The sequence below is a fragment of the Georgenia muralis genome, from assembly GCF_003814705.1.
GTDB lineage: Bacteria > Actinomycetota > Actinomycetes > Actinomycetales > Actinomycetaceae > Georgenia > Georgenia muralis.
In genome coordinates this window covers 3,018,587-3,075,975 of sequence record NZ_RKRA01000001.1, presented here as the reverse complement: position 1 = coordinate 3,075,975, position 57,389 = coordinate 3,018,587, and the positions used below count along the sequence as shown (strand labels likewise).

Here is a 57,389-nt window from a genome sequence, read left to right as displayed (position 1 = left end):
AGCCCCACCGACGGGTCCGCCCACACGCCGCATGAGTACGTCATGGTCGCCCCGAGGAAGAGGCGGTAGAAGTCGCCTGGCACGTCGTAGTGGTAGGCGATCGCGGCCGCGTCACGAGACCTGCTGTGCCGGCGCCCGGTCACCCGGACCTCCTCCGGCGGCGGCTCGGGCGCGCGGTGCAGCCCCCCGCTTCCGGTCAGGCGAGCCCACGTGACCCACGTCTGCGGCTGACGCAGGGCCTGGGTGACGCGGTCACGCAGGCCCAGGACGGCGAAGATGTCCCCGTGGAGTTCGATCTCGCCGGCCACGTAGCCGCGCGCCAGGCCCAGCTGGTTGGGCGCGGCGAGCACCCGCCGCACCGCGGCCGGGGAGCGGACCTCGATGGTCGCCACGGGATCGGCCGGGCCGGCGTAGCTGCCGTCGAACGCCCGGAACGCCACGGGCACATCCTGGCCCACGAGATCGGCGAAGATGTCGGCGAGCCCGCGCGTGGTTGTGGTGCGGACGGTCATCGGGGGCCTCCTGTGAGCTCGAAGCTGGTGAGCACGGACAGCACGGCAGGGGCCAGGGCGTCGGCGATCCGGCCGTAGCCGGCAGCGGAGGGGTGGAAGGAGTCGGTGCTCATCATGTCCGGGTCCTCGACGAACTCCTCACCCACGGCACCGACGACGTCGACCAGGCGCACCCGCGGCCGTGGGGCCGCTGCGCGGCGCTGGACCACCCCGACCATGCTGCCGTACCCGCGTGCCGCCGACATCACAGGTCCCGGCAGCGCCCGCATGGCCCGGAACTCCGGCAGGCTCGACATCACCACGGGCGCACCGATCGTCTCGAGCCCGTCGAGCATCGCCTCACAAGTGCGGGTCAACGCGAGCGGTGAGGTGGCGTGGATGACGTCGTTCGTCCCGACAACCAGGACCGATACGTCAGGTGTCCGGCGCACCGCCGGGACCTGCCGGGTCAGCACGTCCAGGGTCCGCGCACCCGAACGGGCGTAGCCCACCACGTGCACGGCACGCCCAGTCGCGTCGGCCACCCGCTGGGCAAGCTGTACCGACAGGACGTCGTCGAGCCGGTCGACGCCGACGCCCGCCATGGCCGAGTCACCGAACGCCCCGAGCTCGACGACGCCGGCACCGGCACCGGCGCCCGTGGACGGGGTCACCGTCACATCCACCGCCAGGGGGGCCGTCGAGGGCCAGTCCCGTCGGCGCAACGCGGCCACCTGGCCCCGGGCGAGCGCCGCGGCCAGGGCCGTCATCACCGTCATCAGGGCCAGAGCCCCTCCTCCGGTGGCCCCGACCGCGCCACCCCTCACACGGTGTCGCGCGCGTTGGGCGCCGAGCTCGTCGCCGGGGCGCTGGAGGTCAACCGTTCGCATCGTCGTCGTCCTCTCGTCACAGGTTCGAATACCCGGAGGGGGTAGGGGCTTCGGGTGGGTGAAGTCTCCCCCGCGTCGGGGGTACAGGCGTGCATCATCTGATGAACCTTCGGTGAATCGTTGCTCCGGGCCACCCACGGCCGACGGACGTGACCGAAGGACCGTCCTCCCCGGGCATGCGTCATGCGGACGGAGGCATCCGGGCATCCACCCCCGACGGACGCCCTGTTGCGGTGGCGCCATGACCTCGAGAGCCGCGGTGTCGGGAGATTGTCGAGACGCTTTCCGTGCACGGCTTCGGCTATGCCATCGGTGCCGCCGGCCTGGCGGGGTGCTTTCCCTTCCGGTGCGGGCTGTCGGGCCACGAGAAGGGCCGGACGTCCAGCCAACCGGAGCACCTACGGCCCGCGCTGGAACAGCTCGGTCCCACCTTCATCAAGGTCGGGCAGATCCTGTCCACACGTCCCGACCTCCTGCCGCCGGCCTACACCGAGGAGCTGGCGAAGCTGCAGGACGACGTCGCCCCCGTCCCGACGCAGGCGATCGTCGACACCGTGGCGGAGCGGAGGAGCTGGGTGGTTCCGGCATCTTCGAGCGATTCGACCGCGCCCCGCTGGCCAGCGCGTCCATCGGGCAGGTCCCCGCCGCCGAGCTCGACGGGGAGGAGGTGGTGGTCAAGGTCCGCCGGCCGGGCGCCGCCGAGACGGTCAGCACGGACCTGGAGATCCTGGAAAGTTGGCCGAGCAGGCGCGCCGCCACTCCGAGTTCGCCCGGGACCAACGATCTGGTGAGCGTCACCCGAGAATTCGGCCGGACGTTGAGCAACGAGCCGGACTACATTAACGAGGCCCGCAACGCCGAACGCTTCGCCACCACCTTCGCCCAGGACCCCGACGTGCACATCCCAGCGGTGCGATGGGAGGCGACCACGTCGCTGGTCCTGGCCCTCGACCGCAACACGGGGGATCGACGACGTCGAGGCGCTCGACGCCGCGGGCCCCGAGGTCCGGCAGGGACCGCTGGTCGTGGCCGGGCGGGCACGCTTGGTGCGCCGGGCGCCTACCTGGCCAGGGCCTCGGTCACCGGCAGGGGGGGCCGCAGACCCTGACCGCTGGCTGTTCCACCGTTGACACCCAGCCGTCCCATCGTGCGGACGCTCAGCGCGGGGCCAACCGCCTCAGCGCACCGATGACCCGGTCCGCCGCCTCGGTCTCCGGACCGAGGTGGCACAGCAACCGGAAGACGAGGCGCATCAGGGCCGGATGGCTCAGGCCGTGCCGGGTCGCCACCGCCAGCACGGCCGGATGATCGATCACCCTCACGAAGCCGCGCCCCCACGAGAAGTACCGGCCGTAGGCGTCGGCAGTTGCCCTCGGGTAAGAGGCGAGGACGTCGTCGCGCTCGCCGTCCCGGTGCCGGCTGAGGGCGTCGACGACGACGTCGGCCGCCATCCTGCCGGACTCGAGGGCGTAGGAGATCCCTTCCCCGGTGAACGGGTTGACCATCCCGCCGGCGTCGCCCGCCAGCATCAGACCGGGAACGTAGTGCGGCGTGCGGTTGAACCCCAGCGGCAGCGCCGCACCCGCGAGCGCGGACGTGCGCTCCTCGTCCGGGAACCCCCGCTCCGGGGGCAGCGACGCCAGCCAGGAGGACAGCACGGAGCGATAGTCGATGTGCCGGGAGGACCGCGGGGCGTTGAGGGACCCCACGCCGACGTTGCACGTGCCGTCACCCATGCCGAACACCCAGCCGTAGCCCGGCAGCAGCCGGCCGCCGGGGCCGCCGTCCGGGACCTGCACCCACGCCTCGAGGTAGTCGTCCGTGTGCCGTGGGCTGGCGTAGTACGCGCGGACGGCCACCGCGAGCGGCCGGTCCGTGCGGCGCTGCAGGCCCATGGCGAGCGCGAGCCTGCTCGAGACCCCGTCCGCTGCCACCACCACGGGCGCGCGCAGCACGACGTCCAAGCCCCGGTCCGCGTCAAGGGGCGAGGAGCGCGCCCGCACGCCGATCACCCGGCCGCTGCGGTCGTCCACGACCGGCGCGACTGCAGTGGTGCGCTCGTACAGCCGCGCGCCGACCGCCACGGCCCGCCGGGCCAGCACGGTGTCGAGGTCCCTGCGGCTGCGGACGAGCCCGTACGACGGGAACGCCGCGAGCTCCGGCCAGTCGAGCTCCAGCTGAGCGCGGTCGGCCACCATTCGCAGCCCACGCGTGCGGGCCCACCCCTTGTCGGTGCTGACGTCGACGCCCATGGCCAGCAGCATGCGCACCGCCCTGGGCGTCAGCCCGTCTCCGCAGACCTTCTCCCGCGGGAAGGCGCTCTTCTCCAGCAGAAGGACCTCGAGCCCGGCCTGCGCGAGGAAGAACGCGGCGCTCGATCCGGCGGGACCCGCACCCACCACGACGACGTCCGCCTCGGCGTCACCCTCGATCAGCCGCGCAGTCATGCGCTCACCTCTGCCGCGGGCCGTGAGGCGCAGTCGACGTGGACCGCTCGCCCGCCACCACTGGTGGCCTGCTGGCTGCGGTGATGCACCAGCGAGCACCGGGAGCAGAGGAACTCGTCCTGCTGGAGGGTGAGGACCCGGACGACGAGGTCCTCCGCGAACAGCGGCGCGTCGGGCGTCGCGTAGGCGTCGTCGTCCTCAGCCTCCTCGACGTCGTGCTCCGGCTGCGACGCCAGCGCCGCCCGGCTCATCTCGGGCAACGGAGTCCTCAGACCCTCGTCCGCGTCGTCGTCACGGCGCCAGTGGTCGTAGTCCATCATGTTCGCTCCCCTTCAGGGCCCGCACCCGCGTCTCGATACCTGGCGGCGATCAGATATCAGTCAACGCCGGTCCTCGTGCCGTTCCACCGTCGTGACGATGAAGTTTCGGCAAAGTCAGCACAAGATCCTCACCGCCCTGGACCTGCCCGAACCGCCGCGGTTCCACGAGTTCACAAACCCCGGCGGCCTGACCCCCAGCCCGCCAGAGGGCGCCCGGACCCGGTGGCCGCGTAACGCGCCTCCCCGCCACCCACAGCGACTTTGCCGCGCCATCACACCAGAAGCACCGAACCCGTATGCCTACCATCTGCGGAGGCCCGGGCTTCGTGGGCACCGGCATCACGGCCGCCAGGACCACACTCGTGGCGAAGGATGCGGCACAGCCGCCGGGGCGTCAGCGCATCATTCCGCCGTCGCACGGCCGCGGGCACAGGACGACCGGCGTGGAGCGGTGGTCATCGCCGTCAGCCCTCGGACGTCATCCCCGCGGCCGGAGCCCGGCGAAGCACGGCCCGGACGCCGAGCAGGCGGCGGATCTCAGCGCCCATGGCCGGGACGTCGTGACGGCCGCGGTAGCGATGACCGTTGAGGAAGAACGTGGGGGTCCCGGCTGCTCCGGAGGCGTCGGCGCTGTCGATGTCGCGTTCGACGCGCAGAGCGTGACGCCGCTCGAACAGGTCGCTGGTGAACCGCTCGACGTCCAGCCCCAGACCGGCGGCCCGCACGGTGAGGTCCTGGCGACTCAGGCCTCCATCGCTCCTGTAGAGCGTCTCGAGCATCGGCCAGAACCGCCCCTGCGCGGCAGCGGCCTCGCTGGCCTCAGCGGCGAGCTGGGCGAGAGGGTGGATCTCCGGCAGCGGCAGATGGCGGAAGACCACGGCCAGCTCCGCACCGATCTCCCGGCGCAGTCGGCTCACCACCTCGTGGGCGTGGCGGCAGTGCGGACACTCGACGTCGCCGTACCACACCAGGGTCACGGGTGCGTCCGGGTCGCCGAGGACGTGGTCGACCTCGGGGTCGACGGGGTCCGCCAGGTCGGTGATCGGCGCGGCGAGCCGATCCGCCCCGGCCGTGCGCGCCCGGTCCGGCAGCCGGGTCAGCACCCGGAAGACCACCCAGGCCAGGGCGGCTGCCAGGAGCGATGCGGCGAGGATGCCTGCCTTGGCCTCCTCCAGGGCCTCGCCGGTGAAGCTGATGCCGGCGATCAGGAGCGAGACGGTGAACCCGATCCCTCCCACGGTGGAGGCGCCTACGAGCTGTGCCCACGGCAGGGGCAGCGGCAGGCCGCCCGTGCATGCCGCCGCCCAGGTGGCCCCCACGATCCCGACCACTTTGCCCGCTACCAGTCCCAGCACGATCCCGATCGTGATCGGTGACGTTGCCGCACGAGCGAGCACGTCGGCGTCGAGCGTGAGCCCGGCGTTCGCCAGGGCGAAGAGCGGGACGACGAGGTAGCTGGTCCAGGGGTGGAACAGGTGCTGGTAACGCTCGTTGGGAGAGACGGAGCCGATGACGGAACGACTGGTGCGGCGGGCGAGCGCGGGCGTCGGATTCATGCGGAAGACGCGCCAGCGGGCGCCGGCCTTCCGCAGTCCCTCCTGCCTGGGTGGGTAGGCGGTGGCCATCAGTCCCAGGGCCACGCCGGCGACGGTGGCGTGCACCCCCGAGGCCAGCGTGGCACCCCACACCCCGACGCCAAGGAGCGCGTAGGGAGCGCCACGGGTGACGCCTGCCGCGCGGAGCAGCGCCGCCGCCGCGAACAGGGCGACGGCCACCAGCAGCGCCGTCCAGGAGACGTCGTCGGTGTAGGCCAGCGCGACGACGGTCAGGGCGACGGCGTCGTCGACGACGACGAGGGTCAGGAGGAAGGTCCGCACCCGTGCGGACGCGCCGCGCACCAGGACGAGCACGCCCAGGGCGAAGGCCGTGTCGGTGCCCATGACGATGCCCCACCCCGCCGCCGAGGGCTGCCCGGCGTTGAGGGCGAGGTACAGCAGGACGGGCACGATCATCCCGCCCAGGGCGGCCAGCACCGGAGCGGCGAGCCGGCGGCGTTCGCGCAGCTCACCCATGTCGAGCTCGCGACGGATCTCCAGGCCGGCGACGAAGAAGAACAGCGCCATGAGCCCCTGATTGACCCATTCACGCAGTTCGAGTGAGACGTGGCCGTCGGCGAGCCGGATGCCGAGCTCGGTGCCCCACAGCGCCTCGTAGCCCCCGGCCCAGGGCGAGTTGGCCCACACCAGAGCCACGGTGGTGGCCACGAGCATCAGCAGCGCGCTGCTGTGCTCGGCCGCCACGAATCGTCGCAGCGCGCCGACACGGCCGGCGGGGCGGGGGGTGATCTCCTCAGTCGTCGCGCTCATCGCCGCCGTTTTCGTGGTCGGACGGGATGAACAACATCTTCCCAGCCGCCGAGACGGCCTCCGTCCGGCCACCCACCCGCACTCGGGGGTTGGCGGCGCACGGGTCAGCGGACACGGTCAGCGAGTCGTGGTCGAGGCTGATCCGCAGCCGCTGGCCACGGTGCACGAGGGAGAACCGGGCCCGTCGGAGACCGACCGGGAGGTTCGGGTCGAGGGCCACGGTGTCCCCCTCGGTGCGCTGCCCCGCGAAGGCGCGGGTGACGATGTCGATGGTGCCCGCCATGGCCCCGAGGTGGACCCCCTCACCGGTGGTCCCTCCCTGGGTGTCGTCGAGGTCGGCGGCCAGGGCGTCGCGGAAGGTCTGCCAGGCGCGGACCGGGTCCATGCGGGCCAGCACGGACGCGTGTACCACGCGGCTGAGGGTGGACCCGTGGGCCGTGCGGGCCAGGTAGTAGTCGACGGTCCGGGCCAGCAGCTCCCGGTCGGCCGGGTAGCCCAGCCGCTCGAGGGTGGTGAGGACGCCGTCGGGGCCCAGGAGGTAGACGAGCATGAGGACGTCGGCCTGCTTGGCCAGCCGGTACCGGTTGGTGGTGTCGCCCTCCGCCTCGAGGATGAGGTCCAGGCGCCCGATGTTGCCATACGTGCGCCGGTAGTGGGCCCAGTCCAGCTCCGCCAGGGCTCCGTAACCGTCGAACTGGCTGAGGACGCCGTCGTGGAAGGGCACCGCTAGGCGGCGGCCGAGGCGTTGCCACAGTTCGGGCTCCTCGGGGCGGACGCCCAGCCGCGCATAGACCTCGTCGCACTCGTGCCCGTCGGTCAGGTGCAGTACCTCAGTCGCGCGGGCGCACACCCAGGCGGCGAGCACGTTGGTGTAGGCGTTGTCCCGCAGCCCCTGGCCCGGCGCGCCGGGATAGCCGTCGTGGTACTCGTCCGGTCCCATCACCCCCACGATGTGGAACCGGTCCTCGGCGCCGTCGTAGGTGGCCAGGGACGCGAAGAACCGGGCAACCTCGATGATCAGGTCGGCTCCCCGGTGTGCCAGCCAGGCCACGTCCCCGGTGGCCTGGTAGTACTGCCAGGCGTTGTACGCCACGGCCAGGCCGACGTGCCGCTGCCGGCGGGAGTTGTCCGGCATCCAGCGCCCCGAGCGGGTGTTGAAGAGCATGCTCGGGGTTTCCTCGCGCCCGTCGCTGCCGCTCTGCCAGGGGAACATCGCCCCGGTCCGTCCCGCCTCGGCCGCCGCCCGCCGCGCCGCGTCCAGGCGCCGGTACCGGTACTCCAGCAGCGCCCGGCTCACCCAGGGCAGGTGGGCGGTGAGCGCCGGCAGGACGAACAGCTCGTCCCAGAACACGTGGCCCCGGTACCCCTCGCCGTGCAGTCCGCGTGCCGGGACGCCGGCGTCGACGTCCGCGGTGTGCGCCGAGACCGACTGGAGCAGGTGGAAGACGTGCAGGTTCAGCACCAACTGGGTCTGGCGGTCCGCGTCCAGCTCGATGGCGAAGCGGTCCCACAGCCGCGCCCAGGCCGCCTCGTGTGCGGGAAGCAGGCCGGCGAGCCCGCCGGCCGCCCGCTTCAGCTCCCCGACCGCGGCCAGCGGTGCGGAGGCGATGGCGTGGTCCTTGGAGGTGAACACGGCGACGGTCTTGGTGATCGTCACCGGCCTGCCCGCCTGGAGCGTCAGGTCGAAGCGCAGGACGTGGCGGTCCCCGTGGTGCTCGTGCACCGGTGGAGCGGCGTCGGGCCCGGTAACCGTGGTGCGGGCGGCGGTCGCGACGCGCACCTGGCTCTGGGTGGTCTCCACCTCCACCAGGAGGGTGTTCTCGTCGACGTCGTCCACCGCGACGGTCCGCAGGTGCCGGTCGGCCAGCCCTCGGTACTCCGCGACGTTGCGGTTGCGCACGCCGCCGTCGATTCCGGACGCCACGCCGATGGCACCGTCCCAGCCCTGGGCCTCGAGCGTCGTCTCGAGGCAGGCCAGGTGGGGCCGCGCCATGGACACGATGCGGTGCTGCGTCAGACGCAGGCGGCGGCCGGCGCCGTCGGTGAGAACGGCCGTGCGCGTGAGCACCCCGCGGCGCAGGTCCAGCTCCCGGCGCTCATCGGCGGCGGTGAGCCCCCCGGCCGACCACCACCCTCCCCCACCGACACGCAGGTCCAGCAGCAGCCAGTTGGGCGCGTTGACCAGGTGCTCGTCCTCCACGTCGCGCCCGTGGACAGTCGAGGTCAGCCGGTTGTACACGCCGGCCAGGTAGGTGCCGGGGTAGTGGACCCCGTCCGCCGCCCGCTCCGGGGCCGCGCCGCGGGTGCCGAGGTAGCCGTTGCCCAGCGTGGTCAGCGCCTCTCGGTGCGGCTCGTGGGCCGGGTCGAAACCCTCATAGACCAGCGTCCAAGGGTCGGTGCGCAGGGAGCCGAGGTCCAGCTCGGAGACGTCGGCGACGACGACGTCGGCCCCGGCCTCCTCGAGAGCCTCACGCTGCCCCACCCGGTCCACCCCGACCACGAGGCCGAAGCCTCCGGTCCGGGCGCCCCGCACCCCGGCGAGGGCGTCCTCGACCACCGCCGCCCGGGCCGGATCGACCCCCAGCAGCTCGGCGGCGCGCAGGAACATGGCCGGATCGGGCTTGCCGGGCAGCCCCATCTCGTGGGCCTCCCGGCCGTCCACGACGACGTCGAAGATCCCGCCGAGCCCGGCCGCCGCGAGCAGCTCCTGAGCGTTGCGGCTGGCGGTGACCAGCCCCACAGGCACGCCACCTGCCCGGAGGCGGCGCAGCAGGTCCACCGTGCCGGGAAAGACCCGCAGTCCCTGCTCGGCGAGCAGATGCAGATACATCGCGTTCTTGCGCGCCGCGAGGCCGCGCACCGACCAGGCGTCGGCCCCGTCGTCGGCGCCGCCAGTCGGCAGGTCGATGCGGCGAGCGGCCAGGAAGGCGGCCACGCCGTCCTCCCGGGCGCGTCCGTCGACGTAGAGCCGGTAGTCCTCGGTGATGTCGAACGGGGCGTACGGTCCGCCGCTCAGCCGCGGGTCGGCCAGCACGTCGTCGAACAGGCGCTTCCAGGCGGCCGCGTGCACGGCCGCCGTGTCCGTCACCACGCCGTCCATGTCGAAGATCACCGCCTCCTGCGGCGGGACTGCCCCGGTGGGGGCGGGTGCCGGGGTCGGGCCGGCGTGACCGGTACGCGTCATGGGTCTCCTCCAGGGTCGACGGGCAGGTTTCGCTGGACCGCGCGGGTGGCGGGCCGGCCAGGCTCAGGGCGGGCCCGCCGGAACCGGGCGCACCGCCGGGCGAGGGTGAGGTTGCACGATCACCCACATGGCCGCCAGCACCCCGGCCAGACCCGCTGCGGTCCACCCGGCCGGCACCGTGGCAAAGGCCACGGCCGCGAGCACGATGCCGAACACGGGGGTGAGGAAGGTCCACGCGCTCAGAACGTCGAGACGGGAGCGGCGCGCCTCCGTGAACCACACCACGGTGGTACCCGCCGTGCCGACGAGCGCCAGGAACAGCAGGGACAGGACGAACCGGGGGGTCCAGGCGATTACCGGGGCCCCCTCCACCACCGCGGCGAGCGCGGCCAGCGCGGCGCCGCCCACGAGGAGGTGCCATCCCGTGAACACCACCACGTCGAGGCCCCCCAGACGCCGCGACAGCAGGGTCCCGGCGGTGATCGCCGCGGCGGACAGCAGCGACAGCGCGGCGCCGCTGCCACCGCCACCGGGCACGGCGACGAGAACCAGACCGGCGAAGCCGACGACCAGCGCCACGCTCGTACGTACCGAGAGCGCCTCGCCGTACAGCCACCACGCCGGCAGCAGGATCAGCAGGGGCTGGGCATTGGCAAGCACCGCGGCGGTTCCGGTGGCCAGGCCGGCGACGCCGGCGAACATGGCCGCGAACGCCACCGTCACGTTGGTCAGTCCCAGCGCGGTGATCCGCCCCCAGTCCCGCGCCCCCGACGGGGCGGGGCGGCGGAGGGCGGCGCCCAGGGCCAGCAGTGCGGCCCCGGCAAGCAGGGCCCGCAGGGCGGCATACCACAGCAGGGACGCGTCCCTCAGGCCCCACTCGATCGCGACGAAGCAGGCGCCCCAGGCGGCGGTGATCCCCACCATGCGCCAGGGCCGGGGCGCCCGCAGCGCCCCGGCCGCGGGCGCGGCGGGGGCGCTGCGGGCGTGGAACATCAGCGGGTGCCCGCCGGGACGGGCGCCGTGGGCTCCACCTTGCGGCTCACGTCCTGCGGAGCGGCCGGTGCGTGCTGCTGCGGCAGCCGCAGCTTCTTGAGCAGCAGCGCGTTGATCGTGACGATCACCGTGGAACCGGACATCGTCAGCGCCGCGATCTCCGGACGCAGCATCAGTCCGAAGGCCGGGTAGAACACCCCGGCCGCGATGGGCAACGCGATGGCGTTGTACCCGATCGCCCACGCCAGGTTCTGGCGCTCCTTGCGCACCGTGCCCTTGCCGATGCGCAGTGCGACGGACACGTCCAGCGGGTCCGAGCGCATCAGGACGATGTCCGCGGTCTCGATCGCCACGTCGGTCCCGGCTCCGATCGCGATGCCGATGTCCGCCTTGGCCAGTGCCGGGGCGTCGTTCACGCCGTCGCCGACCATCGCCACCGTCTTGCCGGCGCGCTGCAGCTCGGCGACCTTGTCCGCCTTGTCGCCGGGCAGGACCTCGGCGATGACCGTGTCGATGCCCAGCTGCTCCGCGATACGCCGAGCGGTTGCCTCGTTGTCACCGGTCAGCATGGCGACCTCGATCCCGGACTCGTGCAGGGCCGCCACGGCCGCCGCGGCCGTGTCCCGGGCGGCGTCGGCCAGCGCGATGACGCCCACCGCACGCCCGTCCACCGCAGCGAGCACCGCGGTGCGCCCGGATGCGGCCAGCTCGTCCCGTCGCTCGGCCAGGTCGCCGAGCTCGACGTTCTCGCTGGCCATCAACCGGCGGTTGCCCACCAGCACACGGCGCCCTCGGACCGTTGCCGTCGCGCCGTGCCCGGGGACGTTCATGAACTCGCTCGCGCTCAACGCGGGCAGACCCCGTTCGGCCGCGTAGGCGTCGATGGCTCGGGCCAGGGGGTGCTCCGACTCGCGTTCGACGGCGGCGACCACGGCAAGCATCTCCTCCTCGCTCATGCCGGCCGCGACCACGTCGGTGACCTCCGGCTCGCCCTTGGTCAGGGTGCCGGTCTTGTCCATCACCACGGTGTCGATCTTGGCCGTGCCCTCCAGCGCGGTGGCGTTCTTGAACAGGACCCCGCGCTGGGCGCCGAGCCCGGTGCCGACCATGATCGCCGTCGGGGTCGCCAGGCCGAGGGCATCGGGGCAGGTGATGACCACCACCGTGATCGCGAACAGCATCGCCAGAGGGACGCCCGCGCCGGCGAGCATCCACACGGTGAAGGTGACGGTGCCGCCGATGAGCGCGACGAACACCAGCCAGAACGCGGCCCGGTCAGCCAGGCGCTGGCCCGGGGCCTTGGAGTTCTGGGCCTCCTGCACCATCTTGACGATCTGCGCCAGAGCGGTGTCCGCACCCACCTTGGTCGCCCGCGCCCGCAGCGTTCCTGTGGTGTTGATCGACGCACCGATCAGTTGCGCACCCGGCCCCTTCTCCACCGGCATGGACTCCCCGGTGACCATGGACTCGTCGAGCTCGGACTCGCCCTCCTCCACGACCGCGTCGGTGGGGATCTTGGACCCTGGACGGATGAGGAGCAGGTCACCGACGACCACCTCCGATGTGGGCACCTCCACGGGCTCACCGTCCCGCAGCACGAGGGCCTGCGACGGCGCCAGCTGCAACAAGGTCCGCACTGCGTCGTTGGCGCCGCCACGTGCGCGCATCTCCAGCCAGTGGCCGAGGAGGACGAACGTGGTCAGCACGGTGGCTGCCTCGTAGAAGACCTCACCACCGCCGGTGAGGGTGACCACCAAGCTGTAGAGCCAGCCGGCTCCCACGGCCACGGCCACCAGGACCATCATGTCCAACGTCTTCGCCAGCAACGCCCGGTAGGCGCCGTCGAAGAAGATCCACGCCGAGTAGAAGATCACCGGCACGGACAGGATCAACGTGAAGATGTCGTCACGAAGTCCGAAGACCAGCGGTGGGTTCAGCGCCAGGACATCACGCCCGAGCGGGGACCAGATCGTGATGGGGATCGACAGGATCAAGGCGACCAGGAAACGGTTGCGCATGTCCCGTGCCATGTCCTCCACCGACCCGCCGCCGTGGTGCCCGCCGTGGCCCATGACCGCCTGCGCGGAGCGGTCCGTCTCCTCGCCGGCGCCGGCGCCGCCGCCGTGGCCGGCGTGCCCGGCGTGCGCGTCATGCCCGGCGTGCGCGTCATGCCCGGCGTGCGCGTCATGCCCGGCGTGCGCGTCATGCCCGGCGTGCGCGTCATGCCCGGCGTGCGCGTCATGCCCGGCGTGCGCGTCATGCCCGGCGTGCGCGTCATGCCCGGCGTGCGCGTCATGCGCTCCGCCCGCGGCGCCCGGTTCGGTCATCGGGTGGCACATGTGGTCGGGCACCGACTGCCCCGCGCAGTGGTAGCCGCAGTCGTTGACCCAGCCGACGAGCACGGCCACCGACGTCTTGTCCGCGTCGTAGGTGATCGTCGCGGTCTGCGAGACGGCGCTGGCCTCGACGGCGAGCACGCCGGGGCGGCTCAGCAGGGTCTTCTCGATCACCGGTTCGGAGGTGGCCCAGTGCAGGCCACCGACCTCCACGACCGTGGTCCGATTCTTCATGATCAATCCTTCCTTCCCGGCCGGTGGCCGACAGGTGGTGCACCGACGGGCTCAGCGGGTGCCGGCCCGTTTCCCTGATCAGGCCGGCATCGCCTCGACCCGTTCGGGAAGGAACTCCCGGCGCACGCCGAGGATTTCGTCCGTCGTCGCGATGGATGCGGCGCCGTCGGTCACAGTCCCGGTCAGCGCCCGAATCGCGTCGATGGTCTCGGGCACGACGATGGCCTCGTTGTAGACCTGGTAGGTCAGGTAGGCCTCATCCCCCGCGACGCTCAGGACGTCCTCCCACACGGCCACTTCCCACATGTCCCCGCGGGGCCGGCCCAGGTCGCGCATCAGCTCCACCGTGGTGTTCAGTGCGGTCAGCCCGTCCGACATGCGGATGAAGGCGATCCGGGGTGCGGCGCGCAGCGCGTCCAGAACCTCCTCGCGGCTGGCCGGTCGGGTCAGCTGCAGGGTCCAGAAGTGGTTGTGGGACTGGGTGTGCGCGGCCTTGGCCGCCATGGTCACCACATCCAGGTCGGGCAGCACCGTGCGAGCGTCCGGGCCCTGGTGGGAGGGGATCGAGGCCTCGGGGACCACGGTGTTCATGATCCCGCCGTGGTGGGACTCGCCCGGGTCAGTGGCCCGCCGGATCAGGACCCCGCGCGCGCGGGCGAGAAGGCCGGCCTGCTGCAGGGCCCCGAGCACGCGCACGATGCTGGTGGTGTTGCACGAGACCACCCGCGTGGTGTCGCGGCCCACGGCGGTCTCGTAGTTGGCCTGGGCGACGAAGGAGTGCCCGGTGGTGGCGTGGGACTCCCCGCCCTGGAAGACGGCCTTGACCCCGGCCGCCCGGTACGCCTCCAGGTTGCCCGCGGCGACCCTCTTGGGGGTGGTATCCACCACCACGTCGACCTGGTCAAGCAGGTCTGTCAATGTGCCGCTCACGGGCACCCCGACCTCCCGCATCGCTGTGTCCGCTTCCGGGGTGGCCGCGAACACCCCGAAACCCAGCCCGGCGGCGGTTCGCACCCGCCAGTCCGTGGCGACGTCCGCCACCCCGAGCAGGTCCATGTCCGGCATGGCGCGGACAGCGTCCGCGACGCGCTTGCCGATCACTCCGTAACCGTTGACGCCGACCTTGATGGTCATGACAGCCTCCCGTGCTCGTTCGTCTCGTGTCGTTTTCATGTGTGGGTGTGTCTCGTGTCGTTGCTGGGTGAGTCGTGGCGCATCTTGTGGCCGAGTGTCAGCCGGAGGCCGTCCTGCACCGGGACTACCGAGACGTGGCTGGCCTGTACGCCCCGGTCGGCTACCGACGACGGTCGCCGGCCCGCTGCGGCGACGGACGAGAGCGGCCGGCTCAGTCTCTTGGTCGTCCGCTCCCGGACCGGGAGCGGGTTGGTCCGGAACGTGTCCTCGCCTCAGCTGCGCACGAGCCGCGCGATGGCGTCGGACGCCTCCTTGATCCTCGCCTCCTCGACGGACCCGCCGATCCGGGCAGCTTCGGCGAGGCAGTGGCGCATGTGCTGTTCCAGGAGCACCAGCGCCACGCCCTGTAGCGCTCGTGAGGCGGCCGAGACCTGCGTGAGGACGTCGATGCAGTAGGTGTCCTGCTCGACCATCCTCGCGATTCCGCGGACCTGGCCCTCGATCCGATGCAGTCGGTTGATCAGCTGGTGAGTGGCCATTGCGTCGCCGCCGGCCACCGGTGCCGTCGTTCCCACGGCTCTGCTCTCCTTCGACCGGCACGGCCGGCTGTCGGCGCCTGCCGGGGCGGCGAGGCCGCCCCGGCAGGCGGTGGTGTCATGCCGGTGTGGTGGCGTACCTGGCCGGTTCGGCCTTGAAGGTCGCCGCGCAGTGGTTGGAGCAGAAGTAGTAGGTGGCGCCCTCGTACTCGGCGCTGTCAGCGGCGTTCGCGGGGTCGATGCTCATCCCGCAGATCGGGTCGGTGACCTTCGCGGACTTCTGGGACATGTCTTCCTCCATCGGTGTTTCGGTGTGGGTTTCTTCCTCATCGCGCCCGATCTCCACCACCGGGTCGGTGGCCAGGACATGGACGGGGTCTGGGACCGGGTGCGCCTTGAAGCGGCGCAGCCGGTTGGCGTTGGCGACCACGGACAACGAGGACAGCGCCATGGCCAGCGCGGCGATCACCGGGCTCAGCATCAGGCCGAAGACGGGGTAGAGCACTCCCGCCGCGATGGGGATACCGGCGCCGTTGTACATGAAGGCGAACACCAGGTTCTGGCGAATGTTGCGCATGGTCGCCCGGGACAGGTCCACCGCCGTGACGAGCCCGGACAGGTGCCCGGAGATCAGGGTGATGTCCGAGGACTCGATGGCCACGTCCGTGCCGGTGCCGATGGCGGAGCCGACGTCGGCCTGGGCCAGCGCCGGAGCATCGTTGATGCCGTCACCGACCATCCCGACGACCTTGCCCTCCGCCTGGAGGCGCTTGACCTCGGCGGCCTTGTGCTCGGGCATGACCTCGGCCACGACCCGGGTGATGCCGACCTGACGGGCGATGGCCGCCGCGGTGTCTCGGTTGTCACCGGTCATCATGACGACCTCGATGCCGCGCTTCTGCAGGGCCGCGACCGCCGCCGCCGATCCTTCCTTGACGGTGTCGGCGACGCCGATCACGCCCGCGGCCTTCCCGTCCACGGCCACGAGCATCGGGGTCTTGCCGTCCGCGGCCAGACGGCGCAGGTCAGCGGTCAGCGGAGCCGGCTCGATCCCCGCTGCGGACAGCAACCGGGTGTTGCCGACGAGGACCTCCCGACCGTCCACCAGAGCGCGCACCCCCTGGCCGGTGATGGAGTCGAACGCGGCCGTCTCGGGGACGCTCAAACCGCGACTCCGTGCCCCGGTCACGATCGCGGTGGCCAGCGGGTGCTCGGAAGAGGCCTCGACGGCGGCCACCAGCGCCAGGAGCTCGTCCGGGGCGAACCCTTCGGCGGGCAGGACGTCGGTCAGTGCCGGAGCGCCCTTGGTGATCGTCCCGGTCTTGTCCAGCACGACCGTGTCGAGCTTGTGCGCGGTCTCCAGGGCTTCGGCGGAGCGGATGAGGATGCCGTTGGTGGCGCCCTTGCCGGTGCCGACCGTGATCGACATCGGTGTGGCCAGGCCCAGGGCGCACGGGCACGCAATGATCAGTACCGACACCGCGGCGACCAGCGCGAAGATGAACGCCGGCGGCGGGCCCACCAGCGCCCACACCACGAATGACCAGATCGCGATGGCGATGACCGCCGGCACGAAGTAGCCGGAGACCTTGTCCACGACCCGCTGGATGGGAGCCTTGGACCCCTGTGCCTCGCGCACCAGCTTGATGATCTGGGCCAGCATCGTCTCCGCGCCGACCTTCGTGGCGGTGTACCGGAACGCGCCCGTCTGGTTGATCGTGGCGCCGATGACCGTGTCGCCCACCTGCTTCGTCACCGGCATCGGCTCGCCGGTGACCATGGACTCATCCACCGCGGAGGTGCCCTCGACCACCTCGCCGTCCACCGGCAGCTTCTCCCCCGGGCGGACCACGACGACGTCACCGACGATGACGTCATCGATCTGGACCTCGATCTCCTCGGCACCACGGATCACCCGGGCGGTACGCGGCTGCAGCCCGATCAGGGCCCGGATCGCCTCGCCCGTCCCGGCCTTGGCCTTGGTCTCCAGCAACCGACCCAGCAGGATCAGGGTGATGATGACCCCGACCGCCTCGTAGTACACCTCACGGACGTTCTCCGGCAGCGCGCCAGGGAAGAAGGTCACCACCAGGCTGTAACCGAAGGCCGCGATCGTGCCCAGCGTGATCAGCGAGTTCATGTCCGCGGTTCGGTGGGACAGCGCCAGCCAGCCGGTCCGGTGGATCGGCCAGCCCGTGTAGAAGAACACCGGCGCGATCAGGGCCAGCTGGAACCACCTGTTCATGAAGATCTCCGGCACCCATGTAGCCCCGAAGACCTCCATCGCCATCACCGCGAAGACCACCGGGGCACTGAGGATCGACCCGATGACCACCCGGCGACCCAGGTCGGCGATCTCCGCCGCCCGCTCCCGCTCCTCGGCGTCGCCGTCGTCCTCACCGGCGGCTGTGGGCCGGGCGTCCTTGGTCTGGGAGGGGGCCGGCACGTCCGCCACGTGGGCGGTGGTCTCCGCAGTACCGCCCGCTGGCGCAGGCGCTCCCTCTTCCGCGCGCTCAGGGGCTCGTTCGAGCACCTGCAAACGACCGCGCATCATGTTCATGCCACAGGCGAACCCGAAGTCGCCGGATGCTTGCGGAACGAACTCCACTGTCGTGGTCTCCCACGCCGGCAGAACCTGATTGACCTTGAAGTCGGGCATGACTACCCGGGACGAGCAGTCCCCGGCCTCCTGGCGGTCGAACTCGAGCCGCACCGGTATGCCCTGGGCGACTTGGACCACGTCCGGGCTGTAGCCGCCCTGGACCCTGATCCTGACCACCTGCACACCGTCGTCCATCTCAGCCTGGCGAACCTTCTTCGGACCGAAGAAGAACCACCAGAGCAGAGCGGTCAGCACGACCCCGACCACAATCACGACAACCTCTGACCCTGAAATCACCGAACACCTCCGACATTGTTTCTATCCCGATCCCCTGCCGCACCGGCCGCCAGCAAGGGCTCCCGGTACCGGCCGCGGCTCCGCGCCCGGCGCGCCGGAGTGAGCGCGAAGCCCGCCCTCGCCACAGCTCCGCCAAGCTCGGAGGTACTCACCTGAGCGGGGCCGCGGAGGACCAACAACGCGGTACCGGCCGACCGGAGGTCCGCAGCGGCGTTCGTGACGCCGCCGATGGTGCGCACCTGTTCCAACAGCTCGGCCAAGCACACCCCGCACACGGGCCCGGTGACCCCGAACTCACTCACGGCCATCATGTCCTCCTCAGCTGCTCCGACTTCGTACCCCCAGGGGGTACCCATGACGGTAGTTCTGCTGCCCTGAATGTCAGGACAGCAAGACGGTGAAGATCCGATGTACAGGCGCTGTCACTCAACCCCGGGCCACTCGTGACGGCTGGGTGCCCAGGAGACGTAGGAGAGGACCGTGGTCATGCCGATCCCCGCGTGGTTGTTCCACCCCATGCACGTCCACGGCAGGCGGTGTCGCTCCCGGCGTTGATGATCCGTAGCCGCACCCGGTGCCCGGGCCGGGAGCGGATGACGTAGGGGTCCTCGGGCAGGCGGCCGTTGATCAGGTGCGCGGGGTGGGCGACGTCGCCGGTGTCGGCGCCCAGCGACCGGTCCGGGGAGGGCATGGCGTCCTCCATTGTCAACGCCGGGTGAAAACTGACCCCCTGTTGCCGATCGAAAGTTGACCCCCTGCGGGGTCTTTGCTGTTGGTTAGTTGCTGGTTCGTGCCGGTGGTCGCGGCGTGGTTCGGTGGCCGCGGGTGCGGTAGGAGTCCCCGTCCAGGGCGATGACCTGGGCGTGGTGGACGAGGCGGTCGATGGTCGCGGCGGCGACGACGTCATCGCCGAGGGTCTCGCCCCACCGGGAGAAGGTCAGGTTCGAGGTGACGATCACCGAGCCGGTCTCGTACCTGGAGGCGATGAGCTGGAAGAACAGCGAGGCCGCCGCGGTGTCGAAGGGCAGGTAGCCGACCTCGTCAACCTATGCGGACATCCGCATAGATTGATCTATGCCGATGCGGCGACTATGTCGAGGGCCGTGATCGGGCGGTGTGGGCGGCCGTGAGGTCGTGCGGGTTCACGCGCGTGCCGACGCTGCCCGGCTCGGCATAGTTGCGGGCTGAGAGCAGCCTCGTTCGTGGGAGCACCGCGCTCCCGTGGAGGAGGCGGGTGCAATGTCAGGAACGAGGAGGAAGCCTGGGCAGCTCGGCCCACACGTCGAGGGTTATCGGTCTTGGTTGGCTCGACGGGGCTACACGCCCGGCACGATCCGGAACATGCTCAAGGATCTCGGCCGGGTCGGTCGGTGGCTTTCCGGGGAGGGGCTGGTCGCCGGGCAGCTCAACGAGGAGCGGATGGAGGCGTTTCTCGCTTCCCTGGGTGCGGCGGGCCAGCGCAGAGTTCCTGGGCCGCGCGCGATGGCGCCACTCTTGGGCTATCTCCGGGAGATCGGGGTCACCCCGGCGGCGCAGCTGTCACCGACGGCGTTGAGTGAACTGCTGAGGTGTTACCGGTCCTGGATGGTTCAGGAACGAGGCCTGGCCCCGACCACGGTGTTGCGTTATGAGAACACCGCACGCCGCTTCCTGCAGGAGCGGGCAACCGAGGATGGGGTGTTTGCACCCTCGGCCCTGACCGGGGAGGACGTCAACGCGTTCCTCCTGCGTGAGTGCGCTCGAGTCTCGTCCGGGTCGGCGAAGGGGCGGGTCGCCGAGCTCCGCTCGGTCTTGAGGTTCTTGTACTTGCAGGAGATCACGCCGCTCGGGCTCGGGTCAGCGGTGCCTGCGGTGGGTGGGTGGCGGTTGGCCACGCTGCCGCCCACGGTCAGCGCCGCGGACGTCCAGCTGCTACTCGACAGCTGTGACCGCAACACCTCGGTAGGCCTACGCGACTTCGCGATGATGACGGTGGTCGCGCGGCTGGGCCTGCGGTCCATCGAGGTCGCCCGCCTGGAACTGCGGGACGTGGAGTGGCGAGCCGGTGAACTCCTGGTCCGCGGTAAGGGCCGCAGGCAGGACCGGCTACCGCTGTTGGCGGACGTCGGCGAAGCGTTCGCCGACTACCTCTCGGCCGGCCGCAACCCCGCCGGGGCCCGTCACGTCTTCTTGACCTGTCGTGCTCCCCGCGGACCGATCCGCGCCGACCTTGTCGGCGATGTCGTCGAGCGGGCCTGCAAACGAGCAGGGCAGCCGGTGGTCGGACCACACCGGCTCCGACATGCCCTGGCCGGCGATCTGCTTCGTCACGGCGCCGGTCTGGTCGCAATCAGCCAGGTCCTGCGCCATCAGGACCTGGCCACCACTGCCCTCTACGCCAAAGTCGACCTGGACACGCTGCGCCACGTTGCCCAGCCCTGGCCGGGAGCGGCGCGATGAGTGCCCTGGAGCAGGACCTGGCCGAGTACCTGCGGCTGCGGCGTTCACTGGGCCACGAGCTGGCCGAGGCGGGGTGGCTGCTGCCCAGCTTCGTGGCCTACCTCGACGCCCACGGATCACCGACGGTGACCATCGGCGCGGCACTGGCCTGGATCCACGAGGCCAGCACCGACTCTCAGAGCACCGTTGCGCCACGGCGGATGACGGCCGTCCGCGGCTTCGCCCGCTACCTGGCCGGCATTCACGCCGACACCGAGATTCCGCCGCTCGGGTTGGTGCCGTATCGGCAGCGGTGGCGGCAACCGTTCATCTACTCGGCGGCCGACATCGATGCGGTGATGGTCCGGGCCCGATCCTCGATCGCCTCGCCGCTACGGGCCGCGACCTACGACACCCTCATCGGGCTGCTCGTAGCAAGTGGCCTGCGGATAGGCGAGGCGATCAAGCTCGACCGCAGTGATGTCGACTGGACTCACGGCGTGTTGTTGATCCGCGAGTCCAAGTTCGGCAAGACCCGCCTCGTTCCCCTGCACGAGACCAGCATGCGGTCCCTGGCCGAGTACGCCGCGTTGCGTGACGACGTCCAACCCCGCCCGGAGGACGGCAGCTTCTTCGTGTCTCTGACTCGTCACCGGCTGTGCTACGCCGTCGTGTCGCAGACCTTCCGGCAGTTGGTCGACACCGCCGGCGTCGGAGCCGCCGCCCCCGCCGCACCGAGGCTTCACGACCTGCGCCACACCTTCGCGGTCCGCACCCTGCTCGGCTGGTACCAAGCTGGTGAGGACGTGCAGGCGAAGATTCCCTCGCTGTCGACCTACCTCGGGCATCGCGAGCCGTCCTCCACCTACTGGTATCTCTCCGCCGCGCCCGAACTGCTCGCCCTGGCCGCCGGTCGTCAGCACACCGCCTGGTCGGCGGCTCGACCAGGAGCCCAGCCATGACCCTGATCGCGCCAACCCTGCAGGCGTTCTTCTCCGACCGCCTCACCCAGCAGCGACAGGCCAGCCCCCGCACCATCGCGGCGTACCGAGACACCCTGCGGCTGCTGCTCGGATTCGTACACACCAAGACCGGCAAGATGCCCGCCCAGCTCGACTGGGACGACCTGGACGCCGCGACGATCTCCGCGTTCCTCAATCACCTGGAAAACGAGCGTCGCAACAGCATCCGCACCCGCAACGTCCGGCTGACCGCGATCCGGTCACTGTTCTCCTACGCCGCCCTGCGCCACCCCGAGCACGCTCTCCTCATCCAGCGCGTCCTGGCCATCCCACCGAAACGGTTCGACAAACGGGTCATCACCTTCCTGACCCCGCTCGAGGTCGACGCCCTCGTCGCAGCCCCGGACCAGTCCCGGTGGGAAGGACGACGAGACCGGGCCCTGCTGATGCTGGCCGTCCAGACCGGGCTTCGGGTCTCCGAGCTCACCGGGTTGAACTGCCGCGACGTCACCCTCGGCACCGGCGCGAACATCCGCTGCGAAGGCAAAGGCCGCAAGCACCGCGCAGTCCCGCTCACCACCCCAGTCACGACACTGCTTCGAGCCTGGATGGCCGAGCGAGCCGGACTTCCCCACGACCCACTATTCCCGACCCGCACCGGACGGCGCCTCAGCCGCGACGCCATCGCACTACGTGTCAGCACCCACGCCGCGACCGCAGCCCGGGACTGCCCCTCACTGCTGGGCAAGCGAGTCCACCCCCACGTCCTCCGCCACACCTGCGCGATGTCCCTCCTACAAGCCGGCGTCGACACCTCAGTGATCGCCCTCTGGCTCGGCCACGCCGGCGTCCGCTCCACCGACGCCTACATCCACGCCGACATCACCATCAAGGAGAAAGCACTCGCCCTCACCACACCAGCCTCCGCGAAGCCAGGACGCTACCGACCCACAGACAAGGTCCTCGCCTTCCTCGAGAGCCTGTGACTATGCCGAGACGGCCAGCGGTCGCCGGCCCGTGAACCCGCACGACCTCACGGCCGCCCACACCGCCCGATCACGGCCCTCGACATAGTCGCCGCATCGGCATAGGTCGATCACAAGGAGCCGGTAGCGGTTGAGTTTGCGCAGCTCGCGGTCCAGGCGGCCCTCGGTGTGCGTGGCGGCCAGGCGGGCGATCCAGCCGGTGGCGGTGTCGAACGCGACGGGGTAGGACGCCTCGGCGGCCTTGATGCCCAGCGCGATGGCGAGGTGGCTCTTCCCCGTCCCGGGCGGGCCGAGCAGGACGACGTTCTCGCGTTTCGCGATGAAGGTCGTCGTGGCCAGGTGGGCGATGACGTCCCGGGTGGCGGCCGGGACGTGGTCGAAGGTGAAGTCCTCGATCGTCTTGGTCGCCGGGAAGTGCGCGGCGGCGATCCGCATGCGGGTCCCGTTCGCGGTCCGGGAGGCGACCTGGCGGCCCAGGACGGCGGCGAGGTACTCCTCGTGGGACCAGCCCTCCGCGCGGGCCTGGTCGCCCAGGGCGGCGAAGGTCTCGGTGATCACCGGGGTCTTGAGCTCGCGGGCCAGGAACGCGACCTCGCTGCCGAGGTCCTTGCGGGTGGTGGTGGTCATCGCACGGCCTCCAGGCGCCGGCCCGTCCCCTCGGCCACCGTGGTCACCGAGGTGGTGGCCGCGGTGGTGAGGGCGAAGAGGTCGTCGTAGTCCGACAGGGCCCGGACCCCGACCAGCGCCCCGGCCTTCGCCGCCGGCGCGATCGCGGCGGCGGACCGGGACCGGTAGGCCTGGCGCAGCGCCGCGGCGGTGGTGACGTGGGCCGGGTCGGTGATGGTGCGCCTCACGTCCCAGCAGCGTTCGTGGGCGGCGACGACCTGCCCGGCGCAGGTCACCGTGACCGTGGTCAGGCCCGCGGTGATGTCGACGAACCGGCCGATCACCGACGGGTCGACGGAGTAGTCGTTGCCCAGCACGCGAACGTAGTAGTCCCGGCCCAGCCGCACCCGGTCGGTCATGCCGACCGACGGGGCCACCGGGGGCAGGTCCATCATCGCGGCGGCATCGGTGCCGACCCGCAGCCCGGGCTGGGTCCCGGTCCGGCGCAGCACGCGCTGGTTCGCCCGCGGGAGCCACGCCTCGAGCTGGGTGTTGAAGTCCGCCGGCGAGGCGAACGCCCGGCCGGGCAGGAACGAGGTCTGCAGGTACCCGTTCGCCCGCTCGACCACGCCCTTGGCCTCCGGATCCCGGGGCCGGGTCTGGTAGATCCGAGTCCCCAGCGTCCCGGCGAACGCCCTCGCGCCGACGGTGAGCCTGTGGTGCTGGCCGATCCCCGCCTCGTTGTCCCACACCAACGTCTTCGGGACCGCACCGAGCGTGCCGGCCAGGAGGTGCCACATTCCCGCGAGCAGGTCCCCGGTGGTCCGCGACGGCAACAGCACGGCCATGATGAACCCCGACCACGCCGCGACCATCGTCAGCACCGGCGGGGCCACCATCACCCCGGGGCTCACGGGCACGATCTTGGCCGGGAACCACAGATCGCACTGAACGATCTCGCCCGCCTGGTACTCGGTCCGGTCGGCCGGGTCCGCCGGCGCAAACAAGGGGCGCAACTGCGCGACCCGCGCGCGCAGCACCGACGCCGAGTGCTCCCACCCGATCCGCTCGGCGATTACCGACGCCGGCATCGTCGGCGTCCGCGCCAGCAACGCCCGGATCTGCCCGTCGTAGGCATCGACCCTGGAGCCGGCCGGCTTGCGCTCGTACCTCGGCAGGGTGTCCGCCGCCAGCGCCGCCCGCACGGTGTTACGCGCGACGCCGACCTGCCGGGCGATCGCCTTGATCGCCATGCCCTCTGACCTATGCAGCCGTCGGATCTCGGCCCAATCTTCCACGTTGATCACTCCCTCACTCTGTCCGAGGGGGGTCAACATTCACTCGGCGCCACGGGGTCAGTATTCACGCGGCATCGACACTCCATCGCGCTACCCCCGTGGCCCATGCCGTCCATGGCCGTGCCGCCCATGACCATGCCCTCTCGCGCCATGCGCTCGAGGATCGTCTCCGGCGAGTCGCCCCAGCCGTCCGTCCAGTCGTCCAGGACCAGGACGACCTCCATGTCGTAGCCGCCCGGCTCGGCCGGGTCCTCCACGATGAGCGGGGCCTGGAGGCCGGTGTCGAGCTGGACGCCCACGCGCGAGTGGAACCGTGCCAGTGCACCGTCATCTCCGCCGGCAGGTCGTTGACCAACCGGACCCGCAGCTCGTCCCCGGCCGCACGCGGATCTCCCGCCCCGGCACGTGGCCCTGAAGAGGCGGACGGCCGGACTCTTCGTCATGTCTTCATCATCCGGCGGTGGCCACCGACATCAGTCTGCGATGGCCTGTACCTACCCGTTCGTGGTGTGGAGGTGGCTGACTGTGAGAGACGCGATGAGGACGCCCGAGCCCCGCCCCGAGCCACCAGGCGTCGACGCTACGCAGGAGGCCGGGGTCACCGTCCGGGACGGCTACCAGCCACCGACGCTGCGGCTGGAGGCGTACGTCCCGACGCGCCTGGAGATCATCCGGGAGGAGGACAATCCGTGTTCGGAGTTCTTCATCGTCCATGACCTCGGGGTGGACGTGGCAGTTCCCGCCTTCGGCAGCACAACCGTGCCGCTTCCCGGCCTACCCGAAGGGCGCTACGACTTCTCCTGCGGTCGGGGCAGGCTGCGCGGCGCAGTCGAGATCGGCCCACCTCGCCCGCGCGCTCCCGGACAGCCGGGACGCGGTGTCGAGGCTCACCGCCGATCCCATCGAGCCACTGTCCGCGGGTCTGCGCTGGAATGATCGGGGGCTGGGTGCGTAGGCGGCCCACAAACCCCGCTCGTCGAACGATGAAGATGAGGGACACCCCTGCCGTTCGTCGGTTCGGGTGCCACCCTTGCGGCGACCGTGCGGACCCTGTGGTTCGGGAGGCCGACCCGGTCCGCGGGGTGTCCTCGTGCCTGGCGTACAGCCTGGGGCAGGAGTTCCGTACTTCGTGATGGCGGTGCTGTGTCCCGGTCCACCCAGGCGCTGCTGCCGTCAGCCGTCCTGCAACAGCTCGGCAGGCACGCCTTCCGACCTGGGGATCCACCGCTCGAGGACTCCGTGCGTGATCCACCGTTGCGCGGTGCTCCACAGCGGGTGGCACGTGGTGAAGGTGATCAGTCGTTCAGTCGCCGGCACGTCCGGCTGGTTGGGGGTCGGGGCCAGGACCTCGACCTTGTCGGGCTCGACGATGTAGTCCTCCCGCACGCGGTACACCAACCATGCGTCGGCGGTCTCGACGATCAGGGGGTCCCCGACCTCGAGGGTGTCGACATACCGGAAGGCCGCGCCGTAGGTCTGGCGGTGCGCGGCCAGGGCGAAGTTTCCGATCTCGCCGGGTAGCGCGGTGCCGGGGTAGTGACCGGCAGCCCCGGTGTCGAGCACGTCCGTGCTGACTCCCTCGGTGATGGGGACCTCGTAGGCGCGCCCCCATCGGGGCACGTGCAGCGTCGCGAACGGCTCCCCCTCGCTCACCGCGCGCATCTCGGGCGGGGGTTCTTCGGTCCGCGCCCGGGCCGGCTCGAGCACCTCGGGGACGGTGTAGCTGTCCTCCATCGCCGTGACCGTCGCTCGCTGCTCCCGGGCGGCGACGACGTCGGTCCACCACACCTGCCAGACGACGAACAGCGCGAGCAGCACTCCGGCGGTCAGCAAGAGCTCACCGGCGAGACCGACAGCCTGCGCCGCCGGAGCCCGGCGCAGGCGCCGGATAGGGGCGCTGGTGGCCCGCGTCGCGTCGGCGGCGTCCGGCAAGAGAGCGGTGCGGTGCCGTGCGGTGGTGCCCGACCTCATCTCACCGCGCACGCCGGTGACGGCCGGCGAGTCCTCCCACGAGGAGGACCAGCGCGAGCACGTTCACGACCGTCCCGGGCCACTCCCCCAACCGGTCCGCCGTCGTGAGCGAGGTGCGCAGCGGCAGCTCCGCCACCATCTGCTCGGCGGTGAACAGGCCCGTCCGATCCAGGACCTCCCCGTCGGGGCCGATCACCCCACTGACACCCACGGTCGAGACCTGCACCACCGCACGGCCGTGCTCGGCAGCCCGGAACCGGGACATGGCCAGCTGCTGGGCGGACTCCTGCGTCAACCCGAAGGAGGCGTTGTTGGTAGGGATCACGATGAGCTCACCGCCGGCGAGCACACCGTCGCGGATCAGGTCGTCGTAGGCGACCTCGAAGCAGATCGCGGCGGTAATCGGCACCGCCCGTCCCAGTCGCTCGATCCCGACCCGGACCAGAGCCTCACCGGTACCCGCCACCATGTCGGTGGTCACCAGGTCCACGGCCGAGGTGATCCGGCGGAAGAACTCCCGGTAGGGGACGTACTCACCGAACGGCACCGGCCGTTGCTTCGTGTACTCCACCTGCGGGTCTGCGCCGGTCCCCGGCTCCCACAGGATGTAGTTGTTGTACCGCAACCCGGGCAGGAACTGCTGTGTGCCGAGAAGGATCGGCGCACCAACGGCCCGTGCGGCATCGTCGACCACCGCCGCCACGGCCGCATCCGTGCGCGGATCGATGTCCGAGGCGGACTCGGGCCACAGCACCAGGTCGAGCTCCCCGGGCTCCGTGCGCTCGAGCAGGGCCAGGGTGCCGTCCGCATGGTTCTCGGCCACCTCCCGAGCCTGGCCCATCGCCTCGGCCCCCTGCACGGGCACGTTGCCCTGCACCACGCCGACCCGCAGTGTGCCCGCCTCGGCGCCAGTGCCCAGCGGCACCAGCGCGGGCAGGAAGGCGAGGGCCAGAGCGACGGTCGCGGGCGCGCCCGCCCAGGCGAGCCGCCGACGGCTCAACCGCAACCCCACCAGGGCCAGCAATGCCCCCAGAACGACCACCGCCCCACTGACCAGCGGCTCCCCACCCACCGATGCGAGGGGCAGCAGCGGGCCCTCGGTCTGGGAGAACGCGAGCGTCCCCCACGGGAAGCCCCCGAAGGGCCACCGACCGCGGACCTGCTCGGCGCCGACCCACAGGACCGCCACCGCCACTACCTGCACCCAGGGGTGCCCGCGCACCCAGGGCCCACGGCGCACCCACACCCAGGCGGCGCCGAACCCGGCGAGGTACAGCGCCTGGAAGATCGACAGCGCCACCCAGCCGATCGGCTGCCCCACCGCCTCGTTCGCCCACCACACGTGCGGCAGGAAGAACGCGAGCCCGTACAGCGCGCCGACCACGAAGCCCCAGCGAGCAGACTCACGCCGGAGCGCAAGCAGGAGCAACGCGATGCCGACGAACGCCATCGGCCACCAGGACCGCTCCGGGAACGCCGTCTCGGTCGCCAGCCCTCCGGTCACCGCGAGCACCACCGACCATGTTCGCGCGGGGCGGTCAGGGACAGGTGCGCTCCACGAGGACGCCGGCAGCGCCGTGCGCGGCCGGGGGCCTGCGACGACGTGTGCCGCCCGGTCCGCGGTGCGGGTGCCCGAGATGGGGTGCCGAGAGGAGGACGGGCTGGCCGGCATTCGTAACTCCTGCTCCGGGGGCGTGGGACGTGTGCGCCTCAGGCGCGCACTCACATCCTCTCACCGGAGATCGTCAAGCGAGCCAGTCGAAGGATCGAGTCCGGTGCGGCCATTCATGAGGAACGGTGAGAACTGCCCACCGCGCGGGCACGCAGGCGAGATTCCTTCGTCGAACCTTCATCGATAGTTGACAGTCACGGCTCCCGGTCAGGCGACAATCGATACGATGAACACCACGGGAGCGACCCCTCAGACCTCGGCAGATGAGGAGCCAGAAAAGGGGGCCGGAGCAGCCTTCTTCCGGGCGCCGACTGACGCGAAAGCACTCCGCCGTCCGTCCCCTGGTGATCTCCGGCAGGTACGGACACCTCGTCAGGTACGGACACCTCGTCCCCAGGTTCCGCCGTCCCGTCCCCACGTTCCGCCGTCGTCTACCGCTCGTCCCGAGGGCGTGAGACCGGCGCGTCCCGACCCTCGACCTTCCGTGGGGCTCGCCGTCGCGTCCGTTCAGGAGGGGGCCCCTGCAACGGCACAGGTCGCCGCAGCGCAGGGTCCCCTTTCGAGCCGATCGACCGAGGAGGTCGTTCCCGTCGCGGTGACTTCGCTGAGCGGTCCGCCACCTCGGCTGGTGCGGCACATCCCCAGTTCCGCAGTCGTCATCACAGATCTGAGCTGCAGTGCGCTCGAGGGCGCGGACCAGCAGTCGCTGGGTGTGACGTACTGGTTCGACGCGGAGCCTACCGGCGACCGCTACACCATGACGGTGCATCTCCGCGGCCGGCTGAAGCAGGGCTCCGGCGAGGAAGCCAGCTCGGCGAAGCCGGAAGGCCGCACGGAGTTCGCGGTGACGTCGTCGTTGGAGAACGTTGTGCCCGGTTCGGGCCGGATCGCCTTGACGACTCGGATCCAGGACGTCGCCGCGGGCGAGTGGGAGGTGGTGGCCACGCCGGTACGGCCCGCGCCGACCGGAGGGCCTGCCCCGTGGGTGGAGGCGCCCGGACCTGGCCTGTCGCGGGGCAGTGCTTCGGGCCGCACCGCGCTCGCTCCTTTCGTGCGAAGCCTCGCGCCGGGGGTCCGTCTGGGCGCCTGGCCGGCGCTCGTGGGCACGGGATTTGTCCTGGCACTGATCCTTCAGGTGTTGCTGGCCCGCCAGTTCGACATCCCAGGGCTGGGCCTCGCCGGGCTCACGGTCGTCGCGAGCACGCTCGGCCTAGCAGGTGCCAAGGTGTACTACCTGCTTACCCACCCCCGGGAACCGAGGAGCTTCCTGACACCGGGGCTGTCCGTGCAGGGGTTTGTCATCGCGACCGTGGGCGCGCTCGTGGCAGGCACATCCCTTCTCGATCTACCACTGGGAGCCGTGCTCGACGTCACCGCTCCGGGCCTGCTCGTGGCGATGGCAGTCGGCAGACTCGGCTGCCTCCTTGGCGGGTGTTGCGCCGGCCGGCCGACATCATCGAGGTGGGGTGTCTGGTCCTCCGATCGTCGGGTGGGAGTGCGGCGGATACCCGTGCAGCTCCTCGAGTCCGCTCTCTCCGCAGCGCTAGGGGTCATCGCGCTCGTTCTCGTCCTGAGGTCGCCGGCCGCCGGTTCGGGTCTGGTACTCGTGCTCGCGGTCGCGGCCTATGTGCTGGGTCGCCAGACCCTCTTCCCGCTACGGAGCATCCCCCGCGCCACGAGACATGGACGTCACGTCACCCTGGTCGCAGCCGCCGCGGTGCTCGCTGGATCTGCCACCGCTCTCGTGCTGGGCTGATTTCCTGCAGCAGGGAGAGGCCTGTCTCCTTGGAACGTCGGCTGGTTCTTGCTGCTCGTCTTCCCGGTCTGTCGCCTGCCACATGAGCATGGGACCGCTGTAGCCGGTTTTCTGCCAGCGTCATGGGACCACTTGGATTGCCAGTCATGGGACCACCCGGCGCGTCTTGCTGGTATCTGCTCGATGACACGTTTGATCGCCGTGTCGGTGTCGTCGGCGCGGGGGTTGTCGGGCGTGGGGATTCAGGGAGGTCAGCGCGGTTGAGGTTCGTGAGGTGCTGCGGGGCTGGCTCGACGGAGCAGGCTTGCGGACGGTCGCGGAGCCCCTGCGTGACACGGTCCTCAGCTGACGCCGTCAGGGATCGGCTGCCAGGACTCGCCCCGGTCCTCGCTCTTCAGGAGCACCGTCCCGTCGAACGCCGCGAGGTAGGTGTCCTCGTCAACGGCGGTGAACGCGGCCGGGGTACCGTTGCCGGGACCGGAAGAGACCCAACCGGTCGGCTCCGATCGCCACACGACCCCAGCGGCGTCGAGGCCGACGACGGCGCCCCCGGTTGCTGCCGGCAGATGGTCGATGACCACAAGCGGTTCGGGCGGCTGCCCGTCCCCCACCGTGAAGGTGGCGCCGCCGTCGTCGCTGGCCATGAGGCCCTCGGCGGTGGTGGCGACGACGCGGTCCGGGTCGACCGGATGGGCGTCGAGGTCGCGGGCGGCGATAGCGGCGCCCTCCACCCAGGTGGACCCGCCGTCGTCACTGCGCCGGACCGCACCGGTGGAGGAGTCCAGCCCGTAGATGCGGTCCCCGACCGCTGTCAGCGCGTGGAAGTCGCTGACGCCACCGAGTGACACCTCGGCCCAGCTACCACCGGCGTCTGTGCTCCTGAGGAGCCCGAGGTTTCCCGGTCCCTCCTGGCCCGGTCCGGGGTGGCCGCTGGCCAGGAAGGTGTCCGGCCCCTGAACCGTGAAGCCCATGGTGTCCTGCCTGCTCTCGCCGACCGGTGCCGGCTCGCCGCGGCCCAGGGAGTACAGGCCCAGGTGGGTGGCGGCGTAGACCAGGCCGTCCCCCGGGTTGAGCGCCAGGTCGTGAACGTGACCGAGGGCCGCGGCAGCCCCGGCCTCCGCTGCCGTGTCTCCGGGGGACGTCGAGGAGCAACCCCCGAGGACGAGGGGCAGGGCGAACAACGCCACGCCCAGTGGGAGGGAACGCAAGGACACCCTTTCGTCGGGACGGGGTTGCGCCGGCGGAGGCCCTGGGGGCGGGCCGCCGCCGGCACGGTGGTGGGAGTCGGTCAGAGGTCCTGCAGCATCTGCTCCATCTCTGTGATCTCCGCCTGCTGGTCCTGGACGATCCTGTCCGCCAGCTCCAGGGCCGCCGGGTTCTCACCCTCGGCCCTCTGGAGCTCCGCCATCTCGATGGCACCCTCGTGGTGGGCGATCATGAGCTCGAGGAAGCGGCGGTCGAAGTCGGCACCGGAGAGCTGATCGAGCTCGGCCATGGCGCCCTCCTGGTCCATACCGTCCATGTCCATGCCGCTGTCCATCTCCTCCATCCCCTCCATGTCGCCCATCGGGGTGACATCCTCACCCCAGCCCTCGAGCCAGGAGGTCATCTCCTCGATCTCGGGGCCCTGGGCGGCGGAGATCCCCTCGGCGAGGCTGCGGACCTCCTCGGAGTCCGCTCTCTCGACCGCCAGGTCGGCCATCTCGATGGCGCCCTCGTGATGGACGATCATCATCTGGGCGAAGGCGGTGTCGGCGTCGTTGTGCGCCTCCTCGCTCTGCTCCTCCGGCTCGGTGGTGGTCTGTGCCGTCGTGTCCTGCGTGGTGGCCCCGCCACCACTGTCGGCCTCGTCCGCCGATCCGCCGCAAGCGGTGAGGACGAGGGTCAGGGCGAGGGCGCCGGCGGCTGCGGCGGGGCGGGTCCGAAGTTTCACGGGATTCCTTCTCTGCTGGGGGGGACCGGCGCGTCCTCACACGAGGTGATCGCGAGCGCGTCCGGCCCGGGCCGGTGTGGCCGGTCCCTTCGAGTGAACAAGGTGACGGCACCCTCGCGCCACCCGGGAGCCGGAACTTCACCGGTTCTTCATGGATGGATCCAGACGGTCGTGACGGCCGTCACGATCATGGCCACACCGTCCGAGCCCACCGGACGGGACACACCGAACGCGGTGTGGTCCTTCGTCAGGGGACGTAGGACAGGACCGTGGTCATGCCGAGCTCGGCGTGGTAGATGTTGTGGCAGTGCACCGCCCACTGGCCGGGGTTGTCCGCCTGCAGATCCACCGTCAGGGTCTCCATCGGCAGCACGTTGACCGTGTCCTTGCGGATCCCGGGCCGGTCGCCCGCTCCGAGGGCGAAGGTATGGCCGTGGACGTGCATGGGGTGGAACATCATCGACTCGTTGCGCAGGACCAGCCGGACCCGCTCGTCGGCTCGGATCTCCAGCGGTTCGTGGTCGCCGAAACCGGCGCCGTTGAGGAACCACTTCCGGCCGCCGTCGACCATCTGCAGAGCCAGCTCGAGCTCGCGGTCGGGATCTTGCGGGTCGAGAGCCACCTCACCCGTCGGGGCCAACGCACCGTAGGTGAGCAGCCGGCCGCGCAGCTCGGCGGGGCTCGCACCCGGGACCGGCACGTGCGCGGAGGCGGTGCGCAGCAGGGCGAAGCCGCTCGGCGCGTCCTTGCCCTCGGGCACCGCGACCACCGGGAAGGCGCCGTCGCCCGCGGTGAGGACGACGTCATACCGCTCCCCCATCCCGATGATGAGGGTCTCGACGTCCACCGGCTCGACGGGGAAGCCGTCGGTGTGGGTCACCGTCAGGGTGTGCCCACCGACCGCGAACCGGTAGGCGGTGTCGCTCCCGGCGTTGATGATCCGTAGCCGCACCCGGTGCCCGGGCCGGGAGCGGATGACGTAGGGGTCCTCGGGCAGGCGGCCGTTGATGAGGTGCGCGGGGTGGGCGACGTCGCCGGTGTCGGCGCCCAGCGGCCGGTCCGGGGAGGGCATGGTGTCCTCCATCGCGCTACCCCCGTGGCCCATGCCGTCCATGGCCGTGCCGCCCATGACCATGCCCTCTCGGGCCATGCGCTCGAGGATGGTCTCCGGCGAGTCGCCCCAGCCGTCCGTCCAGTCGTCCAGGACCAGGACGACCTCCATGTCGTAGCCGCCCGGCTCGGCCGGGTCCTCCACGATGAGCGGGGCCTGGAGGCCGGTGTCGAGCTGGACGCCCACGTGCGGGTGGAACCAGTGCGTACCCGGGTCGGGGACGACGAAGGAGTAGTCGAACCCCGCGCCCGGCGCCACCGCGTCCTGGGTCAGACCTGGCACACCGTCCATGTCGTTGCGCAACGCCAAACCGTGCCAGTGCACCGTCGTCTCCGCAGGCAGGTCGTTGACCAACCGGACCCGCAGCTCGTCCCCGGCCCGCACGCGAATCTCCCGTCCCGGCACTGTGCCGTCATAGGCCCACGTCCGCACCACCCGGCCCCCGAGATCGACCTCGGTAGCGGCCGCCCGCAACTCACGACGCACCACCGTGCCGCTCCTGCGCCGAGCCGCCTCGGTCCGGGCGACCAGGTCAGTCCCAGGACCGATCGGGCCCGGACTGGGCTGGTCGAACAGCCGGGTGCCGGCGAACGCCCCACCACCGATCACCACCAGACCGGCGGCACCCACCTGGAGGAACCGGCGACGACCCATTGGCTCTGCGGATAACGGGGACACGGGCTGGCTCCTGACAAAGGCGTGGGGCTGACGGTGTCAGCAAGGACTGTGGCCTTCCGAATCATCCCCGGCGCGGACGAAGGTCCTTCGGCCGGACGGTCAAGGTTCGCTGAAGACCCCGGACTCGCCCACGGCGAGCGTGCCGTGGAGCATCTCCATTCCACAGGTGAACTCATAACAGCCGACAGGCAGGGCAGGCAGTTCGATCTCCGTGCGCTCGAAGCACGGCAGATCGACCACGACACCGAGCTCTGGGATGTGAAGCTGCTCAGAGCACCAGGACCCCTCCTGGCGATGAACGCTCAGGACCGTGGGCACGCCGGCAGCCAAGGTGACGACCTGGGGGAAGTACGAGCCGCACACCGTCAGCTCGGCCCGCTGCGACGGTGGGGCCGCACGAGGGCGGTCTCCTCTCGACGGGGACGACCTGGGACTTGACGACGCGGACGGCGCCTGCACTGCGCCACTGACCCAAGCGGTGAGCGCTCGCGGACGGATCACGCTCCCACCTCCCTCCTTCGTCTTGGCACCCGAATCCGGCTGGACTCGTCACCTGTCCTTCGGTGTAACCGGTACGACGCTCGCCCCCGGATGACACACCCGGCCTCGTCGGAACTGCCGTCGTGGCTGCCGTAGGCGCCGAATCATGCCCGCCAGCATGAACGGGCACGCCGGGAGCGCCGCAACAGTCAAGGCCTGCACCGGGGTGAGGCCGAGCAGGAGAAGGAGGACGAGAGCCCAGCGCTGATGAGGAGCACTCCTCTGAGGAGGCCGTCACCGCTGTGGTTCACGAGAGTCTCCCTCCGCCGGCGCCGGCTGCGGCTTGCGCGTCGTCCGACCGGACCCATGGTTCCCCGGCGCCCCGAAGATCACCTCGACCGATCCATGGAGAAACGCTGAAGCCGGTGCGCCGCCACACCGTGCCCCGCACCGGCTCAGCACTTCATCGGTCCTTCACTGTTCGTGCCCGTCACCGTCAGCAACGTGGGGGCACGATGGCGGTCATGAACCCCACCGAAGCTCCGACGCAGGACAAGACGCCTTACCAAGACCTGATCACGACCGCCGTACCCACGGATGTGGCGCCGGGCCGCCGTCGCAGCGTCTGGACAGCCCTGACGGGTGTGCTGGGTGCCCTCATGGGGCTGGCCCCGCACGTCCTGCACCACGTGGGGCCGCTGGTCGGCACTGCCGTGGTGGCCGGCGCCGGGGGCACCGCTCTCTTCGGTGCCCTCGGTCTGGTCGCCTCCGTCCCCATGCTCATCAAGCTCAAGCGTCGTTTCACGAGCTGGTGGGCTCCGGCGATCGCCCTCATCGTCTTCACGGGCATGTTCGCGCTCTCCTCCTTGGTCATCGGGCCACGAATCAGCGGTGACAACGGAGCCGACGGCCCCACCCAGCCCTCGGTCACCGAGACCGTGGACCACGAGGTCCATCACGACTCCTGACCGCGCGCTCGACACCATGCCCAGTGACGGGAAACCGAGGTCTGGCTTCCGTCGACTGCGTCCCGACGTTGTCGATCCGGGGTCCGAAGATGTGCAGTTGGTGAAGATGCGACGAAGGACGCCCAGGCTGTGCGGTGGGCGACCAACCGGCCGTTATCGTTCTGTGACTATCCGCTCGGCGTCGCGCGGTCCACGTTCCCCGCCGTCCGGAGGTTGCTCGCATGTCCACTGCTGTGCCCGCATCGCAGGCTCGGGCACGGTCGACCCGGCGCACCGTCCGCGACGGGTTCGAACTCGACCCCTCCCCGGATCCCGTCAGGGAACCTGCCGACCTTCTCCGCGACGAGGTGCGGAAGCAACCGCCGGCTGCCGCGGTGACCCGGCGCCAGCTCCGACAGGCCGACCAACCCCCGGCTGCCGCGGTGACCCGGCGCCAGCTCCGACAGGCCGACCAACCCCCGGCTGCCGCGGTGACCCGGCGCCAGCTCCGACAGGCCGACCAACCGCCCGCTCCCGCTCCGACCCGGCGCCAGCTCCGCGAGGCCGGTTCCCCCGACGCTCACCGGTCCGAGCCGCCCTCCCCCCCACCAGCCACGGGAGCGAACCCCGTGGCTCGCCCGTCGGCGGCGTCAGCCGGTGCGAGCACCCGTCGCGAGCGGCGCACCCTGGCGGACGGAGACCTTGCGCCTGCCTCGTCGCCGAGCGGCGCACCGGCTGCATCCGAGGAGCCCGGACCAGCGACGGACGGTGCCCCGTCCCCCTCAGCGGCTCAACCAGCGAAGCGGTCCTCGCCCGCGGACGGCGCGAGAGCGGCCACTCCACCACCCGGCGTCGGCCTCCTCCGCCCACCCGAGCACGCGGTGAGGCCGGTCCGACCCGACGACCACGCCGCCACGGGTCGTACGGTGCCCGAGCGTGCACTGACGACCCCGGCAGCACCGGAGGGGGCCGCCCAGGCGGCGCCGGTGGAACCCGAGGAGCTGGACCGCCGATGGCGGGCGATCGTGGGGACCGCCAACGCGGCACGGAGAGGAACGGAGCTCCCGGTTGTCGAGGAGGACCGCACCGAGATCCTGTCCGCGGCGTCGTGCGAGCCTCGGCCCGGCTCGAGGCGCCGGCGCCGGCGATCCGCCGAACCGGGGGGGCACCGCAACACCGCAGGGCGTGCCATGGTCGCCGGCGTGCTGGGTGTGCTGACCATAGGTGCCCCGTTGCTGGGTGCGGCAGAGCCGGGGCACGGCGCGCAAGCGTCCGCCGCGACCTCGGTGTCGACGCGGGCGAGCGTCCTTGTAACGCTCGACGCCGCAGCAGCCGGGGCGACGGTGGTTCCGCCGACCAGCCTGCTTGCCGACCCCACCGCAGCCGGCCGGGCCCTGATCACCCAGGCGTCGCGGGCAGGGACCCGCGGCGCTCTTCCCACCGGCGGCATCGACGGCGCCAACGGCGCGCTGGCCGCGGTGGTCCCGCAGGAGCGGATCGTCATGCCGGTGGCCCAGGGCGCCTACCGGATCACATCCCTCTACGGCTGGCGCAACAATCCGTTGGGGCCCGGAAGGGACTACCACGCTGGGGTCGACTTCGCGGCCCCCCTGAAGACGCCCATCTACGCCGTCGCCGACGGCACGGTGACCTACGTGGGCCCGGGCAAGGCAGGTCGTTCGGGCATGCTCATCATCCTCGAGCACGAGATCGACGACCGCACCGTCTACACCTGGTACAACCACGAGGATCCCGACGGCATGTACGTCGAGGTCGGCCAGCAGGTGAGCGCGGGAGACGTCATCGCCGGGGTCGGCAACTACGGGCGCTCGACAGGGCCACACCTGCACTTCGAGGTGCACACCGACGATAACCTCACCACCACCGAACCGCTGACCTGGCTCGAGGACCAAGGTGCGGTCGACATCTCCCAGGTGCGGTAACGCGGTCCGTGCCGTGCGTTGGGCGGCCGTCGGCCGGTAGCGGCGAACTTCACCGGATTTTGACCGTACTGGCCACCTGTCGTTCGGGAGCGCCCGGAAGACTGGCATCGACGCGCCGAACCGGCCGACCGGCCGGGGTTCTGCACGCGTCCGCGGCCGAACGGAGTTGCCTTGCGACCGGTGCTTTTCTCGATCCTCGGGGTCGACGTGCAGAGCTACGGTCTGAGCAAGGCTCTGGCCGCGCTCGTGGCCGCATGGTTGCTCGGGCGCGCGTTCGAGACGCTTGGGCTGAAGAAGGACTCCGCCCATGCGCTGGTCCTGTGGGCCACGGTGTGGGGGTTCGTCGGAGCGAAGATCTACTTCCTGCTCGAGCGGCTGCCCGATGTGACCGCGCACGACCTCGGCGGCATGGGTTTCACCTGGTACGGCGGGCTCGTCGGGGGGCTGGGGGCGGCGCTCGTGGTGATCCGCCGCCATCATCTGCCGGTGGGCCCCGTGGCCGGCGCCGCGGCGGTCCCGCTGACCGTGGCGTACGGGATCGGACGTCTGGGATGCCTGGTGTCCGGCGACGGCACGTACGGGCGCCCCACCGACCTGCCCTGGGGCATGCGGTTCCCCTCCGGCGTCGTCGCCACCGATGTGCCGGTGCACCCCACCCCTGTGTACGAGGCACTCGCTGCAGCACTCATCGCCGTCGCGCTGTGGCGCATAGCCAGCCGGCTGTCGCCCCTGGCGGTGTTCGGCGTCTACCTGGTCCTCAGCGGTCTGTCCCGGTTCCTCGTCGAGTTCTTGCGTGTCAACGACGCCGTCGTGCTCAGTCTGACCCAGCCGCAGCTGTGGGCGATCGCGAGTGTCGTCGTCGGCGTCCTGCTCGTCCTTCGCGCAGGACGTGTCACGTCGGATCAGACCCAGGGGGTGCGTGAGAGCCCTGGTCTCCGAGTGACCAGCGCCCGGGTCTGAGGTTCAGCAAAGATTCACCGGTTCTGCACCGGGCTGCTTCGGTCCGAGCCGCAGACTCCACAGATCGGTCGAGGGAGGGAACGTCACGATGGAGCTGGGTGTGTTGTTCCTGCTGGTCCTCGCCTGCCTCGTCTACGTCGCGTTGGGCGTGTGGGTGATCTCGGCGATCTTCCCAGCCCTGGAGGACGACGAACTCAGCCCGGATGACACGGCAGTGACACTCACCCAGAAGGAGCCTCACCGATGACCACTCCCCCGGCCGGCCACAACCACTCGGGCAAGTCCCACCTGCTGGGCATGCTGGCCGCCGGGGCAGTCGCCCTGGTCGTCCTGCTCGCCGCCGGCAGGTCCTTCGGCGAGGCGCTGCCGCTGGCCGCCCTGCTCGCCTGCCCCCTGATGATGATCGGCATGCTGTTCATGATGGGCCGGGGCCGCGACCAGGGCGCCCACGGGTCGGGTGACCACGTTGGTTCCTGCCACGCCGAGACCGACGACCGGCCGGTTGTCGAGCGCCTGACAGGGGTGTCCGAACGACCTGACGTCACCGAACCGGAGGTCACCGGCCGGCCGTGACACTCCCCCGTACGGGCAGTGTCACGGTGAACGTCGAACCCGTCCCCGGACCGTCGCTGGTGGCAGTGACGGCGCCGTCGTGGGCCTGGACGATGGCCCGCACGATCGCCAGTCCGACCCCGGAGCCGCCATGTGCTCGATCACGCGCGGTGTCGACGCGGTAGAAGCGCTCGAACAGGTGCGGCAGGTGCTCGTCGGGGATTCCCTCCCCGGAGTCGGAGACCACGATGACAACGGCGGAACCGTCCTGACGCGCGAGGAGCCGGACGCTGCCACCGTGGGGGGTGTGTCTGAGCGCGTTGTCGAGAAGGTTGGTCAGCACCTGACCGAGGCGGTCACGATCGGCGACGACGACGGCGCCCGTGGCCGCGCCGTCGATCTTCGTGTCAAGGTCAACCCCACGCGCCGCGAAACGGGCCGCGGCCAGCTCTGCGGCCGACCGGACGAGGGCGGCCACCTCCACCGGCTCACGCCGCATGCCCAGCCGGCCCTCCTCGGCGGTTGTCACGAGCGCGACGTCCTCGGCGAGCCGGGCCAACCGCCCGACCTGGGTGCGCAGCATGGTCAAGGTCTTCTCGTCCGCCCGCTCGACACCGTCCATGATCGCCTCGAGATAGCCGTCCAACGTCGCGACCGGCGTGCGCATCTCGTGGGCCAGATCGCCGAGCATCCGGGTACGGCTGGCTTCCACCGCACTGAGCTCGGCTGCCATGGTGTTGAAGGCCGCGCCCATGTCGTCGAACTCGCGTCCCATCCCCAAGTGCGGCATACGGACGGAGTGGTCGCCGGCCGCGACCCGCTTCGACGCCATGGTCGCCAGCCGGAGCGAGCGGGTGACACGCCGTGACAGGAACAGGCTCACGGCCACCGCGGCGGCGAGCGCGGTCACCAGCGCCAGGCCCAGCGAAACGGCCGAGGCGGTGCGGAACGCTCGCTCCGCATGCTCGACCCCTGCAGGATCACTCAGCCCCGTGTCGACCATGTGGTCGTGGAAGACCGCCGGCCCGATGGCGATCGCGACCGCCCACGCCGTCCCTGCGGCGACCAGGACCACCGCCATCGTGGCCGCGAGGAGGCGGGCGGCCAAGCCCCACCGCTCCGGCCTGACCGGGCTCACTCTCCGGGGCCCATCCGGTACCCGACCCCGCGCACCGTCCGGACGAACACCGGCTCGGTCGGGTCGTCCCCCAGCTTGCGTCGCAGGTGTCCGATATGGACGTCCACGAGGTGCTCGTCGCCGACCCACCCGTCACCCCACACCTCATCGATGAGGGCCCGGCGGGTCAGGACCATCCGGGGACGTGATGCCAGTGCCGCGAGGACGTCGAACTCCGTTCGTGTCAGATCGACAAGTCGGCCGTCGACGAAGACCTCCCGCCCAGCGGCATCGAGGGTGAGGCGACCGAACGAGGCGGCCGCCTGGCCCGCCTGGACGTGGCGACGGGGCCGGCGCAGCATGGCCCGCACCCGGGCCATCAACTCACGCGGGCTGAACGGCTTGGTCATGTAGTCGTCCGCACCGACGGACAGCCCGATCAGCTTGTCCACCTCCTCCACACGGGCGGTCAGCATGATGATGTAGCAGTCCGAGTACGTCCGGACGGTCCGGCAGACCTCGATCCCGTCCACCCCCGGCAGGCCCAGATCCAGCACCAGGATCCCTGGATCCCACTGCCGCATCTGGGCGATCGCCGTCTCCCCGTCGCCTGCGACAGCGACCTCGAAGCCCTCCCGCTCGAAGTAGCCTGCCACCAGCCGTGCGAGTGGAGCCTCGTCATCGACGATCATCACTCGTGGCAGGTTCGGTCTGTCCGGGTTCAGCGCTTGCATGGACCCATTGTGCGGTCGGCGGACCGGGGCTGATCGCAGCAGGATGCTGCTGCTCGCCGTCTTCACCAGATCTTCATGCGAGCCCCCTTCGTCCCGCAGGGTTGCGCCATGACCGGTTCCTGACCCGACGACGACACCGCGCGAGCACATGCGAGCCGTCACGGCCGCGGAGCATCCGCACGCTCCCAGGTCCGGGCGGTGAAGTGTTCATGAAGAATCCCTGAGCCGCTCGCTCACGAGGGGCGACCGGAAGCCGAACATCTAGACTTGTGATACCCCGGCGGGTATCACGTCGGGGAAGGGACGGATGTGAGGAAGGTTGGTTCGATGATGTGGAACGAGTACGGGATGGGTACGGGCCTGGGGGGGCTCGTGGTGGTGCTGCTCGTCGGCGGTGTCCTGCTTCTCGTCGGCGGTGTTCTCCGTAGGGGGCGGTCGGGCCGCACTCCCGATCGCGTAGGACAAGGCGGCCGGGGAGTCGCGCCCGGCCCGAGTGCCCCGAGCACGGAGCAGATCCTCGCCGAACGGTACGCACGTGGCGAGATCGACGCACGGGAGTACGAGGAGCGCGTCCGGCAGCTCCGGGGCAGGTGACGGTGGAACCGATCAGCAGGCGACAGGCCCTGGCACTGGGGGCGCTCGGCACCGGCGGCGTGGTCGCCGGCGCTCTGGGCCTCGCTCGCACCGGCGTGCCGTGGGGCGGCGGGACGAGCCCTGGAGGGGACCTCACCCCGCGCCGGGCCGGCGGCGCGGACCTCGTGGAACCCGAGGTGCTCACCAGTGCGGACGGCCGCCTACGGGTCGAGCTGACGATGGCCGAGGCGGAGGTCGACGTGGGTGGACGGAGTGCGCGCCTGCTCACGTACAACGGCACCGTGCCAGGCCCCACCTTGCGCCTGCGCCCCGGGGACACCCTCCAGGTACGGCTGGCGAACCAGCTCGACGCGCCGACGAACCTCCATGTGCACGGGCTGCACGTCTCCCCCGAGGGCAACGGTGACAACCCGTTCCTGACCATCGAGCCGGGCGAGGTCTTCGACTACGAGTTCGTGCTGCCCGCCGACCATCCCACCGGGACCTTCTGGTACCACCCGCACCACCACGGCCACGTCGCCGACCAAGTCTTCGGCGGGCTCTACGGTGCCATCGTCGTCGAGGACGACCTCCCGGTGAGCCGGGAGCGGATCCTCATCGTCTCCGACCTCTCTCTCGAGGCGGACGGCAGCGTCTCCCGACCGAGGATGCAGGACCAGATGATGGGCCGCGAGGGCAGCATCGTCCTCGTCAACGGCCAGGTCCGGCCGCGGGTCACCGCCGCACCCGGCGAACGGCAGCGATGGCGGGTGGTCAACGCCTGCACCTCTCGGCATCTCGTGCTGGACCTGGCGGACCAGCCCGTAGACCTGCTCGGTGTCGACCTCGGACGCTCCTCCGCTCTACGGGCGGCCGAGGAGGTACTCCTCGCTCCCGGTAACCGGGCCGATCTCCTCGTCACCCCGTACGCCGGACGGACACCGTGGCGGGCTCTTCCTTACGACCGCGGCGGAATGGGAATGGGCAGGGGCGGTGCGTCTGGCCCTGGTTCGGCCATCCTCGCCATCCTTGAGGTGAGCGGCGCGACGGTCGAGTCGCCGCCGCCGTTGCCGGCCGCGACCGCTCCGGCCGATCTCCGGACGGTGGAACCCGCCCGGCGTCGTCTCATCACGTTCACCATGGGTATGGGCATGGGCGGCGGCATGTCGTTCGGCTTCGACGGCCGATCCTTCGACCCCGCCCGCACCGACCAGGAGATCGTCGGCGGCACGGTGGAGGAGTGGACACTGGACAACCCCACCCCCATGGACCACCCATTCCACCTCCACGTCTGGCCGATGCAGGTCGTGGAGGCGGACGGGAAGGCGGTCGCGGACCCGCGGTGGCGCGACGTCGTCGAGGTCCCGGCCAGGGGTCGCCGGGTCGTGCGAATCGCCTTCGAGGGCTTCGCGGGTCGGTCCGTGTACCACTGCCACATCCTCGACCACGAGGACGGCGGGATGATGGGTGTGGTGGAGGTCCGTCCGGCCCGGTAGGTGTCCGACCGCGGTTCTGCCCGACGCAGGGGTTCCCGGAGCCCCCGACCTCCCGACCCGGCTGGAGCGGGTGCTCCCGTCAGCTTCCGTGAAGATTCGATCAACATCGTTACCAGAACGTGACAACGGCAGACCGCACCCCTAGCGTGGCAGCGCTCCGAGGCACGCTGCCTGGGAGCCCGGACGGGCGTCGAGCCCCGCTGCCGTCCGCGACTCGCAACCGCGGCGGGGACGGGGGAACCAGTGTGTACGGGCACGGTCAGCCGTGCCCTCGGGGTGAAGCCAGGCCTTCTCACGCAGGCCCGACCGGGTGCACTCCCGCCCGAACCCGACAGCTCACCCCGCAGGCGCAAGGAGCACAATGTCCCGACCCGTGTCCCGTGCGCGCCACCGCGCCCCGCGTCATCCCTCCACGCCCCTGACCCTGGCCCTCGCTGGGCTCCCCGCACATCGGTCGCTGGCCGTCATCGCCTCCTCCGGCCTGGTGATCACCATGGCGGCGACGTCGGCCACCGCGGTCCCGTCCGGCGCGGCCCTTCCCGACGTCGACGCCGGAGCGGCCGCGCGTGAGGCCCTGACCGCGATCGTCACGACCCCCACGGTCAAGGTTCCGGCCGACGTCAGCTGGAACCTCGACCCCGTGGCCACCGTGCAGGCGACACCCCGGCCCGAACCCGTGACCGAACCGGAGCCGGTGCAGGTGGAGCCCGAGCCGGAGCCTGCCGTCAGCCGCGCCGTCCCGGCAGCTTCGCGGAGCACGGCGCGACCCGAAGCCGCACCAGCTCCCCAGGCACCTGACGCGCCGGTCACCCCTGCGCCGGCCCCTGCCGCGACGGCGTCCGGGCAGGCGATCGTGGACTACGCCCGCACCTTCCTCGGCGTGCCGTACGTCTGGGGCGGCACCACCCCCGCAGGCTTCGACTGCTCCGGCTTCACCCAGTACGTCTACGCGGCCTTCGGCATCTCCCTGCCCCGGACCTCCTCGGCGCAGGCCACTGTCGGCACCCGGGTCTCCGCCGCCGACGCCCGTCCCGGGGACCTCGTCACCTGGCCCGGCCATGTGGGCGTCTACACCGGCAACGGCAACAACATCGCCGCCCGCCAGCCCGGCACTCCGCTGACCGAGGGGCCGATCTACAACTCGAACCCCACCTTCATCCGCGTCGCCTGACGTGTCGACCGACGTCTCCCGTGGTGGAATCTCCTCGGCGGACACCTGAACATCATGGAGAAGAAGTGTGAACAAGCCCAAGCAGCAGGACGACCGCATGGCGAAGGTGGCCGCCCTCCGGGCCGAGCAGGTCCGCAGAGACCGCCGTCGGCGGCTCGTCATCGTCGCCGCGGTCGGCGTCGTGATTCTCGCCCTCGTCGGGACGACCACCGCCGTGATCCTCGGCGCGCGCACCGAGCAGGCGGCCGTGGAGGCCGCCGCTGAGCAGCCCATCCCCGACGTCGAGGAGACCACGGACCTCTCGGCGAACCACGTCGACGCCGCGATCGCCCCGTCGGCGCTGCCTCCGCTGGGCGGCGACCACGACCCGGTGTGGCAGAACTGCGGCACCTATGACGAGCCGGTCCCCAGCGCGAACGCCGTGCACTCCCTCGAGCACGGTGTCGTCTGGGTCACCTACCGGCCCGACCTGCCCGAGGACGAGGTGGCCATGCTGCGTGAGATCGTCGAGGGCAAGTCCTACGCTCTGCTGAGCCCCTACCCCGGCCTCGCCGCGCCCGTCGTCCTCACCGCCTGGGGGGTCCAGCTCGAGCTCGACGACGTCGACGACGAGCGGATCCCCACCTTCCTCACCAAGTACCTGCAGGGCGAGCAGAGCCCGGAGCCAGGCGCCTCCTGCAGTGGCGGCAACGGCACCCCAACCTGAGTCGGAGCCCACACCGGACTCATGCCGTGAACCGGGCAGAGGCCCAGAATCGGCGACGGCGGTCTGCGCGGCGCGCAGGCCGCCGTCGTCGCGCCGGCCCCCGGTCCAGGAACTTCATCGATTCTTGACCGGACGCTCGTCACGACGCGGGGTCGACGGGGACATGCTGGACCGGTGCCCGAAACTCAACAGACCCCGGCGAGCGCTGACAATGACGCCATGCCGACCGCCGTCGTGCGGGTGACCGTGGTGCACGCACCGGCGTGCCACTTCTGCGAGGACGCCGAGCGAGCGCTGGAGGCGCTTGCCGAGCGCTACCCGCTCGACGTCGACACCATCGACATCGACTCCGCCGAGGGCCGGCGCCTCGTCGCCGTGCACCGGCCGGCGATGAACCCGCTGGTCCTCGTCGACGGGACGTTCTTCAGCTCCGGGCGACTCCCCCGTCGGAAGCTGGAGAAGGTGCTCGCGCGGACCGTTCCCGTCGTGTCGGCCCGACCGGTGGTGCGGTAGCGGTGGGCAACGAGCTTCTGGCCACCGGCAGCGTGCTGGCCGCGTTCTTCGCCGGCGGGGTTGCCCTCTTCGCTCCGTGCTGCATCGTCTTTCTCGCTCCGAGCTACCTCGCCGGGGCAGCGAAGAACCGGCGTTGGCGCCTGCTGCCGCTGACGTTCGTCTTCGCCGCGGGTCTCGCCCTCATTCTGGTGCCCATCACCCTGGGCATGAGCCTGCTGGCGGGGGCGATCGCCCAGTACCACCAGCCCCTCTACTGGGCCGGCGGCCTCCTCATGATCGCTCTGGCGGCTCTCGCCGTCTCCGGGCGGATGTGGTCCCTGCCCAGCTTCCTGCGGGCCCCGGACACCTCACGCGGTGACACCGCGAGCTTCTTCGCCCTCGGCGTCTTCTCCGGTATCGCGTCCTCCTGCTGCGCACCGGTCCTCGCCGGCGTCATGACCCTGTCCGTCCTCTCCGGCTCCGCCGCCGGCGGTGTGGTCCTGGGCCTGGCCTACGTCTTCGGCATGGTCTTCCCGCTCTTCGTCATGGCGCTGCTCTGGGACAGGGCACGCCTGGGCGAGCGGAAGCTGTTCCGCGCCCGGCTCGTGAAGATCCGTCTCGGCACACGGGTCCTCGTGACCAACACCGTGAACCTCGCCGTGGCGATCGCCTTCACGATCATGGGCATCTTCGTCATCGCGCTTGCCGGCAGCCCCGACATGACCGGTGGCACCGCGGCCCAGGCCGCCACGGGCGAAGGCCTCGCGGAGGTCTTCGGGCGCATGCAGACATGGCTCAGCCCCGTGCCCGAGCCGCTGCTCGGGCTGGCGCTGCTCGCGCTGGCGGCCGTCTTCGTCGTCGCGACGTTGCGCGACCGGGGCAGGCGCACTGCGGACGGCTCGGCAACGCACGGCGACACCATCGGCACCACGGACACGGCCGGGGGTCCCTCGACGCATGACCACGACACCACCTCTTCCGAAGGACTGACCCGATGACCGCCCGGACCAGCGCCCCTACCACCAAGAGCAGAACCGCCAACCCCAGGAGCGCCAGCGCCCTGCAGGAAGCGCGCCTCCGCCGCCAGCGCATCGCCTGGCTCGTCGGGCTGATCGTCATCATCGCCGCCGTGGCCTTCGGGCTCATCACCTCCCGACCCGGAGCCTCCACCGACACCCGCCTGGCACCCGACTTCACCCTTCCGACGACCGACGGCACGTCCGTCACCCTCTCGGAGCTGCGCGGCAGCCCTGTCCTCCTCTTCTTCAGCGAAGGGGCCGGGTGCGCCGCCTGCACCGTCCAGATGGCCGAGATCGAGAAGGAGACCGGCTTCGACGAGGCGGGAATCACCGTTCTGCCGATCGTCATGAACACCGCCGAGCAGATTCTCCCGGACATGCAGCGCTACGGTGCGACAACCCCCTACCTGCTCGACGACGGCACCGTCTCCGAGGCATACGGGACGCTCGGCACCGGCATGCACGCCGGACTTCCCGGCCACGGCTTCGTCCTCATCGACGCCGACGGCGTCCAGCTCTGGCAGGGCGAGTACCCCTCCATGTGGCTCGAGCCGACGGATCTGCTCCAGGAGGTCACCTCACGCCTGTGAGGCGACATACCTAGCAGCCACGCACGAGTCAACTCGTGCGAGCCGCACGCCACCTAGATCGGGTCGAGGATTCGGCGCAGGAACTGCCGGGTGCGCTCGTGCGCCGGCGCCGCCAGCACCTCGCGGGGTGGCCCCTCCTCCACGATCAACCCATCGTCGAGGAAGACGACGCGGTCGGCCACCTGCTGGGCGAACCGGATCTCGTGCGTGACGACGACCATCGTCCAGCCCTCGCCCGCCAGGTCACGCATGACCCGCAGGACGTCGCCCACGATCTCGGGGTCCAGCGCCGACGTGGGCTCGTCGAAGAGCATCAGCGCCGGCCGGATCGCCAGCGCGCGGGCGATGCCGACGCGCTGCTGCTGCCCGCCGGAGAGCTGGTAGGGGTAAGCGTCGGCCTTCTCCGCGAGCCCCACCTTGGCCAGGAGCGCGTGAGCCGCCGCCACCGCCTCTTCACGCGGGCGGCCCTGGACGTAGACCGGGCCCTCGACGACGTTCTCCAGCGCCGTGCGGTGGGGGAAGAGATTGTGTGCCTGGAACACCATGCCGGACCGCGCCCGCAGCCGGCGCAGCGCCGCCGGCCCCGGCCGGGTGGCGAAGTCCACCGTCACGTCACCGATCCGCACCGTGCCTCGCTCCGGCACCTCCAGCGCGTTGAGGCAGCGCAGCAGCGTCGTCTTGCCGGATCCGGAGGGACCGATCAGGACGGTGACGCTGCCGGGTGCGACGTCGAGATCGATGCCGCGCAGCACCTCGTGGGAACCGAATGCCTTGCGCAGTCCGCGCAGCTCGAGCAGGCTCATCCGTCCCTCCAGGCCCGGCCGGCCGGGCGCCGCCGTCGGCTCGTTCGCGGGCTCCGGGCCACTCATACTGTCACGTACCGCGAGAGGCGCCGCTCCAGACGGTACTGCCCGGCCGAGAGCACGAAGCAGATCACCCAGTAGATCGCCGCCGCCAATGTGTAGAGCTCCAGGAACGCGAACGACGGCGCAGCGATCTCCTGGGCCTTGCGCATCATCTCGGTCACCAGGATGGTCGAGGCCAGCGACGTGTCCTTGACCAGCGAGATGAAGGTGTTCGACAGCGACGGCACGGCCACCCGGAGAGCCTGCGGCAGCACGATCCGCCGCATCGTCATCCGGTAGCCCATCCCGACCGTCTGCGCGGCCTCCCACTGCCCACGCGGCACGGCGATGATCGCCGCCCGGATGGCCTCGGAGGCGTATCCGCCGACGTTGATGGAGAAAGCGATAACCGCCGACGGGAACGGGTCCAGGACCACACCGAACGACGGCATCGCGTAGAAGATGATGAACAACTGCACGAGTAGCGGTGTCCCGCGCACCACCGACACGTACGCCCGGGCCGCCCCAGAGACCAACCGCCGACGCGAGAGCCGCATCAGAGCGACGACGAGCGCGATGGCCAGCCCGACCGTGAACGAGATCAGCGTCAGGGGGATCGTGCCCGCGACGGCGCCGGTCAACAGCGGGACCACCGAGTCGAGGACGAGCTGGATCCGCTCGTTCACCGTGCGCCGGCCCGCGCGGTCACTGGGAGACGTCCTGCCCGAACCACTTCTCGGAGATCTCCGTCAGGGTCCCGTTCGCGCGCAGCTCCTCCAGGGCCCCGTTGATGGCGTCGAGAAGGCCGGAGTCCTTACGCATGGCGAGTGCCTGCTCGCCGCCCTCGTCGACCTCGAACGCGATCTTGACGTCGGTGTCGCCTGTGGTCTTCAGGTAGTCGAGCACGGCCAGGTTGTCGTTGAATGTCAGGTCGATCCGGCCCTGCTTCAGCAACGCCAGCGACTGCGTCAGCCCCTCGACCGTCTCGACCTGCGCGCCCGCATCCGTGGCGAGCGTGTGCCAGTTCGACGTCGCGGACTGCGCCGCCGTACGACCCTCGACGTCCTCGATTGAGGTGATCTCCGTGTCGTCGGTCCGGGTGACGACGACACCAGTGGACACGGTGTAGGGATCGGACAGGTCGTACCTCGACTGACGCTCCTCGTTGATGGTCACCTGGTTTGCGATGACGTCGTAGCGGCCCGCCTCCAGCCCCGCGAAGATGGCGTCGAACTGCGTCTCGCTGAACTCCGGCTCCACGCCGAGCTGCTCTGCGACGGCGGTGACCACCTCGACGTCGTAACCCGTCAGGTCGTTCGTCTGCGGGTCGTGGAATGTGAAGGGCGAGTAGGTCCCCTCGGTGCCCACCTTCAGCACGCCGGACTCCTGGATCTGCGCAAGAACGTCCTCCCCCGCCGTCGTTGTTGACTCCCCCGACGGCGACCCCCCCGAGCAGGCGGCGAGACCCGTCGTCAGCGCCGTTGCCAGACCAATCAGGAATGTGGCTCGCTTCATACGTCCTTCTCCTCTGTAGGACGGACCGATCGGCCCGTTCTGGGTGGATTCCGCCGACGGTCGAAACGTTCGACGGCGCTCTTCTCGGGTGTGAGCCTCGAGGGGTCCGTGCGGCGCGGTCGGCGCATCGCGGGGTCGTGGCAGGTCGGAGCGGGATCGCTCAACAACACAGACGGAGCACGGCCATGGCGACGACTCTAGCCCGGCGGTCTGGGCTGCCCAAAATCGTCTCAGGATCTGCGAATGACCTGCTGGCACGGCATTCGACCGATCTTCACCCCCATCACAGGGGAAGGTCCAGTCCACAGACGGGACTGGACCTTGCTGACGCACTCACCTGAGTTCGGTCATTCGCTTAGTGCCTGAGTTTTCCCGGTCGTGAGGGCGTCGATGATGGTCCGTCGGTCGGGGTCGATGTGCGGCGGGATGGTTTGGGTGGCGCCGTTGGCCGTGATGGTCGCTGAGCGCAGCGGCCGGAGCTGGCGGATGACGTTGCGGATCGCGAGCCCAGAGCGGGCCTGGACCTCGCGGGAGACGGCCAGTGCGGTGAACACGATGGTCAGGTGGGCCTCGATCGCGTCCCGGGTTCGAACGAACATGGGCCGGGCGGCCAGATCGGTCTTGGACATCCGAAACGACTGCTCGACGTGCCAGAGCTCGTGGTACGACCCGATGACCTCACCCGCGGGCATCAGCCGGGCGGGGATGTTCGTGACGTAGCCCTTGAGCCCGACCAGGCGCCGCGCCCTGGCGAGGGCGGCCTCGTCCAGGCTGCGCGCGTCACCGGTGGTCTTGACGAACCGCGGGGTCCGGGTGGCCTTCTCCCCGGCGATGACCGCGCGGGCCCGGTTCTCCTGCAACGTCAACGTCTTCCCGTCCCGCGCCGCCCGCTTGGCCGAGTAGGCCCAGACCGCCCGCCACGACCCAGGGTGGCGGTCACGGTCCCAGATCGGCTCGACCTTGACCGCTTCGTTGTTCTCGCTGCGGTGCCGCCCGGTCCGGGGCGTGAGGGTGTCGATGACCTGGGCGTCGGTGAACGCGTCCCCGTGCCAGCGGAAGTGCGAGGCCAGGTCCAGCGGTGCCTTGGTCACCCGGGAGCCGACGATGAAGCGCAGGTTCGCCTCCTCCAGAGCGGCCAGGTTGCCCGCCGAGAGCATCCCGGCGTCGGCGACGACGACCATGTCCTCGACGCCGTGCCGGTCCTGGAACTGCTTGACGATCGGCACGATCGTGGCGGTCTCGGCCTGGTTGCCCTCGTAGCAGCCGATCTCGAGCGGGAACCCGTGCCGGTCGACGAGCAGGCCGACGACGATCTGCGGGTCGACGCGGCGTTCCTTGGAGTAGCCGACCTTGCGCAGGTCGTCCTCCTTCTCCGCCTCGAAGTACAACGTCGTCACGTCGTACAAGCACAGCGAGACGTCACCGCTGGTCACCGCGTGGGTGAAGCACAACGCGGCGACCTTGTCCCGGTAGGCGCCGGGCCCCTCGCCGGCCGCGGCCCGGGCCAGGGTGCGGCGCATCGTCTTCTCACTCGCCGGCCTCACGCCGAGGTCGGTCAGCACCCGGGCGGTGTCCAGGATCGAGGTCGGCTCCACGATCCGGGCGATCACCAGGTCCCGGAACACCTCATCGCCCAGGGCGTCGAACCCCAGATCGGTGAACACCGCGGCGAGTGCGTCGTAGAGCACCCGAGAGGAGGTCGCCACCACCCGGGGCGGTGCGACCGGTCCCCGCCGCTCCTGTACCGGGGAGCCCGGCTCGCCGAAGAGAGCCGCCACTCCGGGCCGGCCGATCAGCGTCGTTCTGGGCGCCGCCGGCTCGAGGCCGAGGTCGAGCTGGTCCTGGCCCGGGTCGTCCAGCAGCTCCCGCGCCCGCTCGACGAGCAGCCCGAGCTCGGCCTCGGTATGCGCCGACCCGACGTGCACGACGATCCGCCGACGACCCCCAACGGACTCAGCGATCTGCACGGCCGTCGCCCCCGAGGCCGTCCGCACCCGCCGGATCCACGCCACAAACCCCACGGTAGAGCACCAATTAGTGCCTCAGAACCGCCTCCCACGCTCCCATCACCGCAGGTCAACGAACTACGCGATCCCGCAGCGCGACGCGGTGACCAAACTCAGGACAGACGGGACTGGACCTTGCTGACGCACTCACCTGGGTTCCGCAGCTGAGGTGAGTGCTAGGTGGCCGGTTGTGGGGTCTGACCTGCGGGTTTGGATGGTTGAGCGGTGACATGGCGTGTCACTAGGGGGCGGCCTCGTCGGGGTGGGCCCTGGTGGGCTCAGGGCGTGGTCAGGTCCAGGATCCGTGGGGGTGTGGGGACCTGCAGGGCGGTGAGGATCTGCCGCTGGGCGGTGGTGGGGGTGGTGGTCTGACGGTAGGTGCCGGCCGGGCCGGTGAACTGCCCGAGGTGCAGGCGCTGCATCTCGGCGCGGACGCCTGTCCAGGTCTGGGTGGTGGTGGTCTCGATGATGCGGATCAGGAGTAGGGCGAGCCAGCACAGGATGACGTGGGCGCGGATGCAGTCCTCGAGGCGGTGGTGGACCGGGCGCAGGTTGAGGATCTGCTTCATGTCGCGCCAGCCGCGCTCGACCTCGAGGAGCTGCTTGTAGCCCAGGGCGAGGTCCTCGGCGGACAGGGTGGGCTCGTTGGTGCGTAGCAGGTACTTCCCGTCCAGCTTGGCCTCGGCGGTGATCGCGGCCCGGTCGACCCGCAGCAGCCCGCCGGCGCTCACGCGCAGGTAGCGGTTCAGGCCCGGTTTGGTCGAGATGACCCCGCGCAGCTGCGCGCGCTTGGTCACGGAGAGTTTGTCGGTGCCGGCGATCATCTCCTGAAGGCGGGCGACCAGCTCGGCGCGGATCGCGGCGTCGCGGACGGCCTGGTCGGGGTTGTGGGCGATGACGAACCGGTCCCCGTCGCCCAGGCGGACCTCCTTGACGCGCAGGTTGCCGGTGACCTCCTGGTACCGGCCCTGGCGGGACAGGGCTGCGGTGGCCTCGGCCGACCCGGAGCGCAGCTTCTCGCCCAGGATGTACCCGCCGCCGGCGCGTTGGAGGTAGCGGCGGTTCTCCGCTGAGGTGAACCCGCGGTCGGCGACCCAGACGACCTTGCCGAGGTTCCACTGGGCCATGTCGTCCTTGACCTGGCGGATCAGCGCCGAGTCGGCGGTGTTGCCCGGCCAGGACCACACCCGCACCGGGATCCCGGTGCGGGTCACGGCCATCCCGATGACGACCTGGGGCAGGTCCTCGCGGTGGTCCTTGGACTTGCCGTACGTGCGGAACCCCGTCGCCTTCACCGCCCCCGCCGGCGCCGTCTCCGCGCCGGCGTCCTCGTCCAGGCGCTGGCCGGTCTGGTCGCGCCACACCGGTTCGTCGGCGCTCTCGGTCTCGAAGTAGATGGAGGTGGTGTCGAAGAAGAGCAGGTCGACCTCGAGGTTGAGCAGGTCCGCGACGTTGTCGTACACCGTCTTGGCCAGGGTGTCCTCGACCGAGAGCAGCCAGTCCATGGCCCGGTAGCACGCGTCGTCGGAAACCTCGGGCAGGCCGGGGATGTGGACGTCGGCCCCGACCCAGGACGCGGCGGCGAGCTTGGAGGACGGCGCCAGCGCCCGGTTGGCCACCAGCGCGAAGCACACCCGCTCCGTCACGGGCTCCCGCCGCCCGCCCGCGAGCAGCTTCCCCATCGCCTTGCCGATGCCGAGCTGGGACCACAGGTGGTCCAGCACCCACGCCCCGCCCAGCGGCCGGGAGGACTCGAACGCCAGCCCGGCCGGCCCGTCACCACCCTGCGCCGCGACCGGGTCGGGGTCCAAGGTCTTGGTCAACGAGGCGATCAGCCGCTCGATCGCGGCCCGGTCGACCTGGTCGGTGCGGCCGAAGTTGTACAGCACCCGCATCTTCGCCGACTTCGTGCCCGGGTCCCACTCGTTGTGCGCGAGCTGGAGGTAGCGCACCACCGAGCCGTCCTTGTTCCGCCGCGACGACGTCCGCATGAACATGTCACCACAGTAGCGGCCGATTTGCGCACGCGTGTTGCTCGACACGCCCAATTCGTGTCACTAGGGGTACTGGACCGTTGCAGCAGGCCGAAACCGGCTCACCTGCACCTTCACCCCGAACCGTGTCCCAGAACCCCGATCAGCTGCGGAACGCAGGACTCAGGTCAGAGCCGAAACGGCCTACCCCTGGGCACCCATCTCACCCTGATGCCGCGGGCGAGCATCAGACGTGGCGAGCAAGTAGGCAGTTGGGCCGATGATCGGAAGGACCACGATCGCGACGACCTGCACGATCGCTAGCGCTCCCGCGGGATGGGCCTTGAACCAGCGGGTCAGCGCCACGACGAGCAGGGCGATCGCCACGAGGGCCAAGACGCTCCAGAGGAAGTCGTACGCGGGTCCGACAAGGTCTGTCACGAGTTCTCCTGCCAGTAGGTGTTGCTCCCCACCTTAAGACGTACCCCCTTCGCAACCTGCCCGATGCCTGGGTAGATGGTGTACTGGATCGCCAGCTCTGCATGCGCCGGGCCGCTCGAGGTCTCCGTCGCCTTCAATACCCTGAGGCTCCAGGAGTCCCTGGTGTGCCCCACAGCGTATTCCTGGAACTGGCTGTAGGCGCGGGTGATCTGGTCGTTGTAGTAGCCCTGCACCAGCGTGAAGTTCGCATAGAAGCCGTACGAGAACACGTGGGTGCGGTAGTGGATCTTGCACCCCGTGTAGTTGGAATAGCCGCTCCCGCCGCTGACCGAACACCCAGTCACCGCATAGGGAGTGATAACTCCAGGCTCGGCGGCCGTAGGAATCTCTCGCTCGGTCACCTCGATGGATCCGTCGAAGTACCTCGAGATCTCGAACGTTGAACCGTCTCGGACCTCTGTCTCCACCGAGACAGGACCCGCGTCTGGGTCGTTCGCGAGACCCAGGTCGCCCTCCTTGAGAGAGGCGAGGAGCTCATCCTGTGTATCGGCAGGCACCCCGAACTCGGTCATGAACGCCCGGCTCGCCGCTTCCTCCGCGGCAGAAATCGACACAGCTTCATCAGCCGATGCGGCAGGTGCCAGCAATCCCAGCGTGGCGGCAGCTGCCACGACGCTGACACCCAGCCTCATAAGTTTTCGCATCGTCGTTCTCCTCAAATCGTCAGCATGCGGCAACGGGCGCTACCGCCGGAGTCCCCCATCAATGTCATAGAGAGTTGATAAGTACTAGGGACAACTGGACGGTACTGATTGCTAACCGCGGCAACGCAAGGGTTGAATGGCACGAAGGTGCCATGGCCAGAACTTGCCAGTTTCCAATCGACGGCGAGCTGGCTCGTTTCGAGGCGGCCTGATCTTTGCCACCATCGCCAGCTTCGGCTGTTGACGGGCTTCCGCCCTGCGCATATCTCCGGGTAGAAGCGAGTCACCAGGAAGAGAGAGCTGGCACACGGCAAACCTCTCGATCCACCCGTGTTGCACCGGCAGCTGCCTGAGGTCCACCGCGCGGTCGAGAGGCTGACCCGCTGGCGCCGCACGGAGCAGCTGTGGACGGCCGACTGCTCGGGGCTGCACTTACGGCGTGGCTGAAGGACGACGCCAGGTGGCCGTGGTTGCCGTCGCCCACGCGGGCGAGCGCCTGCTGGCTCGTAGCATGGAAGAAGGAGCAGCAGGATAAGGGACGTCAGAGCGTCGTCAGCGCCCCGGGTCCGGGTATCGCACCGTAGTCAAGTGAATGTCATCGATGCGGGCCAAGGTGCCGAGCATTGTCTCGATGATTGCGAGGATCTGGCCGTCGGGCCTCGGTCCGGGCTTGCCGTCCGCGCCCTGCCGCCACTCTGCCACCCGGCTGCGGACGAGTCTGACGGTCTCGAGCGTCAGCGCTTGGGCCTCCCGAGGTGGTCGGCGCAGGGTGTCGACGCCCGTGACCGGGTTGCGGTCGAGCACCTCCCAGCGCACAGCAAGCTTGAACGCGAGGTTCAGGACCACTTTCGCCTTCTGGGCGCGGTCATAGCTGCGCTCATGAAGCTGCTTGAGCAGTCGGTCGACCTTGCGAACGGTGATCTCGCGCAGTGCGTAGTTCTCGAATGCCGGGAGCACGAGGGTGCGCAGGTCACGCTCGTATCGGTAGCGGGTGCTGGGGGCGAGCCGCTTGGTGTCGTCGAGCGACTGGAGCCACGCGTCGGCGAGCTCGACGAACAGCGAGTCCGCGGTGAGGTCCTCCTCGCCGACGCTGGCCGCCTCGTGATTGGCGATCTTCTTCTTGAGCCGGCGCAGTGCCTCGGCCTTGGACCGGCCGACGGCTTTGATCTTGCGGGTGCGTCCGTCGAAGTCGCGGAACCTGACGACGGCGATCTGCCGGCCGCCGTCGGTCTCCTCGTAGTACGGGTCGCCGTAGGTGCCGATTGGCGTGCGCGGTCATGCCATCGCCGGTCACCGCCGTCCAGGTGGCGGCGCGACGCCGGCTGCCTCTTCGCGGCAACGCTCCAACCAGGTCCGCACGTCCTCGGCGGCGTAGCGCAGGTGGTTGCCGATCTTGTAGGCCACCGGTCCCTGACCCTTGGTGCGCCAGTCCTTGATCGTGTTGACCGGTACCCCGAGCAGCTCGGAGAGCGCGTCGATGCTCATCAGCGGCTCAAGCCCGCCGCCAGGCGTGGAGTTGGTCGTCATGCACCTCAGGTGCGCGGCGCCGTCCACCTCGCTCAGCCCTGCTCGGACCACCGAGCGCAGCTCGGCGTGGACCTGCGGCCACTGCGGGCCTCGGGCGAGGGGTTTATGCCCCATAAATGCCCCATGACTCAAAACTGGCAACCTTTCGGTCACGGTCACCAGTCCTGCTCGGGAGACGCATATGGCCCCGGACCTGCACGTTCGCAAGTCCGAGGCCATCTCACTCGGTCGGGCTGACAGGATTTGAACCTGCGACCCCTTGACCCCCAGTCAAGTGCGCTACCAAGCTGCGCCACAGCCCGTCCGACCCGCTCAGCGGGCCGAAGAGAAGATTACCCCAGACCTACCCAGGTCACCGAATCTGCTCCAGGTCAACGATCCGCCCCCCTTCTCCCCCGCCGCGATCGGCGCGACACTGGTCCCGTGGGCCGGTGGTCCGGAGCGGCACCGTCGGCCGGCCGGGCGCCGCGCGTGGCCCTTGCCGGCATCCTGACCGCGCTCCTCGCCGCTTCCCCGCTGACCGCCTGCACCGCCCCGGCCCAGCCCCGGCCGGCGCCGTCGGAGAGCGCGTCCTTGACCGTCCCACCTTCCCCGGCGCCGGTGTTCCCGGCCCCATTCCCCACCACCGCGCTCGCCGAGGTCCGTCCTGGCAAGCTCCCCGCCGGCACCGCCGACGAGCTCCAGCGGATCCTCGACGACGCCACCCGCGAGGGCGGCAACCGCGGCGGCTTCACTGCCGTCGTCCTCGACGCCGCGAACGGCACCTGGGCCGGCGCCGCCGGCACCGCTGACGGAACGAATGCGCTGGAGCCGGACCACATGATGTACCTCGGTGCCGTCTCGCAGACCTTCGTCGCCGCCCAGGTGCTCCAGCTCGTGGAACAGGGCCTGGTCGACCTCGACACCCCCGTCGCCGCCTACCTCCCCTCCGACATCCCGTTCGACCTCAACGGCGCCACCGTCCGCGAACTCCTCGGCATGCGCAGCGGCATCCCCGACCATCTCGCCGTGCCGGGGATCTCGATCCTCCTGCGCGAGGACCGCGCGCGCCGCTGGACACCGGCAGAGATCCTCGAGCTCGTGCCCGACCGCCGCGGCCCGGCCGGCGGCCAGGTGGCCTTCTCGTCAACGAACTACGTCCTCCTCGGCCTGGTCGTGGAGTACGTGACCGGCACGAGCCTGGCCGCGGCGCTGCGGGCCGGTGTCCTCGACCACCCTGGCCTCGAGCGGCTCGCCGTCCAGCCCGACGAGTCGCCGCAACCTCCGCTCGCCCTCCCCTTCGGTGCCGGCATCGAACCCGTCGAGGTTCTCGCCCTCGGCGGGGGCCTCCTGCCGTCCGCGTCGGAGGTCACCGCCTCGGCCGGGGCGGGCAACATGGCGGGCGACGCCCCCGCCCTCGCCCTCTGGTGGCAGCTCCTGTGCGGCGGCCAGGTGGTCTCGCGCACCTCGCTCACCGAGATGGCCGACTTCCAGCCCCGGCGGGACGTCGGCCTGGGCTTCTCCCGCTTCCGGGCGCCGGGCGGGACCCCGGCCGTCGGCGCGTTCAGCTTCGGCCCCGGCTTCGCCGCCGTCGCCACGTGCCTGCCGGTGGACGGGATCGTCGTCGTCGTGACGACGAACCACAACGCCCAGCTCGGGCTCTTCGCCGTCGTCGACGCCGTCCTCACCGCCGCCATCGGCCCGTAGGTCCCTGGACCACGGAGCCGCCGCCCTGGGGACCACCGACCCTCGCGGGGCGAGGTGCACCGGCCTGAGCCCGCGTCCACCGGCCTCGGAGTCCACGTCCTGATTCCTCCCGGATCCTCCTGCCCGCCCTGCGGACGTGGCCCCGCCAGCCTGCGCCGAGCCGCCCGACGGCGCAGACTGGGGCGGTGGCACCACGGACGCTCACGCGCCTCGCCGCCATCTTCCTGCTGGCGGGCTGCAGCGCGCAGCCTACGGAAACGTCGCCCGGACCGGCCCCCTCCGCTCCTGCGTCCGGAGCCTCGACGGCCGCGCCCCAGCGCTCGCCGAACACCCTCGGACCCGGCCGGGCATCCGGGACGACCTCGGACCCCGCACCGGATGTCACCCCGACGCCCGGGACCGGCCCAGCCACCTCGTCCCTGGCTCCCACCCCCACCAGCTTCCCGCTGCCCTTTCCCGCGGAACCGCTCGCCGAGATCCGTGAGGGACCGCTCCCGGCCGACCTCACGGCTACCCTGCAGTCCGTGCTCGACGACGTCGCCGCCTCCCGCGGCACCGTCGCGACCGCCACCGTGCTGAGCGCCGGCGGCACCTGGTCCGGCGCCGCGGGGACGACGGCCGACGGCACCCCCGCGACGCCCGACGTGCAGATGGAGCTCGGCGCGATCACCAAGACCGTCGTCGCGGCGCA

The 57,389-nt window shown here is 70.7% G+C and carries 51 protein-coding genes, 1 tRNA gene and 2 pseudogenes (2 of these 54 running past the window's edge); 20 read left to right on the top strand and 34 right to left on the bottom strand.

Features of this window, described 5'->3' with window-relative positions; all coding sequences use genetic code 11:
* Both EDD32_RS13815 and EDD32_RS13810 read right to left on the bottom strand, forming a co-directional pair.
* Positions 1 to 512, bottom strand: partial view of an SAM-dependent methyltransferase gene (locus tag EDD32_RS13815; RefSeq protein ID WP_123918359.1) — the start only. It extends 745 nt beyond the left edge of the window; only the first 512 of its 1,257 coding nucleotides appear in the window; its start codon is at positions 510 to 512; its stop codon lies off the left edge, out of view.
* Complete coding sequence (locus tag EDD32_RS13810; protein WP_170175302.1) at positions 509 to 1,270, bottom strand: SGNH/GDSL hydrolase family protein; 762 nt, start codon at positions 1,268 to 1,270, stop codon at positions 509 to 511. Before EDD32_RS13810 ends, EDD32_RS13815 begins: the two co-directional genes overlap by 4 nt.
* A 352-nt stretch (positions 1,271 to 1,622) precedes the next feature.
* Between EDD32_RS13810 and EDD32_RS18885 the strand changes: the two genes are divergently transcribed.
* Positions 1,623 to 2,489: an AarF/UbiB family protein gene (locus tag EDD32_RS18885; protein WP_246006141.1), complete on the top strand. Its 867-nt coding sequence runs from the start codon at positions 1,623 to 1,625 to the stop codon at positions 2,487 to 2,489.
* Positions 2,490 to 2,538: 49 nt separating this feature from the next.
* Here the strand turns inward: EDD32_RS18885 and EDD32_RS13800 are convergent, their stop codons facing one another.
* From EDD32_RS13800 to EDD32_RS13750, 11 genes and pseudogenes are all read right to left on the bottom strand, one after another.
* Positions 2,539 to 3,828, bottom strand: coding sequence for a geranylgeranyl reductase family protein (locus tag EDD32_RS13800; RefSeq protein WP_123918355.1), 1,290 nt, complete (start codon positions 3,826 to 3,828; stop codon positions 2,539 to 2,541).
* Positions 3,825 to 4,148: a DUF4193 family protein gene (locus tag EDD32_RS13795; RefSeq protein WP_123918353.1), complete on the bottom strand. Its 324-nt coding sequence runs from the start codon at positions 4,146 to 4,148 to the stop codon at positions 3,825 to 3,827. The genes EDD32_RS13800 and EDD32_RS13795 overlap by 4 nt, the downstream gene beginning before the upstream one ends.
* Positions 4,149 to 4,612: 464 nt before the next feature.
* Positions 4,613 to 6,514: a Na+/H+ antiporter NhaA gene (gene nhaA / locus EDD32_RS13790; RefSeq protein WP_123918351.1), complete on the bottom strand. Its 1,902-nt coding sequence runs from the start codon at positions 6,512 to 6,514 to the stop codon at positions 4,613 to 4,615.
* Entirely contained in the window at positions 6,498 to 9,698 is a 3,201-nt protein-coding gene (locus EDD32_RS13785) for a beta-phosphoglucomutase family hydrolase (protein WP_123918349.1), read from the bottom strand. Before EDD32_RS13785 ends, nhaA begins: the two co-directional genes overlap by 17 nt.
* A gap of 63 nt (positions 9,699 to 9,761) precedes the next feature.
* Positions 9,762 to 10,691: a DMT family transporter gene (locus EDD32_RS13780; RefSeq protein WP_123918347.1), complete on the bottom strand. Its 930-nt coding sequence runs from the start codon at positions 10,689 to 10,691 to the stop codon at positions 9,762 to 9,764.
* Positions 10,691 to 13,261, bottom strand: coding sequence for a heavy metal translocating P-type ATPase (locus EDD32_RS13775; protein WP_123918345.1), 2,571 nt, complete (start codon positions 13,259 to 13,261; stop codon positions 10,691 to 10,693). The genes EDD32_RS13780 and EDD32_RS13775 overlap by 1 nt, the downstream gene beginning before the upstream one ends.
* 78 nt (positions 13,262 to 13,339) lie before the next feature.
* Positions 13,340 to 14,395, bottom strand: coding sequence for a type II glyceraldehyde-3-phosphate dehydrogenase (locus EDD32_RS13770; protein WP_123918343.1), 1,056 nt, complete (start codon positions 14,393 to 14,395; stop codon positions 13,340 to 13,342).
* Between the two features lie 272 nt (positions 14,396 to 14,667).
* Positions 14,668 to 14,934, bottom strand: a complete 267-nt coding sequence (locus EDD32_RS13765; RefSeq protein ID WP_123920551.1) for a metal-sensitive transcriptional regulator — start codon at positions 14,932 to 14,934, stop codon at positions 14,668 to 14,670.
* Positions 14,935 to 15,049: 115 nt separating this feature from the next.
* The gene (locus EDD32_RS13760) at positions 15,050 to 17,827 is read right to left on the bottom strand and encodes a heavy metal translocating P-type ATPase (RefSeq protein WP_123920550.1); all 2,778 of its coding nucleotides are present in this window, start codon (positions 17,825 to 17,827) and stop codon (positions 15,050 to 15,052) included.
* A 487-nt stretch (positions 17,828 to 18,314) separates the two neighbouring features.
* The gene (locus EDD32_RS13755) at positions 18,315 to 18,521 is read right to left on the bottom strand and encodes a cupredoxin domain-containing protein (protein ID WP_123918341.1); all 207 of its coding nucleotides are present in this window, start codon (positions 18,519 to 18,521) and stop codon (positions 18,315 to 18,317) included.
* An 85-nt stretch (positions 18,522 to 18,606) separates the two neighbouring features.
* A pseudogene (locus EDD32_RS13750) lies at positions 18,607 to 18,876 on the bottom strand (ATP-binding protein); the annotation flags it as partial.
* A 295-nt stretch (positions 18,877 to 19,171) separates the two neighbouring features.
* Between EDD32_RS13750 and EDD32_RS13745 the strand changes: the two are divergent.
* Genes EDD32_RS13745 through EDD32_RS13735 form a run of 3 tightly spaced genes read left to right on the top strand, consistent with a single transcriptional unit; the run spans position 19,172 to position 22,196 of the window.
* Positions 19,172 to 20,269 carry a site-specific integrase gene (locus EDD32_RS13745; protein WP_211338826.1) on the top strand — a complete coding sequence of 366 codons (1,098 nt, stop codon included), beginning with the start codon at positions 19,172 to 19,174 and terminating at the stop codon, positions 20,267 to 20,269.
* Positions 20,266 to 21,210 (top strand): tyrosine-type recombinase/integrase, encoded by a 945-nt coding sequence (locus EDD32_RS13740; protein WP_123914219.1) that lies wholly within the window; start codon positions 20,266 to 20,268, stop codon positions 21,208 to 21,210. The genes EDD32_RS13745 and EDD32_RS13740 overlap by 4 nt, the downstream gene beginning before the upstream one ends.
* Entirely contained in the window at positions 21,207 to 22,196 is a 990-nt protein-coding gene (locus EDD32_RS13735) for a tyrosine-type recombinase/integrase (protein ID WP_123918339.1), read from the top strand. The genes EDD32_RS13740 and EDD32_RS13735 overlap by 4 nt, the downstream gene beginning before the upstream one ends.
* A gap of 105 nt (positions 22,197 to 22,301) precedes the next feature.
* On the opposite strand, the pseudogene EDD32_RS13730 reads toward EDD32_RS13735, so the two are convergent.
* From EDD32_RS13730 to EDD32_RS13720, 3 genes and pseudogenes are all read right to left on the bottom strand, one after another.
* Positions 22,302 to 22,823, bottom strand: a pseudogene (locus EDD32_RS13730) (ATP-binding protein); the annotation flags it as partial.
* Positions 22,820 to 24,109: an IS21 family transposase gene (gene istA, locus EDD32_RS13725; protein ID WP_123918335.1), complete on the bottom strand. Its 1,290-nt coding sequence runs from the start codon at positions 24,107 to 24,109 to the stop codon at positions 22,820 to 22,822. The gene istA and the pseudogene EDD32_RS13730, both read right to left, overlap by 4 nt.
* A 23-nt stretch (positions 24,110 to 24,132) precedes the next feature.
* The gene (locus tag EDD32_RS13720) at positions 24,133 to 24,399 is read right to left on the bottom strand and encodes a hypothetical protein (RefSeq protein ID WP_246006139.1); all 267 of its coding nucleotides are present in this window, start codon (positions 24,397 to 24,399) and stop codon (positions 24,133 to 24,135) included.
* 184 nt (positions 24,400 to 24,583) lie between these two features.
* Here EDD32_RS13720 and EDD32_RS13715 point away from each other — a divergent pair, with 184 nt between their 5' ends.
* Positions 24,584 to 25,036, top strand: a complete 453-nt coding sequence (locus EDD32_RS13715) for a cupredoxin domain-containing protein (RefSeq protein WP_170175300.1) — start codon at positions 24,584 to 24,586, stop codon at positions 25,034 to 25,036.
* 237 nt (positions 25,037 to 25,273) lie between these two features.
* Here the strand turns inward: EDD32_RS13715 and EDD32_RS13710 are convergent, their stop codons facing one another.
* Both EDD32_RS13710 and lnt read right to left on the bottom strand, forming a co-directional pair.
* Positions 25,274 to 26,071, bottom strand: coding sequence for a class E sortase (locus EDD32_RS13710; protein WP_123918331.1), 798 nt, complete (start codon positions 26,069 to 26,071; stop codon positions 25,274 to 25,276).
* Position 26,072: 1 nt separating this feature from the next.
* A complete protein-coding gene (gene lnt, locus EDD32_RS13705; RefSeq protein ID WP_246006137.1) occupies positions 26,073 to 27,575 on the bottom strand; it encodes an apolipoprotein N-acyltransferase in 1,503 nt (500 codons plus the stop codon).
* A gap of 796 nt (positions 27,576 to 28,371) precedes the next feature.
* On the opposite strand from lnt, the gene EDD32_RS13700 reads away from it, so the two are divergent.
* Positions 28,372 to 29,499 (top strand): prolipoprotein diacylglyceryl transferase, encoded by a 1,128-nt coding sequence (locus EDD32_RS13700; RefSeq protein WP_211338824.1) that lies wholly within the window; start codon positions 28,372 to 28,374, stop codon positions 29,497 to 29,499.
* A gap of 341 nt (positions 29,500 to 29,840) precedes the next feature.
* Here the strand turns inward: EDD32_RS13700 and EDD32_RS13695 are convergent, their stop codons facing one another.
* The 4 genes from EDD32_RS13695 to EDD32_RS13680 form a co-directional block, all read right to left on the bottom strand.
* Positions 29,841 to 30,707 carry a F510_1955 family glycosylhydrolase gene (locus tag EDD32_RS13695; protein WP_123918325.1) on the bottom strand — a complete coding sequence of 289 codons (867 nt, stop codon included), beginning with the start codon at positions 30,705 to 30,707 and terminating at the stop codon, positions 29,841 to 29,843.
* Between the two features lie 80 nt (positions 30,708 to 30,787).
* Positions 30,788 to 31,432, bottom strand: coding sequence for a DUF305 domain-containing protein (locus EDD32_RS13690; protein ID WP_123918323.1), 645 nt, complete (start codon positions 31,430 to 31,432; stop codon positions 30,788 to 30,790).
* Positions 31,433 to 31,679: 247 nt separating this feature from the next.
* Entirely contained in the window at positions 31,680 to 33,032 is a 1,353-nt protein-coding gene (locus EDD32_RS13685; RefSeq protein WP_170175299.1) for a multicopper oxidase family protein, read from the bottom strand.
* Between the two features lie 288 nt (positions 33,033 to 33,320).
* On the bottom strand, positions 33,321 to 33,680 hold the full coding sequence (locus EDD32_RS13680; protein WP_281274920.1) for a cupredoxin domain-containing protein: 360 nt from the start codon (positions 33,678 to 33,680) through the stop codon (positions 33,321 to 33,323).
* Positions 33,681 to 34,225: 545 nt separating this feature from the next.
* Here EDD32_RS13680 and EDD32_RS13675 point away from each other — a divergent pair.
* The 5 genes from EDD32_RS13675 (at position 34,226) to EDD32_RS13660 (ending at position 38,124) form a co-directional block, all read left to right on the top strand.
* A complete protein-coding gene (locus tag EDD32_RS13675; protein WP_246006136.1) occupies positions 34,226 to 34,669 on the top strand; it encodes a hypothetical protein in 444 nt (147 codons plus the stop codon).
* Positions 34,670 to 35,838: 1,169 nt separating this feature from the next.
* A complete protein-coding gene (locus EDD32_RS18880; RefSeq protein WP_170175297.1) occupies positions 35,839 to 36,591 on the top strand; it encodes a M23 family metallopeptidase in 753 nt (250 codons plus the stop codon).
* Positions 36,592 to 36,771: 180 nt separating this feature from the next.
* Positions 36,772 to 37,551, top strand: a complete 780-nt coding sequence (locus tag EDD32_RS13665) for a prolipoprotein diacylglyceryl transferase (RefSeq protein ID WP_246006300.1) — start codon at positions 36,772 to 36,774, stop codon at positions 37,549 to 37,551.
* A gap of 100 nt (positions 37,552 to 37,651) precedes the next feature.
* The gene (locus tag EDD32_RS18875; protein ID WP_170175296.1) at positions 37,652 to 37,798 is read left to right on the top strand and encodes a hypothetical protein; all 147 of its coding nucleotides are present in this window, start codon (positions 37,652 to 37,654) and stop codon (positions 37,796 to 37,798) included.
* Positions 37,795 to 38,124, top strand: a complete 330-nt coding sequence (locus tag EDD32_RS13660; protein ID WP_123918313.1) for a DUF2933 domain-containing protein — start codon at positions 37,795 to 37,797, stop codon at positions 38,122 to 38,124. The genes EDD32_RS18875 and EDD32_RS13660 overlap by 4 nt, the downstream gene beginning before the upstream one ends.
* On the opposite strand, the gene EDD32_RS13655 is transcribed toward EDD32_RS13660, so the two are convergent.
* Together EDD32_RS13655 and EDD32_RS13650 are read right to left on the bottom strand one after the other, a co-directional pair.
* Positions 38,108 to 39,106, bottom strand: a complete 999-nt coding sequence (locus tag EDD32_RS13655; RefSeq protein ID WP_246006135.1) for a HAMP domain-containing sensor histidine kinase — start codon at positions 39,104 to 39,106, stop codon at positions 38,108 to 38,110. The genes EDD32_RS13660 and EDD32_RS13655 overlap by 17 nt on opposite strands.
* A 131-nt stretch (positions 39,107 to 39,237) precedes the next feature.
* On the bottom strand, positions 39,238 to 39,954 hold the full coding sequence (locus tag EDD32_RS13650) for a response regulator transcription factor (protein ID WP_123918311.1): 717 nt from the start codon (positions 39,952 to 39,954) through the stop codon (positions 39,238 to 39,240).
* A gap of 327 nt (positions 39,955 to 40,281) precedes the next feature.
* On the opposite strand from EDD32_RS13650, the gene EDD32_RS13645 reads away from it, so the two are divergent.
* From EDD32_RS13645 to EDD32_RS13615, 7 genes are all read left to right on the top strand, one after another.
* Positions 40,282 to 40,548 carry an SHOCT domain-containing protein gene (locus tag EDD32_RS13645; protein ID WP_123918309.1) on the top strand — a complete coding sequence of 89 codons (267 nt, stop codon included), beginning with the start codon at positions 40,282 to 40,284 and terminating at the stop codon, positions 40,546 to 40,548.
* 2 nt (positions 40,549 to 40,550) lie between these two features.
* Entirely contained in the window at positions 40,551 to 42,023 is a 1,473-nt protein-coding gene (locus EDD32_RS13640; RefSeq protein WP_123918307.1) for a multicopper oxidase family protein, read from the top strand.
* A gap of 361 nt (positions 42,024 to 42,384) precedes the next feature.
* The gene (locus tag EDD32_RS19810) at positions 42,385 to 43,194 is read left to right on the top strand and encodes a C40 family peptidase (protein ID WP_123918305.1); all 810 of its coding nucleotides are present in this window, start codon (positions 42,385 to 42,387) and stop codon (positions 43,192 to 43,194) included.
* 67 nt (positions 43,195 to 43,261) lie between these two features.
* Entirely contained in the window at positions 43,262 to 43,900 is a 639-nt protein-coding gene (locus EDD32_RS13630; RefSeq protein WP_246006134.1) for a thioredoxin-like domain-containing protein, read from the top strand.
* A 219-nt stretch (positions 43,901 to 44,119) separates the two neighbouring features.
* Entirely contained in the window at positions 44,120 to 44,413 is a 294-nt protein-coding gene (locus EDD32_RS13625) for a glutaredoxin family protein (RefSeq protein ID WP_123918303.1), read from the top strand.
* Positions 44,414 to 44,415: 2 nt separating this feature from the next.
* The gene (locus tag EDD32_RS13620) at positions 44,416 to 45,390 is read left to right on the top strand and encodes a cytochrome c biogenesis CcdA family protein (RefSeq protein ID WP_123918301.1); all 975 of its coding nucleotides are present in this window, start codon (positions 44,416 to 44,418) and stop codon (positions 45,388 to 45,390) included.
* The gene (locus tag EDD32_RS13615) at positions 45,387 to 46,001 is read left to right on the top strand and encodes a peroxiredoxin family protein (RefSeq protein ID WP_123918299.1); all 615 of its coding nucleotides are present in this window, start codon (positions 45,387 to 45,389) and stop codon (positions 45,999 to 46,001) included. The genes EDD32_RS13620 and EDD32_RS13615 overlap by 4 nt, the downstream gene beginning before the upstream one ends.
* Positions 46,002 to 46,054: 53 nt before the next feature.
* Here EDD32_RS13615 and EDD32_RS13610 read toward each other — a convergent pair whose 3' ends face one another.
* From EDD32_RS13610 to EDD32_RS13565, 10 genes are all read right to left on the bottom strand, one after another.
* Entirely contained in the window at positions 46,055 to 46,804 is a 750-nt protein-coding gene (locus EDD32_RS13610; protein WP_246006133.1) for an amino acid ABC transporter ATP-binding protein, read from the bottom strand.
* Between the two features lie 62 nt (positions 46,805 to 46,866).
* Positions 46,867 to 47,532 (bottom strand): amino acid ABC transporter permease, encoded by a 666-nt coding sequence (locus EDD32_RS13605; RefSeq protein WP_211338823.1) that lies wholly within the window; start codon positions 47,530 to 47,532, stop codon positions 46,867 to 46,869.
* A gap of 19 nt (positions 47,533 to 47,551) precedes the next feature.
* Entirely contained in the window at positions 47,552 to 48,361 is an 810-nt protein-coding gene (locus EDD32_RS13600; RefSeq protein ID WP_123918295.1) for an amino acid ABC transporter substrate-binding protein, read from the bottom strand.
* A 347-nt stretch (positions 48,362 to 48,708) separates the two neighbouring features.
* Entirely contained in the window at positions 48,709 to 50,373 is a 1,665-nt protein-coding gene (locus EDD32_RS13595; RefSeq protein WP_123913672.1) for an IS1634 family transposase, read from the bottom strand.
* Positions 50,374 to 50,645: 272 nt separating this feature from the next.
* Positions 50,646 to 52,364, bottom strand: a complete 1,719-nt coding sequence (locus EDD32_RS13590) for an IS1634 family transposase (protein ID WP_123918293.1) — start codon at positions 52,362 to 52,364, stop codon at positions 50,646 to 50,648.
* 180 nt (positions 52,365 to 52,544) lie between these two features.
* Positions 52,545 to 52,781, bottom strand: coding sequence for a hypothetical protein (locus EDD32_RS13585; protein WP_123918291.1), 237 nt, complete (start codon positions 52,779 to 52,781; stop codon positions 52,545 to 52,547).
* Complete coding sequence (locus EDD32_RS13580; RefSeq protein WP_123918289.1) at positions 52,778 to 53,500, bottom strand: hypothetical protein; 723 nt, start codon at positions 53,498 to 53,500, stop codon at positions 52,778 to 52,780. Before EDD32_RS13580 ends, EDD32_RS13585 begins: the two co-directional genes overlap by 4 nt.
* Before the next feature lie 537 nt (positions 53,501 to 54,037).
* Entirely contained in the window at positions 54,038 to 54,544 is a 507-nt protein-coding gene (locus EDD32_RS13575) for an N-terminal phage integrase SAM-like domain-containing protein (protein WP_246006299.1), read from the bottom strand.
* 231 nt (positions 54,545 to 54,775) lie between these two features.
* The gene (locus EDD32_RS13570; protein WP_246006132.1) at positions 54,776 to 55,126 is read right to left on the bottom strand and encodes a helix-turn-helix domain-containing protein; all 351 of its coding nucleotides are present in this window, start codon (positions 55,124 to 55,126) and stop codon (positions 54,776 to 54,778) included.
* A 114-nt stretch (positions 55,127 to 55,240) separates the two neighbouring features.
* Positions 55,241 to 55,314, bottom strand: a tRNA-Pro gene (locus tag EDD32_RS13565).
* A 121-nt stretch (positions 55,315 to 55,435) separates the two neighbouring features.
* Here EDD32_RS13565 and EDD32_RS13560 point away from each other — a divergent pair.
* Together EDD32_RS13560 and EDD32_RS13555 are read left to right on the top strand one after the other, a co-directional pair.
* Entirely contained in the window at positions 55,436 to 56,698 is a 1,263-nt protein-coding gene (locus tag EDD32_RS13560; RefSeq protein WP_123918285.1) for a serine hydrolase domain-containing protein, read from the top strand.
* A gap of 524 nt (positions 56,699 to 57,222) precedes the next feature.
* Positions 57,223 to 57,389, top strand: the 5' portion of a protein-coding gene (locus EDD32_RS13555; RefSeq protein WP_170175295.1) for a serine hydrolase domain-containing protein. The gene runs 811 nt beyond the window's last position; only the first 167 of its 978 coding nucleotides appear in the window; the start codon lies at positions 57,223 to 57,225; the stop codon falls past the right edge of the window.

Bases quoted from the DNA above. Each gene is read 5' to 3' on its own strand.
- EDD32_RS13645 (WP_123918309.1), top strand. From the start codon at position 40,282: ATGATGTGGAACGAGTACGGGATGGGTACGGGCCTGGGGGGGCTCGTG.
- EDD32_RS13710 (WP_123918331.1), bottom strand. From the start codon at position 26,071: ATGAGGTCGGGCACCACCGCACGGCACCGCACCGCTCTCTTGCCGGAC.
- EDD32_RS13600 (WP_123918295.1), bottom strand. From the start codon at position 48,361: ATGAAGCGAGCCACATTCCTGATTGGTCTGGCAACGGCGCTGACGACG.
- EDD32_RS13590 (WP_123918293.1), bottom strand. From the start codon at position 52,364: ATGTTCATGCGGACGTCGTCGCGGCGGAACAAGGACGGCTCGGTGGTG.
- EDD32_RS13715 (WP_170175300.1), top strand. From the start codon at position 24,584: ATGGCCTGTACCTACCCGTTCGTGGTGTGGAGGTGGCTGACTGTGAGA.
- EDD32_RS19810 (WP_123918305.1), top strand. From the start codon at position 42,385: ATGTCCCGACCCGTGTCCCGTGCGCGCCACCGCGCCCCGCGTCATCCC.
- EDD32_RS13800 (WP_123918355.1), bottom strand. From the start codon at position 3,828: ATGACTGCGCGGCTGATCGAGGGTGACGCCGAGGCGGACGTCGTCGTG.
- EDD32_RS13765 (WP_123920551.1), bottom strand. From the start codon at position 14,934: ATGGCCACTCACCAGCTGATCAACCGACTGCATCGGATCGAGGGCCAG.
- EDD32_RS13615 (WP_123918299.1), top strand. From the start codon at position 45,387: ATGACCGCCCGGACCAGCGCCCCTACCACCAAGAGCAGAACCGCCAAC.
- EDD32_RS18880 (WP_170175297.1), top strand. From the start codon at position 35,839: ATGGTCGCCGGCGTGCTGGGTGTGCTGACCATAGGTGCCCCGTTGCTG.
- EDD32_RS13745 (WP_211338826.1), top strand. From the start codon at position 19,172: ATGCTCAAGGATCTCGGCCGGGTCGGTCGGTGGCTTTCCGGGGAGGGG.
- EDD32_RS13810 (WP_170175302.1), bottom strand. From the start codon at position 1,270: ATGACGGTGATGACGGCCCTGGCCGCGGCGCTCGCCCGGGGCCAGGTG.
- EDD32_RS13655 (WP_246006135.1), bottom strand. From the start codon at position 39,106: ATGGTCGACACGGGGCTGAGTGATCCTGCAGGGGTCGAGCATGCGGAG.
- EDD32_RS13650 (WP_123918311.1), bottom strand. From the start codon at position 39,954: ATGCAAGCGCTGAACCCGGACAGACCGAACCTGCCACGAGTGATGATC.
- EDD32_RS13740 (WP_123914219.1), top strand. From the start codon at position 20,266: ATGAGTGCCCTGGAGCAGGACCTGGCCGAGTACCTGCGGCTGCGGCGT.
- EDD32_RS13735 (WP_123918339.1), top strand. From the start codon at position 21,207: ATGACCCTGATCGCGCCAACCCTGCAGGCGTTCTTCTCCGACCGCCTC.
- EDD32_RS13610 (WP_246006133.1), bottom strand. From the start codon at position 46,804: ATGAGCCTGCTCGAGCTGCGCGGACTGCGCAAGGCATTCGGTTCCCAC.
- EDD32_RS13775 (WP_123918345.1), bottom strand. From the start codon at position 13,261: ATGAAGAATCGGACCACGGTCGTGGAGGTCGGTGGCCTGCACTGGGCC.
- EDD32_RS13660 (WP_123918313.1), top strand. From the start codon at position 37,795: ATGACCACTCCCCCGGCCGGCCACAACCACTCGGGCAAGTCCCACCTG.
- EDD32_RS13570 (WP_246006132.1), bottom strand. From the start codon at position 55,126: ATGGGGCATAAACCCCTCGCCCGAGGCCCGCAGTGGCCGCAGGTCCAC.
- nhaA (WP_123918351.1), bottom strand. From the start codon at position 6,514: ATGAGCGCGACGACTGAGGAGATCACCCCCCGCCCCGCCGGCCGTGTC.
- EDD32_RS13675 (WP_246006136.1), top strand. From the start codon at position 34,226: ATGAACCCCACCGAAGCTCCGACGCAGGACAAGACGCCTTACCAAGAC.
- EDD32_RS13780 (WP_123918347.1), bottom strand. From the start codon at position 10,691: ATGTTCCACGCCCGCAGCGCCCCCGCCGCGCCCGCGGCCGGGGCGCTG.
- EDD32_RS13625 (WP_123918303.1), top strand. From the start codon at position 44,120: ATGCCGACCGCCGTCGTGCGGGTGACCGTGGTGCACGCACCGGCGTGC.
- EDD32_RS13770 (WP_123918343.1), bottom strand. From the start codon at position 14,395: ATGACCATCAAGGTCGGCGTCAACGGTTACGGAGTGATCGGCAAGCGC.
- EDD32_RS13795 (WP_123918353.1), bottom strand. From the start codon at position 4,148: ATGATGGACTACGACCACTGGCGCCGTGACGACGACGCGGACGAGGGT.
- EDD32_RS13785 (WP_123918349.1), bottom strand. From the start codon at position 9,698: ATGACGCGTACCGGTCACGCCGGCCCGACCCCGGCACCCGCCCCCACC.
- EDD32_RS18885 (WP_246006141.1), top strand. From the start codon at position 1,623: ATGACCTCGAGAGCCGCGGTGTCGGGAGATTGTCGAGACGCTTTCCGT.
- EDD32_RS13755 (WP_123918341.1), bottom strand. From the start codon at position 18,521: ATGCCCTCCCCGGACCGGTCGCTGGGCGCCGACACCGGCGACGTCGCC.